Source organism: Pseudomonas sp. B329, assembly GCF_023127835.1.
Lineage (GTDB): Bacteria > Pseudomonadota > Gammaproteobacteria > Pseudomonadales > Pseudomonadaceae > Aquipseudomonas > Aquipseudomonas synxantha_A.
Map to the genome: position 1 here is coordinate 1 of NZ_SPKP01000008.1, position 55,382 is coordinate 55,382.

The window sequence follows — 55,382 nt, forward strand, 5'->3', positions numbered from 1 at the left end:
AGAACCCCTGTTTGCTAACGCAAACAGGGGTTTTGTTTTGGGCGGTCGAAAAAACTAAAAAACCATCGCTCATGTCCTGAGTGCAAACGCCCTGCGTTTCTATGCAATGACCTTACGCATGGCTATTATGCGTGCCTCATTGTGAGGCGATATTTGCATGCTGATGTTGTTGAAACTACTGAAAGACGGTCGATTCCATTCTGGAGAAGCGCTTGGCGCCGCCCTGGGCGTCAGTCGCAGCGCTGTGTGGAAGCAGCTTCAGCATCTTGAGGCAGAGTTAGGGCTGCCCATTCATAAGGTCCGAGGTCGTGGGTATCAATTGGCTGCGCCGTTGGTGTTCTTGAGTGCAGAGCAAATTTCCCTGAATGCGGCCTCTTTAACCTGGCCAGTTCATATTTTCGATTCCATCGACTCCACTAACGCCGAAGCTTTGCGTCTCGTTGACTCAGGGTGCGCAGCCCCCTTTGTCGTACTGTCGGAGCAGCAGACGGCTGGTAGGGGAAGGCGTGGTCGAAAATGGGTCAGTCCGTTTGCGCAAAATGTCTACTACAGCCTCGTGCTGCGCATTGAAGGTGGTCTGCGACAGTTGGAGGGGTTGAGTCTCGTAGTTGGCTTAGCCGTTATGCAGGCGTTGCGTGAGACCGGTGTACAGGGCGCGGCTTTGAAATGGCCAAACGACGTCTTGGTCGGGAGCAAGAAAATTTCTGGCATCTTGCTGGAGCTGGTGGGGGATCCTGCGGATATCTGTCACGTTGTCCTAGGGATAGGCATCAATGTGAATATGCAGAAAGCCGATGATGTGGATCAGCAATGGACTTCAATTCAGCTCGAGACCGGTTCTGCTATTGATCGCAACCAATTGGTGGCGCGTCTGGGGATGCAGTTGCAAGGCTATCTGGATCGACATAAGACTGCCGGTTTTGCCGGGCTGCAAGATGAGTGGGAGCGGCATCACTTGTGGCAGGGCAAGCCTGTGTCTCTCGTTGCTGGTGTTACCCAGATTGATGGGGTGGTGTTGGGCGTGGATCATCAGGGCGCGTTGCGCATGAATGTCGATGGCGTCGAGAAAATATACAGCGGTGGTGAGTTAAGCCTGAGGTTGCGTGATGATTCTTGAGCTCGACTGTGGGAACAGCTTCATAAAGTGGCGCGTGCTTGAGGCGAGTGATGCAAGTGTCTCCGCCGAAGGCGTGGTGGGTTCGGATGATGCGTTGATTGAGAGCCTGATAGCGCTTCCTGGCCTTCTGCTCACGCGTTGTCGGTTAGTGAGTGTTCGAGCGCTTGAGGAAACCGACAAGCTGGTAGCGGCGTTGGTGAAGGCATTTGGCGTTACCGTTTCCTGTGCGGGTTCCGCGCGACAAATGGCCGGTGTGCACAATGGCTACGAAGAGTTCGAGCGGCTTGGGCTGGATCGTTGGTTGGCGATGCTGGGTGCATATAAGTTAGCGTCCGGCGCATGCGTAGTGCTCGATTTTGGTACGGCGGCGACCGCAGACTTTATTGATGTTGATGGTGAGCACTTGGGTGGGTTTATTTGCCCGGGCTTGCCACTTATGCGCAATCAGTTGCGAACCCATACGCGCAAGATACGTTATGACGATGCCGCGGCTGAGAGAGCTCTTGAGCGTCTCTCTCCTGGGCGGACGACCGTAGAGGCTGTCGAGCGCGGTTGTACGCTTATGCTAAGAGGGTTCGTGTTGACCCAGCTTGAATTGGCGAGAAGCTATTGGGGCGAGGATTTCACTGTCTTCCTGACGGGGGGGGATGCCGACCTGGTCAGGGATGCTGCACCTCAGGCTTGTTTGGTCCCGGACCTTGTGTTTGTTGGTTTGGCAATGGCGTGTCCTTTGTCTTGAGGTGATTATGCGCTGGCTGTTTTTGCTTTTACTTGTCCTCAATGTTTTCTACTACGTCTGGCATCAGCAAGAAGCTCCATTGCGTGCCAAGGACGTCACACCATTGAGTCTCTATCGTGGAACGCAGCAAGATATTCGGCTCCTGAGTGAGTCTGCCGACACGGTGGCGCGGCGTGATCGAGCAAGGGGGGCTGATGCACAAAGCACCTGTCTGTACATTGGTGGTTTCTCGGATCGTCACCAGGCGCTCTCTCTCGAGCAGCGGCTGACAAGCTTGGACATAAGGGTCAGGCTTCAATTGTTGAGCGCGCCTGAAGCCTCGGGTTACTGGTTGCGAGTAGCCCCTGAGAGTAGGCGCTTGGCTGACGATCTGCCCTTTGAAAGCCTTGCTAATGAATTCAATGAGTTAAAACATAAAATAATGCTGTGCGAAGGCATTGCAACTCTCGAATAGTTTGCATAGAATGGCGCCCGCTTCGCAGTGAAGACCTTTAAGGGCTTCAAGGTGAAACGAAGGTCAACGCAGCTAACCTCATATTTTTAATGAGAAAATGCTTGACAGAAGGCCGGCGTGATGTAGAATGCCGGCTCGCTTAGGAGGGGTTCCCGAGCGGCCAAAGGGATCAGACTGTAAATCTGACGTCTACGACTTCGAAGGTTCGAATCCTTCCCCCTCCACCATTTTTAGCGTGAGCTGCAAGCTCCGCGGGTATAGTTTAGTGGTAGAACCTCAGCCTTCCAAGCTGATGATGCGGGTTCGATTCCCGCTACCCGCTCCAAGTTTGCAGGTTGTGCAAGGTGTTTTGCTCTTGTAGCTCAGTTGGTAGAGCACACCCTTGGTAAGGGTGAGGTCAGCGGTTCAAATCCGCTCAAGAGCTCCATATAACAAGGCAGATATGAAAATATCTGCCTTTGTTTTAACAGCTGCCTCGGCTTGTATCGTGTTATGTCTGGCTGTGATTGTCAGGTGATTTCAAGTCTGTTGGGGTTGGTTGTTGTAAAGTCTTTTTCAGGCCTGCATAATGGTCGGCCTGATTTTGTTTTAGGTCAGTAGCTCAATTGGCAGAGCGACGGTCTCCAAAACCGTAGGTTGGGGGTTCGATTCCCTCCTGACCTGCCAGATTCACGTGGTGTGTCTGGCTTTCTTTTCACAGGATCTTCATAGATGACTCCTAAGGCTGAAGCTCAAAGCTCTCGTTTCGATCTGTTCAAGTGGCTCGCTGTAGTCGCCTTGGTGGTCGTAGGCGTTGTTGGCAATCAGTACTATTCTGCTTCGCCGATCCTGTACCGTGTCCTCGCATTGCTCGCCCTCGCTGCTGTAGCTGCCTTTGTAGGCCTGCAGACTGCTAAAGGCAAGTCTTTCGCGGTCCTGGTAAAGGAAGCTCGCACCGAAATTCGTAAAGTCGTTTGGCCGACTCGCCAAGAAACCACGCAGACCACATTGATTGTTGTGGCTGTTGTTCTGGTTATGGCGTTGCTGTTGTGGGGGCTCGATTCCCTGCTCGGCTGGCTTGTTTCCTTGATTGTTGGCTAAGGGTGTCCCGTGGCTAAGCGTTGGTACGTTGTGCATGCTTACTCGGGTTACGAGAAGCATGTTATGCGCTCTTTGCTGGAGCGCGTAAAGCTGGCAGGCATGGAAGATGGCTTCGGCGAAATTCTGGTTCCCACTGAAGAAGTGGTTGAAATGCGGAATGGCCAGAAGCGCAAGAGTGAGCGCAAGTTCTTCCCTGGCTACGTGCTGGTACAGATGGACATGAATGAAGGTACTTGGCACTTGGTCAAGGACACTCCTCGTGTCATGGGTTTCATTGGCGGTACTGCTGATAAGCCTGCTCCGATCACTGACAAGGAGGCAGAAGCAATTCTGCGTCGTGTTGCTGACGGTAGCGACAAGCCCAAGCCGAAGACATTGTTCGAGCCGGGTGAGGTTGTTCGTGTTACAGATGGTCCTTTCGCTGATTTCAATGGCACCGTCGAAGAAGTTAACTACGAAAAGAGCCGGATCCAAGTGGCAGTGCTCATTTTCGGTCGCTCTACTCCGGTAGAGTTGGAGTTCAGCCAGGTCGAGAAGGTCTAGCTGAAAAAGCATCCCAACCCCGCAGCCTTAGGCTGTGGGGTTTTGTCGTCACTGGGATAAACGCGCAAGTAACCGGGGAGCCTTTCTAGGCGTTTGAACCCGTAATTGGAGTGCCTCATGGCCAAGAAGATTACCGCTTACATCAAGCTGCAAGTGAAGGCCGCTCAGGCCAACCCTAGCCCACCCGTCGGTCCAGCTCTGGGTCAGCACGGCGTGAACATCATGGAATTCTGCAAGGCCTTCAACGCCCGTACTCAGGGTCTTGAGCCAGGTCTGCCGACTCCAGTGATCATCACTGTATACAGCGACCGTAGCTTTACTTTCGAAACCAAGTCGACCCCGGCTTCGGTTTTGTTGAAGAAAGCTGCTGGTCTGACTAGCGGTTCCGCTCGTCCGAACACCGTTAAGGTTGGCACCGTAACTCGTGCTCAGCTGGAAGAAATCGCGAAAACCAAAAACGCGGATCTGACTGCAGCTGATATGGATGCAGCCGTGCGTACCATCGCCGGTTCTGCTCGTAGCATGGGCCTTAACGTGGAGGGTGTGTAATGGCTAAGCTGACCAAGCGCCAAAAGGCTATCGCCGGCAAAATCGAAGCAGGCAAGTCCTACAACTTCGTAGACGCTGCTGCTCTGCTGACCGAGCTGTCGACTGTCAAGTTCAGCGAGTCTGTTGACGTTGCTGTGAACCTGGGTGTTGACCCGCGTAAATCCGACCAGGTCGTTCGTAGCGCTACTGTGCTGCCACACGGTACTGGCAAGACTGTACGTGTTGCTGTCTTCACTCAGGGCCCGGCGGCTGAAGCTGCTCTGGCTGCCGGCGCTGATCGCGTTGGTATGGACGATCTGGCTGCCGAAATGAAAGGCGGCGATCTGAACTATGACGTCGTTATTGCTTCCCCGGATGCAATGCGCGTTGTAGGTCAGTTGGGTCAGATCCTGGGTCCACGTGGCCTGATGCCTAACCCTAAAGTCGGCACCGTAACGCCAGACGTAGCTACCGCGGTTAAAAACGCCAAGGCTGGTCAGGTTCGTTATCGCACCGACAAAAACGGCATCATTCACACCTCCGTTGGCAAGGTCGGCTTCGACGCCGTCAAGCTGAAGGAAAACGTTGAAGCCCTGATCGCTGATCTGAAGCGTATCAAGCCAGCTTCCTCGAAAGGCATCTACGTCAAGCGCGTTACCCTGAGCACCACTATGGGCCCAGGTCTGGTCATCGACCAAGGCTCGCTGGACGTATAAGACACAAATTGGCGCAAGCGATTGCGCCAATTGAAAGATTGGGGTCCCTGCCTGGCGGGGGCTATCCAAGACCGTAGGCGACGCAAGTCTTAAACCAACAAGCCTACGCAGATGGTGCTCCCGGTTCCTTACCGAATCAGACACCAAAACGACATCCGGCCTCGGCCAGATGAAACGGTAACAAGCAGGAGTTAAACCCGTGGCAATTAATCTCGAAGACAAGAAGGCCATCGTCGCTGAAGTCAACGAGGCTGCCAAAGCTGCTCTGTCCGCTGTCGTGGCTGATGCCCGTGGTGTGACAGTAGGCGCTATGACCGGACTCCGTAAAGAGGCTCGTGAAGCTGGCGTATACGTACGTGTTGTACGTAACACCCTGCTCAAGCGCGCTGTTGCTGACACTGAATACAGTGTTCTCAACGACGTGTTCACTGGCCCGACTCTGATCGCGTTCTCCAAGGACCATCCAGGCGCTGCTGCCCGTTTGTTCAAAGAGTTCGCCAAGAGTCAGGATAAGTTCGAGATCAAGGCAGCTGCGTTCGAGGGCAAGTTCCTCGCAGCTAACCAAATCGACGTACTGGCAACACTGCCGACCCGCGACGAAGCCATTTCGCAGCTGATGAGCGTGATTCAAGGCGCTACCAGCAAGCTGGCTCGTACTCTGGCTGCAGTTCGCGAGCAAAAAGAAGCTGCCGCAGCCTAAGGCTGAGCAACTTCTCTCGCGTATTTTTGTTTATTTCGATGGCCGCGTAGGCCGTCCCCCAATTCAGGAAATACAGCAATGTCTATCTCCCAAGACGATATCCTCAACGCCGTAGCTGAAATGTCGGTTCTGCAGGTTGTTGAGCTGATCAAAGCTTTCGAAGAAAAATTCGGCGTTTCCGCTGCCGCTGCTTCCGCTGGCCCAGCTGCTGCTGCTGCCGTTGTTGAAGAGCAAACCGAATTCAACGTCATGCTGACCGAAGCTGGCGAGAAGAAAGTAAACGTGATCAAGGCAGTACGTGAACTGACCGGTCTGGGCCTGAAAGAAGCCAAGGCTGTAGTTGACGGCGCTCCTGCCATGGTTCTGGAAGCTGTTGCCAAAGACGCAGCTGACAAAGCCAAAGCTACTCTGGAAGAAGCAGGCGCTAAAGTCGAGCTGAAGTAAGCATCGACCTTGCGTCTCCAGCCCAAGCGTTAAGCTGAAGGCTGATGGCTGGTGGCTCTTGCCACCGGCCTTTTTCCGTTCTTGGCTGTCGACTCGGTCGCCGCCATTAACGCGCTGTAGCCACCCGAAGCGGTGGTGCAAACCATGGGGTTTGCAAGATTTTCTGGCTGCTCCCGTCGGAGGGGCCAAACAAGCAGGTGACCAAGCTGGGGAACGCTGATGGCTTACTCATATACTGAGAAAAAACGTATCCGCAAGGACTTTAGCAAGTTGCCGGACGTCATGGATGTCCCGTACCTTCTGGCTATCCAGCTGGATTCGTATCGTGAATTCTTGCAGGCGGGAGCGACCAAAGATCAGTTCCGCGACGTGGGCCTGCATGCGGCCTTCAAATCCGTTTTCCCGATCATCAGCTACTCCGGCAATGCTGCGCTGGAGTACGTCGGTTATCGCCTGGGCGAACCGGCATTTGATGTCAAAGAATGCGTGTTGCGTGGCGTTACGTACGCCGTACCTTTGCGGGTAAAAGTCCGTCTGATCATTTTCGACAAAGAATCGTCGAACAAAGCGATCAAGGACATCAAAGAGCAAGAAGTCTACATGGGCGAAATCCCATTGATGACTGAAAACGGTACCTTCGTTATCAACGGTACCGAGCGTGTAATCGTTTCCCAGCTGCACCGTTCCCCGGGCGTGTTCTTCGACCACGACCGCGGCAAGACGCACAGCTCCGGCAAACTCCTGTACTCCGCGCGGATCATTCCGTACCGCGGTTCGTGGTTGGACTTCGAGTTCGACCCGAAAGACTGCGTGTTCGTGCGTATCGACCGTCGTCGCAAGCTGCCGGCCTCGGTACTGCTGCGCGCGCTCGGCTATACCACTGAGCAAGTGCTGGACGCTTTCTATACCACCAACGTATTCAGCCTGAAGGATGAAACCCTCAAGCTGGAGCTGATCGCTTCGCGTCTGCGTGGTGAAATTGCTGTCCTGGACATCCAGGATGAGAAAGGCAAGGTCATCGTTGAGGCTGGCCGTCGTATCACTGCGCGCCACATCAACCAGATCGAAAAGGCCGGTATCAAAGAGCTGGAAGTGCCTCTGGACTACGTCCTGGGTCGCACGACCGCCAAGGTCATCGTTCACCCGGCTACAGGCGAAATCCTGGCCGAGTGCAACACCGAGCTGAACACCGAAATCCTGGCGAAAATCGCCAAGGCCCAGGTTGTTCGCATCGAGACCTTGTACACCAACGATATCGACTGCGGTCCGTTCATCTCCGACACTCTGAAGATCGACTCCACCAGCAACCAATTGGAAGCGCTGGTCGAGATCTATCGCATGATGCGTCCTGGCGAGCCACCAACCAAAGACGCTGCCGAAACCCTGTTCAACAACCTGTTCTTCAGCCCTGAGCGCTATGACCTGTCTGCGGTCGGCCGGATGAAGTTCAACCGTCGTATCGGTCGTACCGAGATCGAAGGTTCGGGCGTGCTGTGCAAGGAAGACATCGTCGCGGTCCTGAAGACCCTGGTCGACATCCGTAACGGCAAAGGCATCGTCGATGACATCGACCACCTGGGTAACCGTCGTGTTCGCTGCGTAGGCGAAATGGCCGAGAACCAGTTCCGCGTTGGCCTGGTGCGTGTTGAGCGTGCGGTCAAAGAGCGTCTGTCGATGGCTGAAAGCGAAGGCCTGATGCCGCAAGACCTGATCAACGCCAAGCCAGTGGCTGCGGCGGTGAAAGAGTTCTTCGGTTCCAGCCAGCTTTCCCAGTTCATGGACCAGAACAACCCGCTGTCCGAGATCACCCACAAGCGCCGTGTATCCGCACTGGGCCCGGGCGGTCTGACCCGTGAGCGTGCTGGCTTCGAAGTTCGTGACGTACACCCGACGCACTACGGTCGTGTTTGCCCGATCGAAACGCCGGAAGGTCCGAACATTGGTCTGATCAACTCCCTGGCCGCTTATGCGCGTACCAACCAGTATGGCTTCCTCGAGAGCCCGTACCGTGTGGTGAAAGACGCTCTGGTCACCGACGAGATCGTGTTCCTGTCCGCCATCGAAGAAGCTGATCACGTGATCGCTCAGGCTTCGGCCACGATGAACGACAAGAAAGTCCTGATCGACGAGCTGGTAGCTGTTCGTCACTTGAACGAGTTCACCGTCAAGGCGCCGGAAGACGTCACCTTGATGGACGTTTCGCCCAAGCAGGTAGTTTCGGTTGCAGCGTCGCTGATCCCGTTCCTGGAGCACGATGACGCCAACCGTGCATTGATGGGTTCCAACATGCAGCGTCAAGCTGTACCGACCTTGCGTGCTGACAAGCCGCTGGTAGGTACCGGCATGGAACGTAACGTAGCTCGTGACTCCGGCGTTTGCGTCGTGGCTCGTCGTGGCGGCGTTATCGACTCTGTTGATGCCAGCCGTATCGTGGTTCGTGTTGCCGATGACGAAGTAGAAACTGGCGAAGCCGGTGTCGACATCTACAACCTGACCAAATACACCCGCTCGAACCAGAACACATGCATCAACCAGCGTCCGCTGGTGAGCAAGGGTGATCGCGTTCAGCGTAGCGACATCATGGCCGATGGCCCGTCCACCGATATGGGTGAACTGGCTCTGGGTCAGAACATGCGCATCGCGTTCATGGCATGGAACGGCTTCAACTTCGAAGACTCCATCTGCCTGTCCGAGCGTGTGGTTCAAGAAGACCGCTTCACCACGATCCACATTCAGGAACTGACCTGTGTGGCACGTGACACCAAGCTTGGGCCTGAGGAAATCACTGCAGACATCCCGAACGTGGGTGAAGCTGCACTGAACAAGCTGGACGAAGCCGGTATCGTTTACGTAGGTGCTGAAGTTGGCGCAGGCGACATCCTGGTGGGTAAGGTCACTCCGAAAGGCGAGACCCAACTGACTCCGGAAGAGAAGCTGCTGCGTGCCATCTTCGGTGAAAAAGCCAGCGACGTTAAAGACACCTCCCTGCGTGTACCTACCGGTACCAAAGGTACTGTCATCGACGTACAGGTCTTCACCCGTGACGGCGTTGAGCGTGATGCTCGTGCACTGTCCATCGAGAAGACCCAGCTCGACGAGATCCGCAAGGACCTGAACGAAGAGTTCCGTATCGTTGAAGGCGCGACCTTCGAACGCCTGCGCTCCGCTCTGGTAGGCCACAAGGCCGAAGGCGGCGCAGGTCTGAAGAAAGGTCAGGACATCACCGACGAAATTCTCGACGGTCTTGAGCACGGCCAGTGGTTCAAACTGCGCATGGCTGAAGACGCTCTGAACGAGCAGCTCGAGAAGGCCCAGGCCTACATCGTTGATCGCCGCCGTCTGCTGGACGACAAGTTCGAAGACAAGAAGCGCAAACTGCAGCAGGGCGATGACCTGGCTCCAGGCGTGCTGAAAATCGTCAAGGTTTACCTGGCAATCCGTCGCCGCATCCAGCCGGGCGACAAGATGGCCGGTCGTCACGGTAACAAAGGTGTGGTCTCCGTGATCATGCCGGTTGAAGACATGCCGCACGATGCCAATGGCACCCCGGTCGACGTCGTCCTCAACCCGTTGGGCGTACCTTCGCGTATGAACGTTGGTCAGATCCTTGAAACCCACCTGGGCCTCGCGGCCAAAGGTCTGGGCGAGAAGATCAACCGTATGATCGAAGAGCAGCGCAAGGTCGCAGACCTGCGCAAGTTCCTGCACGAGATCTACAACGAGATCGGCGGTCGCAACGAAGAGCTGGATACCTTCTCCGACCAGGAAATCCTGGATCTGGCGAAGAACCTGCGCGGCGGCGTTCCAATGGCTACCCCGGTGTTCGACGGTGCCAAGGAAAGCGAAATCAAGGCCATGCTGAAACTGGCAGACCTGCCGGAAAGCGGCCAGATGCAGCTGTTCGACGGTCGTACCGGCAACAAGTTCGAGCGCCCGGTTACTGTTGGCTACATGTACATGCTGAAGCTGAACCACTTGGTAGACGACAAGATGCACGCTCGTTCTACTGGTTCGTACAGCCTGGTTACCCAGCAGCCGCTGGGTGGTAAGGCTCAGTTCGGTGGTCAGCGTTTCGGGGAGATGGAGGTCTGGGCACTGGAAGCATACGGTGCTGCATACACTCTGCAAGAAATGCTCACAGTGAAGTCGGACGATGTGAACGGTCGTACCAAGATGTACAAAAACATCGTGGACGGCGATCACCGTATGGAGCCGGGCATGCCCGAGTCCTTCAACGTGTTGATCAAAGAAATTCGTTCCCTCGGCATCGATATCGATCTGGAAACCGAATAACACGTGACGCGAATCGAGAGCGTGGCCGTTTGGTCCGCTCTCTGCTCCGCCAGGAGGAAAGGCCTTGAAAGACCTACTGAATTTGCTGAAAAACCAGGGTCAAGTCGAAGAGTTCGACGCCATCCGTATTGGATTGGCATCGCCTGAGATGATCCGTTCGTGGTCGTTCGGTGAAGTTAAAAAGCCGGAAACCATCAACTACCGTACGTTCAAACCTGAGCGTGACGGCCTGTTCTGCGCCAAGATCTTTGGCCCGGTAAAGGATTACGAGTGCCTGTGCGGTAAGTACAAGCGCTTGAAGCACCGTGGTGTGATCTGCGAGAAGTGCGGCGTTGAAGTCGCACTGGCCAAGGTTCGTCGTGAGCGTATGGCGCACATCGAACTGGCTTCGCCGGTTGCCCACATCTGGTTCCTGAAATCGCTGCCGTCCCGTATCGGCTTGCTGATGGACATGACTCTGCGTGATATCGAACGCGTTCTCTACTTCGAGAGCTATGTCGTTATCGATCCAGGCATGACCACCCTTGAAAAGGGTCAGCTGCTGAACGACGAGCAGTACTTCGAAGCGCTGGAAGAGTTCGGTGATGATTTCGATGCCCGTATGGGTGCCGAAGCTGTCCGCGAGCTGCTGCACGCTATCGACCTGGAGCACGAGATTGGCCGTCTGCGCGAAGAAATTCCGCAAACCAACTCCGAAACCAAGATCAAGAAGCTGTCCAAGCGTCTGAAGTTGATGGAAGCCTTCCAGGGTTCCGGCAACTTGCCAGAGTGGATGGTGCTGACCGTTCTGCCGGTTCTGCCGCCAGACCTGCGTCCGCTGGTACCGCTGGACGGTGGTCGTTTCGCGACGTCCGACCTCAACGACCTGTATCGCCGCGTGATCAACCGTAACAACCGCTTGAAGCGCCTGCTTGACCTGTCCGCTCCGGACATCATCGTGCGCAACGAAAAGCGTATGTTGCAGGAAGCTGTCGATGCCTTGCTCGACAACGGTCGTCGTGGCCGCGCTATCACCGGTTCCAACAAGCGTCCTCTGAAATCCTTGGCTGACATGATCAAGGGTAAGCAAGGTCGTTTCCGTCAGAACTTGCTCGGTAAGCGTGTTGACTACTCCGGTCGTTCGGTAATTACCGTAGGCCCGACCCTGCGTCTGCACCAGTGCGGTCTGCCCAAGAAGATGGCACTTGAGCTGTTCAAGCCATTCATCTTCGGCAAGCTGGAAATGCGCGGTCTCGCGACCACCATCAAAGCGGCCAAGAAAATGGTCGAGCGCGAACTGCCAGAGGTTTGGGACGTTCTCGCCGAGGTGATCCGCGAACACCCGGTTCTCCTCAACCGTGCACCGACCCTTCACCGTCTGGGTATCCAGGCGTTTGAACCAGTACTGATCGAAGGTAAGGCTATTCAGCTGCACCCTCTGGTCTGTGCCGCGTACAACGCCGACTTCGACGGCGACCAAATGGCCGTGCACGTACCGCTGACACTGGAAGCCCAGTTGGAAGCGCGCGCGTTGATGATGTCGACCAATAACATTCTGTCGCCAGCCAACGGTGAGCCAATCATCGTTCCGTCGCAGGACGTTGTATTGGGTCTGTACTACATGACCCGTGAAGCGATCAATGCCAAGGGCGAAGGTCGTGTGTTCGCTGACCTGCAGGAAGTTGACCGTGTGTTCCGTGCCGGCGAAGCCGCACTGCACGCCAAGGTCAAAGTGCGGATCAACGAAACCGTCAATGACCGTGACGGCGGCAGCGTGAGCAACACCCGTATCGTCGACACCACTGTCGGCCGTGCGCTGTTGTACCAGGTTGTGCCAAAAGGTCTGTCGTACGATGTCGTCAACCTGCCGATGAAGAAGAAGGCGATCTCCAAGCTGATCAACCAGTGCTACCGCGTGGTTGGTTTGAAAGAGACCGTTATCTTCGCTGACCAGTTGATGTACACAGGTTTCGCTTACTCCACTATCTCCGGCGTTTCCATCGGTGTTAACGACTTCGTTATCCCGGATGAAAAAGCTCGCATCATCAGTGCCGCCACTGACGAAGTGAAAGAGATCGAGAGCCAGTACGCCTCCGGCCTGGTAACCCAGGGCGAGAAGTACAACAAGGTGATCGACCTTTGGTCCAAGGCGAACGACGAAGTTTCCAAGGCGATGATGGCCAACCTCTCGAAAGAGAAAGTCATCGACCGTCACGGCGACGAAGTTGACCAGGAATCCTTCAACTCGATGTACATGATGGCCGACTCGGGCGCACGGGGTTCTGCTGCGCAGATCCGTCAGCTCGCCGGTATGCGTGGCCTGATGGCCAAGCCGGATGGCTCCATCATCGAAACGCCGATCACTGCGAACTTCCGTGAAGGTTTGAGCGTACTTCAGTACTTCATCTCCACTCACGGTGCTCGTAAGGGTCTTGCGGATACCGCGTTGAAAACCGCTAACTCCGGTTACCTGACTCGCCGTCTGGTAGACGTTGCACAAGATCTGGTTGTAACCGAGATCGATTGCGGCACCGAGCACGGCCTGCTGATGACTCCGCACATTGAAGGCGGTGACGTTGTAGAGCCGCTGGGTGAGCGCGTATTGGGTCGTGTAATTGCCCGTGACGTGTTCAAGCCAGGCACCGAGGAAGTTATCGTTCCTGCTGGCACCCTGGTTGACGAAAAGTGGGTCGAGTTCATCGAACTCAACAGCATCGACGAAGTGATCGTTCGCTCGCCGATCAGCTGCGAAACCCGCTATGGCATTTGCGCCAAGTGCTACGGCCGTGACTTGGCTCGTGGTCACCAGGTAAACATCGGTGAAGCGGTCGGCGTTATCGCTGCCCAGTCCATCGGTGAGCCGGGTACCCAGCTGACCATGCGTACGTTCCACATCGGTGGTGCGGCAAGCCGGACCTCCGCAGCCGACAGTGTTCAGGTGAAGAATGGCGGTACCGTCCGCCTGCACAACCTCAAGCACGTTGAGCGAGTGGATGGCCACCTGGTTGCTGTGTCCCGTTCCGGTGAGCTGGCAATCGCTGATGACTACGGTCGTGAGCGCGAGCGTTACAAGCTGCCGTACGGTGCTGTGATTTCGGTTAAAGAAGGTGACAAGGTCGACGCTGGCGCAATCGTGGCCAAGTGGGATCCGCACACTCACCCAATCGTTACCGAAATGAAAGGTACCGTGACCTACGTGGGCATGGAAGAAGGCATCACGATCAAGCGTCAGACTGACGAATTGACCGGTATGACCAACATTGAAGTACTCGACGCCAAAGATCGTCCAGCTGCCGGTAAAGACATCCGTCCTGCCGTGAAGATGGTTGATGACAACGGCAAGGATCTGTTGCTGCCAGGCACTGACGTAATCGCTCAGTACTTCCTGCCAGCCAACGCCCTGGTCGGTGTAGCGGATGGTGCGAAGATCGCGATCGGTGATGTTATCGCGCGTATCCCGCAAGAAACTTCGAAGACCCGTGACATCACCGGTGGTCTGCCGCGTGTTGCCGACTTGTTCGAAGCTCGTCGTCCGAAAGAAGCGTCGATTCTGGCTGAAGTCAGCGGCACCATCGCGTTCGGTAAAGAAACCAAAGGCAAGCGCCGTCTGGTCATTACTCCGAACGACGGTAGCGATCCGTATGAAGAGCTGATTCCGAAGTGGCGTCACCTGAACGTGTTCGAAGGCGAACAGGTAAACCGCGGTGAAGTTATCTCCGACGGCCCGAGCGATCCACACGACATCCTGCGTCTGCTGGGTGTGAGTGCTCTGGCCAAGTACATCGTTAACGAGATCCAGGACGTTTACCGTCTGCAAGGCGTGAAGATCAACGACAAGCACATCGAGACCATCCTGCGTCAGATGCTGCGTAAAGTTGAAATCGCTGAATCCGGCGATTCCAGTTTCATCAAGGGCGACCAGATGGAACTGACTCACGTACTGGTAGAAAACGAGCGCCTGGCGAACGAAGAGAAATTCGTTTCCAAGTTCACTCGCGTGCTGCTGGGTATCACCAAGGCGTCGTTGTCCACTGAGTCGTTCATCTCGGCGGCCTCCTTCCAGGAGACCACTCGCGTACTGACCGAAGCAGCGGTAACCGGCAAGCGCGATTACCTGCGCGGCCTGAAAGAAAACGTGGTCGTGGGTCGTCTGATCCCGGCGGGTACCGGTTTGGCTTACCACAGCGAGCGTAAGCGTCGCCGTGATGCTGACAAGCCGCTGCGCGTGAGCGCCAGTGAAGTGGAAGCTGCACTGACCGAAGCACTGAACTCAAGCGGTAACTGAGTTCTGCGATAGATGAGTCTGGGCCCTGACACTCCCGTTCGTCGGATCGAGGCATTTTTGCCCCGGTTCGGCGCGAGGGGAGGTCGGGGCCTTGCCTTGACTGGGGACAAGATCCTCTTTAGACTCTTGTACCCCTAAATTTGGCGGGAATTCGTTCCTGCCATTTTGCTTTTCTTGCAAGACAATAGCGTCGCAAGACAACAGTGGAGCTAGTAGATGGCAACTATCAACCAGCTGGTACGTCAGCCGCGTAAGCGTATCGTCGAGAAATCCGACGTACCTGCGCTGCAGAACTGCCCGCAACGTCGTGGCGTATGCACCCGTGTGTATACCACCACGCCGAAAAAACCTAACTCGGCACTGCGTAAAGTATGCCGTGTGCGTCTGACCAACGGTTTCGAGGTTTCCTCGTACATCGGCGGTGAAGGCCACAACCTGCAAGAGCACAGCGTGGTACTGATCCGCGGCGGTCGTGTAAAAGACTTGCCAGGTGTTCGTTATCACACCGTACGCGGCTCCTTGGATACTTCCGGCGTTAAAGGTCGTAACCAGGGTCGTTCGAAGTACGGTACCAAGAAGCCTAAGTAGTAGCGGCTTTTTGTAAACCTGAATCATCTTATTTTCTGAGTCGATAAGAGTAAGGTCGGAGGCGTCCCGAAAGGGCACCGATTCCGAGCGAACCTGAAGACCGTTTGAGGGCTTATCCATGCCAAGAAGACGCGTAGCAGCCAAGCGCGAAGTGCTTGACGATCCAAAATACGGAAGCCAAATTCTGGCCAAGTTCATGAACCACGTGATGGAAAGCGGCAAAAAAGCCGTTGCCGAGCGTATCGTTTATGGCGCGCTGGAAAAGGTTAAAGAACGCAAGAACAGCGACCCCCTGGAAATCTTCGAGAAAGCTCTCGACGCCATCGCTCCGCTGGTCGAAGTGAAGTCGCGCCGTGTAGGCGGTGCTACTTACCAGGTTCCGGTTGAAGTTCGCCCGTCCCGTCGTAACGCTCTGGCAATGCGCTGGTTGGTAGACTTCGCCCGTAAGCGCGGCGAGAAGTCTATGGCTCTGCGTTTGGCCGGCGAACTGTTGGACGCTGCTGAAGGTAAAGGTGCTGCTGTTAAGAAGCGTGAAGACGTGCACCGTATGGCTGAAGCTAACAAAGCTTTCTCGCACTACCGCTTCTAATTTTAGCTTCACTAATTTTGCGAGGGCTTTATGGCTCGTACTACTCCGATTAGCCGCTACCGTAACATCGGTATCGTCGCTCACGTGGATGCTGGTAAAACCACCACCACCGAGCGCGTACTGTTTTACACCGGCAAAAGTCACAAAATGGGCGAGGTGCATGACGGCGCCGCGACCACAGACTGGATGGTTCAGGAGCAGGAGCGTGGTATTACCATTACTTCTGCTGCTATTACCGCCTTCTGGAAAGGTTCCGAGAAGCAGTACAAAGACGAGCATCGCTTCAACGTAATCGATACCCCGGGCCACGTAGACTTCACTATTGAAGTTGAGCGTTCCCTGCGTGTACTCGACGGCGCTGTCGTTGTGTTCTGCGGCACCTCGGGTGTTGAGCCTCAGTCGGAAACCGTATGGCGTCAAGCCAACAAGTACGGTGTTCCACGTCTTGTTTATGTAAACAAGATGGACCGTGCTGGCGCCAACTTCCTGCGCGTGATCGGTCAGATCAAGCAGCGTCTGGGTCACACTCCGGTGCCTATCCAGTTGGCGATCGGTTCTGAAGATAACTTCCAGGGTCAGATTGATCTGATCAATATGGAAGCTGTCTACTGGAACGATTCCGATAAAGGTATGGTTCCTGTTCGCAAGCCTATCCCTGAAGAGCTTCAGGAACTGGCTGACGAGTGGCGCAACAACATGGTTGAGGCTGCGGCTGAAGCCAGCGAAGAGCTGATGAACAAGTACCTCGAAGGTGAAGAGCTCACCAACGTGGAAATCAAGGCCGCTCTGCGTCAGCGTACTATCGCTGGTGAGATCGTCTTGGCTGTTTGCGGTTCTTCCTTCAAGAACAAGGGTGTTCCCCTGGTTCTCGACGCCGTTATCGACTACCTGCCTGCTCCAACCGACATTCCTGCTATCAAGGGTACCAACCCTGATAACGAGGAAGAAGAGATGGAGCGTCATGCTGACGACAACGAGCCGTTCTCGGCTCTGGCGTTCAAGATCGCTACAGACCCATTCGTGGGTACTTTGACCTTCGTTCGCGTTTACTCGGGCGTGTTGGCCTCCGGCGACGGCGTGATCAACTCGGTTAAAGGCAAGAAAGAGCGCGTGGGCCGTATGGTGCAAATGCACGCAAACGCTCGCGAAGAGATCAAGGAAGTACGCGCTGGTGACATCGCGGCCCTGATCGGCATGAAGGACGTCACCACTGGTGAGACTTTGTGCGACGCTGCCAAGCCAATCATCCTGGTTCGCATGGACTTCCCGGAGCCGGTTATCTCGGTTGCCGTAGAGCCTAAGACCAAGGATGACCAGGAAAAAATGGGTATCGCTCTGGGCAAGCTTGCTCAGGAAGATCCATCTTTCCGCGTCAAGACTGATGAAGAGACTGGTCAAACGATCATCTCTGGCATGGGCGAGCTGCACCTGGACATCCTGGTTGACCGGATGCGCCGTGAGTTCAACGTCGAAGCCAACATCGGTAAGCCTCAGGTTTCCTATCGTGAGCGCATCACGAAGAACTGTGAAATCGAAGGCAAGTTCGTTCGTCAATCCGGCGGTCGTGGTCAGTTCGGTCACTGCTGGATCCGTTTTGCTCCTGCTGACGAAGGTCAGGAAGGTCTGCAATTCGTGAACGAAGTAGTAGGTGGTGTGGTTCCTAAGGAATACATCCCTGCTATCCAGAAGGGTATCGAAGAGCAGATGAAGAACGGTGTTGTTGCCGGCTATCCGCTGATCGGCCTGAAAGCAACCGTTTTTGACGGTTCTTACCACGACGTCGACTCCAACGAGATGGCGTTTAAGGTGGCTGCTTCCATGGCAACCAAGCAACTGGCCCAGAAGGGCGGTGGTGAGTTGCTTGAGCCAATCATGGCGGTAGAAGTTGTTACACCTGAAGACTATATGGGTGATGTCATGGGCGACCTTAACCGTCGTCGCGGCATGATCTTGGGTATGGAAGACACGGTTTCCGGCAAAGTGATTCGCGCCGAGGTTCCGTTGGGTGAGATGTTCGGTTATGCGACCGACGTTCGCTCCATGTCCCAGGGTCGCGCAAGCTACTCTATGGAATTCAAAAAATACAACACAGCTCCGGCGCACATCGCTGAAACTGTATCCAAAAAACAAGGCTGATTCAGTCCTTTAGGCAAGGAGTTAATTGTCGTGGCTAAAGAAAAATTTGATCGTTCCCTACCGCACGTAAACGTTGGCACCATCGGCCACGTTGACCACGGTAAAACCACTCTGACCGCTGCTCTGACTCGCGTCTGCTCCGAAGTTTTCGGTTCGGCTCGTGTTGACTTCGACAAGATCGACAGCGCACCAGAAGAAAAAGCTCGTGGTATCACCATCAACACCGCGCACGTTGAGTACAACTCGACTATTCGTCACTACGCTCACGTTGACTGCCCAGGTCACGCTGACTATGTGAAGAACATGATCACTGGTGCTGCCCAGATGGACGGCGCGATCCTGGTTTGCTCGGCCGCTGATGGTCCGATGCCACAAACCCGTGAGCACATCCTGCTGTCCCGCCAGGTTGGCGTTCCGTACATCGTGGTTTTCCTGAACAAGGCTGACCTGGTAGACGACGCTGAGCTGCTGGAACTGGTTGAGATGGAAGTGCGCGATCTGCTGAGCACTTACGACTTCCCAGGTGACGACACTCCGATCATCATCGGTTCTGCTCGTATGGCTCTGGAAGGCAACGACGAAAACGAAATGGGCACCACTGCCGTTCGTAAACTGGTTGAAACTCTGGACAGCTACATCCCAGAACCAGTTCGTCTGACCGACAAGCCGTTCCTGATGCCAATCGAAGACGTATTCTCGATCTCCGGTCGCGGTACTGTTGTGACTGGTCGTATCGAGCGCGGTATCGTTCGCGTTCAGGATCCACTGGAAATCGTTGGTCTGCGTGACACTACCGTCACCACCTGCACCGGTGTTGAAATGTTCCGCAAGCTGCTCGACGAAGGTCGTGCTGGCGAGAACTGCGGCGTTCTGCTGCGTGGTACCAAGCGTGACGACGTTGAGCGTGGCCAGGTTCTGGTTAAGCCAGGTTCGGTCAAGCCGCACACCAAGTTCACCGCAGAAGTTTATGTTCTGAGCAAAGAAGAAGGCGGCCGTCATACTCCGTTCTTCAAAGGCTACCGTCCACAGTTCTACTTCCGTACTACTGACGTGACCGGTAACTGCGAATTGCCAGAAGGCGTTGAAATGGTAATGCCAGGTGACAACATTCAAATGACTGTTACCCTGATCAAAACCATCGCAATGGAAGACGGTCTGCGCTTCGCAATCCGTGAAGGCGGCCGTACCGTTGGTGCTGGCGTTGTAGCTAAAATCATCGAGTAATCTCTCTTTTGAGTGAGCTTTGATGTTTTGAGAAAGCCCCCGCTTAGCGGGGGCTTTTTTATTGGGTTGACACCTATCTAGGGCGTCTATAGAATTGCGCCTCCTTTTAACGGGCGTATTGCGCCCGGTGGGAATAGCAGCCGGAGTCTGAAATCCAATGCAAAATCAGCAAATCCGTATCAGGTTGAAGGCTTTTGACCATCGCCTGATCGACCAATCCACCCAGGAAATCGTGGAAACCGCGAAACGTACTGGTGCTCAAGTGCGTGGTCCAATTCCACTGCCTACCCGTAAAGAGCGGTTCACCGTTCTGGTCTCCCCGCACGTCAACAAAGACGCGCGTGACCAGTACGAGATCCGTACTCATAAGCGCGTACTGGACATCGTCCAGCCAACGGATAAAACCGTTGATGCACTTATGAAGCTCGATCTGGCGGCCGGTGTGGAAGTACAGATCAGCCTCGGCTAAGACTTGGGTCTTAGTCGTGTAACGCTCTGAAATGGGCGGCCATAGCGGGTGAAAGCCCCGTACACTCATGAGGTTTACAACATGACTATTGGTGTAGTCGGTCGTAAATGCGGTATGACCCGTATTTTCACCGAAGAAGGTGTCTCCATTCCGGTCACGGTCATTGAGATCGAACCGAATCGCGTCACCCAGTTCAAAACTGAAGAAACCGATGGCTATCGTGCAGTGCAAGTCACTGTCGGCGAGCGTCGTGCTTCGCGCGTGACTGCTGCTCAAGCAGGTCACTTCGCTAAAGCAAACGTTGCAGCTGGTCGTACTGTTATGGAGTTCCGTCTTGAAGACGGCGACTACCAGGCTGGCGATCTGATCAACGCTGAAATCTTCGCCGCTGGTCAACTGGTTGATGTAACCGGTCAGTCCAAAGGTAAAGGCTTCCAGGGTACGATCAAGCGTTGGAATTTCCGTGGTCAAGACAACACTCACGGTAACTCCGTTTCCCACCGCGTCCCGGGCTCTATTGGCCAGTGCCAGACTCCTGGTCGTGTATTCAAGGGCAAAAAAATGTCCGGTCATATGGGCGCTGAGCGCGTGACCGTGCAGTCCCTCGAAGTAGTGCGCGTCGACGCTGAACGCAATCTGTTGTTGGTCAAGGGTGCTGTTCCTGGCGCTACTGGCGGCAACCTGGTTGTACGTCCAGCGGCCAAGGCTCGCGGTTAAGGGGAAGCTGACATGCAATTAAATGTAAATGACGCTCAAGCGATCGAAGTTTCCGAACTGACATTTGGCGGCGAATTCAACGAGACGCTCGTTCACCAAGCAGTCGTGGCCTACATGGCCGGCGGCCGTCAAGGTAGCAAGCAGCAAAAGACCCGTTCCGACGTACGTGGTGGCGGTAAGCGCCCTTGGCGTCAGAAAGGCACTGGCCGTGCTCGTGCCGGTACTATCCGTAGCCCAATCTGGCGTGGCGGCGGTACCACTTTCGCAGCTCGTCCACAGGATCACTCTCAGAAGCTCAACAAGAAGATGTACCGCGCAGCTCTGCGCTCCATCCTTGCTGAACTCGTGCGTACTGATCGTCTGGTCGTGGTTCAGGACTTCGCTGTCGAAAGTCCAAAAACCAAAGATCTGCTGGGCAAACTGAACAACATGAGCCTGACCGACGTTTTGATCGTGTCTGAAGCTGTTGATCAGAACCTGTACCTGGCTGCTCGCAACCTGCCACACGTTGATGTACGTGACGTGCAAGGTTCCGATCCAGTTAGTCTGATCGCATACGACAAGGTGTTGATCACCGTGTCGGCCGTGAAGAAATTCGAGGAGCTGCTGGGATGAACCAGGAACGCGTATTTAAAGTTCTGCTTGGCCCGCACGTTTCCGAAAAGGCTACGGTTCTGGCTGACAAGAAAGGCCAGTTCGTTTTCAAGGTTGCAACTGACGCAACCAAGCTGGAAATCAAGAAGGCCGTCGAAAGCCTGTTCAGCGTGAAAGTAGAGCGTGTTACTACCCTGAATGTTCTGGGTAAGAGCAAGCGCACTGCTCGCGGTCTGGGCAAGCGTAATGACTGGAAGAAGGCAGTTATCTCCCTTCAGCCAGGCCAAGATCTCGATTTCAGCAGCAGTGCTGAGTAAGGAAGGGGTGCATCATGGCAATCGTTAAATGCAAACCGACTTCCCCTGGCCGCCGTTTTGTGGTCAAGGTGGTCAACCAGGAGCTGCATAAAGGCGCTCCTCACGCACCGCTGCTCGAGAAAAAATCGAAGTCTGGTGGTCGTAACAATAATGGTCGCATTACCACTCGTCACATCGGTGGTGGCCATAAGCAGCATTATCGTCTGGTCGATTTCCGTCGCAACGACAAAGATGGCATCGCTGCCACTGTCGAGCGTATTGAATACGATCCAAACCGTACTGCTCACATCGCTCTGCTGCTGTACGCAGATGGCGAGCGTCGCTACATCATCGCCCCTAAAGGCGTGAGTGCTGGTGACCAGCTGATCGCAGGTGCTCTGGCGCCGATCAAGCCGGGCAACGCTCTGCAACTGCGTAACATTCCAGTTGGTAGCACCGTACACGGCATCGAATTGAAGCCAGGTAAAGGCGCGCAAATCGCTCGTTCCGCTGGTGCTTCGGCTCAGCTGATCGCTCGTGAAGGTGTCTACGTGACCCTGCGTCTGCGTTCTGGTGAGATGCGTAAAGTACTGGCTGAATGCCGTGCGACCCTGGGCGAAGTCTCGAACTCCGAGCACAGCCTGCGTTCGTTGGGTAAAGCTGGTGCCAAACGCTGGCGTGGCGTTCGCCCAACCGTTCGTGGTGTTGCCATGAACCCGGTTGACCACCCACACGGTGGTGGTGAAGGTCGTACCTCTGGTGGTCGTCATCCGGTATCGCCATGGGGCTTCCCGACTAAGGGCGCGAAGACTCGTGGTAATAAGCGTACCGACAAAATGATCGTCCGTCGTCGCAAGTAAATAGAGGGATACGACAGTGCCACGTTCTCTGAAAAAAGGTCCTTTTATTGATCTTCACCTACTGAAGAAGATCGAAGTGGCGGCGGAAAAGAACGATCGCAAACCAGTTAAGACCTGGTCGCGTCGTTCGATGATCCTGCCACAAATGGTCGGTCTGACCATCGCAGTACACAACGGTCGTCAACACGTCCCAGTTCTCGTTAACGAAGACATGGTCGGCCACAAACTGGGCGAGTTTGCCGGTACCCGCACTTATCGTGGGCACGTGGCAGACAAGAAAGCCAAGCGTTAAGGGGTTAGGAAATGGAAGTAGCCGCTAAGTTGTCGGGCGCTCGAATCTCCGCCCAGAAAGCCCGCTTGGTCGCCGACCAGATCCGCGGGAAGAAGGTGGGCGAAGCGCTCAACCTGTTGGCTTTCAGCAGTAAGAAAGCCGCCGAGATCATGAAGAAAGTGCTGGAGTCGGCCGTAGCCAACGCCGAGCATAACGAAGGCGCAGACGTTGATGACCTGAAGGTCAGCACCGTTTTCGTCAACGAAGGGCGTTCGCTGAAGCGCATCATGCCACGTGCCAAAGGCCGTGCTGATCGCATCGTCAAGCGGTCTTGCCATATCACTGTCAAGGTTGCTGACAAGTAACGGAGTCGAAGAGATGGGTCAGAAAGTACATCCCATTGGCATTCGCCTGGGAATCGTCAAGGAGCACACCTCCGTCTGGTACGCAGACGGTCGGACTTATGCGGACTATTTGTTCGCTGATCTGAAGGTGCGTGAGTATCTCCAAGACAAACTAAAAAGCGCGTCCGTAAGCCGTATCGATATCCATCGTCCGGCCCAAACTGCACGTATCACCATCCACACCGCTCGTCCAGGTATCGTTATCGGGAAGAAAGGTGAAGATGTTGAGAAACTGCGTCAGGACCTGACCAAGCAAATGGGTGTGCCTGTGCACATCAATATCGAAGAGATCCGCAAGCCGGAGCTCGACGGTATGCTGGTTGCGCAGAGCGTAGCTCAGCAGCTGGAGCGTCGCGTAATGTTCCGTCGCGCTATGAAGCGCGCCGTACAGAACGCCATGCGCATTGGTGCCAAAGGCATCAAAATCCAAGTGAGCGGTCGTCTCGGCGGTGCTGAAATCGCACGTACTGAATGGTATCGCGAAGGTCGTGTGCCACTGCACACCCTGCGTGCCGACATCGACTATGCCAACTACGAAGCTCACACCACTTACGGTGTGATCGGTGTAAAGGTTTGGATCTTCAAAGGCGAAGTAATTGGTGGTCGCCAAGAAGAACTGAAACCACAAGCACCAGCGCCTCGTAAAAAAGCTGCTAAGTAAGGGGTACGCCAAATGTTGCAACCTAAGCGTACGAAGTTCCGCAAGCAGATGACAGGCCACAACCGTGGTCTGGCTCAGCGCGGTAGCAAAGTCAGCTTCGGCGAGTTCGCGCTGAAGTCTGTAGCTCGTGGTCGTCTCACCGCTCGTCAGATCGAGTCAGCGCGTCGTGCTCTGACCCGTCACGTAAAACGTGGCGGCAAGATCTGGATCCGTGTATTCCCGGACAAGCCGATCTCCAAAAAACCTCTCGAGGTTCGGATGGGTAAAGGTAAGGGTAACGTGGAATACTGGGTTGCCCAGATTCAGCCAGGCAAAGTCCTGTATGAAATCGAGGGTGTTTCTGAAGAGCTGGCGCGTGAGGCTTTCGCCCTGGCTGCTGCAAAGCTGCCGCTCGCCACCTCCTTTGTTAAACGGACGGTGATGTGATGAAAGCGAATGAACTTCGTGAAAAATCCGCACAGCAGCTGAACGAGCAACTGCTCGGCCTGCTGCGCGACCAGTTCAATCTGCGTATGCAGAAAGCAACTGGCCAGTTGGGGCAGTCTCATCTGCTCTCGCAAGTTAAGCGTGACATCGCTCGCGTGAAGACTGTGCTCAACCAGCAGGCAGGTAAGTGATCATGGCTGAAGCCGAAAAGACTGTCCGTACGCTGACTGGCCGTGTTGTCAGCGACAAGATGGACAAAACCATCACCGTTTTGATCGAGCGTCGCGTTAAGCACCCGATCTACGGTAAATATGTTAAGCGTTCGACTAAGCTGCACGCGCACGACGAAACCAATCAGTGCCACATCGGCGACAAAGTCACTATTCGTGAAACTCGTCCGCTGGCCAAGACCAAGTCTTGGGCGCTGGTTGATGTTCTCGAACGCGCTGTGGAAGTCTAAGGACTAGGGGTCGGAGAAATTATATGATTCAGACTCAATCCATGCTCGATGTGGCCGATAACAGCGGCGCTCGCCGTGTTATGTGCATCAAGGTGCTGGGTGGCTCCCATCGTCGTTACGCTGGTATCGGTGACATCATCAAAGTTACCGTCAAGGAAGCAATTCCTCGCGGTAAGGTGAAAAAAGGCCAAGTGATGACTGCTGTTGTAGTCCGCACTCGTCACGGCGTACGTCGTGCTGATGGCTCCATTATCCGCTTTGATGGCAACGCTGCTGTTCTTCTGAACAACAAGCAAGAGCCGATCGGCACCCGTATCTTTGGGCCAGTGACCCGTGAACTTCGTACTGAGAAGTTCATGAAGATCGTCTCGCTCGCCCCAGAAGTGCTGTAAGGAGATCCGACATGCAAAAGATTCGTCGTGACGACGAGATCATCGTGATCGCCGGCAAAGACAAAGGTAAGCGCGGTAAGGTGCTTAAGGTTCTCGCTAATAACCGTCTGGTTATCGGTGGTCTGAACCTGGTCAAGCGTCATACCAAGCCTAACCCGATGTCGGGCGTGCAGGGCGGTATCGTCGAGAAAGAAGCTCCGCTGGACGCTTCTAACGTCGCCATCTTCAATGGCGAAACCAACAAGGCTGACCGCGTTGGTTTCAAAGTAGAAGACGGTAAGAAAATTCGTGTCTTCAAGTCGACCCAAAAAGCGGTTGATGCTTGAACACTGCTAGGTAGATTAGACCATGGCACGACTACAAGAGATTTACCGGAAGGAAATCGCCCCTAAGCTTAAGGAAGAACTTAAGCTCGGGAACGTGATGGAAGTTCCGCGCGTCACCAAAATCACCCTGAACATGGGTCTGGGCGAAGCGATCGGCGACAAAAAAGTCATCGAGCACGCTGTTGCCGACCTGGAAAAGATCACCGGTCAAAAAGTCGTTGTGACTTACGCTCGGAAATCCATCGCTGGCTTTAAAGTCCGTGAAGGTTGGCCGATCGGCGTCAAAGTGACTCTGCGCCGTGAGCGTATGTACGAATTCCTGGATCGTCTGCTGTCGATCTCCCTGCCTCGGGTCCGCGACTTCCGCGGCCTGAATGCCAAGTCCTTCGATGGTCGTGGTAACTACAGCATGGGCGTGAAAGAGCAGATCATCTTCCCGGAAATCGACTACGACAAGATCGATGCTCTCCGCGGTCTGGACATCACCCTGACCACCACTGCCAAGAACGATGATGAAGGTCGCGCCCTGTTGCGTGCTTTCAAATTCCCGTTCCGCAACTGATTGGAGTAGGACCATGGCCAAGATGAGCATGAAAAACCGCGAGCTGAAGCGTCAGCTCACGGTTGCCAAGTACGCCAAGAAGCGTGCAGCACTGAAAGCAATCATCGTTGATCTGAACGCAAGTCCAGAAGCGCGTTGGGAAGCTACAGTTGCTCTGCAGAAGCAGCCACGTGACGCAAGCGCTTCGCGCATGCGTAACCGCTGCCGCCTGACCGGTCGTCCACACGGCGTTTACCGCAAGTTCGGCCTCGGCCGTAACAAACTGCGTGAAGCGGCAATGCGTGGTGACGTACCAGGTCTGGTTAAAGCCAGCTGGTAAGTACTTTCAACGTCCAGGTGGTCGGAATCGCAAGATACTGACCGCCGGTGACCTTGAATCTGGATCAAGCCCCTTTTGGGGCTTGTTTCATTTCTGGAGTGTGTCTAAAATACGCGGCTCGCCTGAGCCCGTGTTTTTTGTGCTCGGAGATTCTCGGCGACATATGTAGCCGCAAGGCTAATTTTTTTGTATTAGGAGCGTCTAGCCCATGAGTATGCAGGACCCGTTAGCGGACATGCTAACTCGTATCCGTAATGCCCAGATGGCTGAAAAGTCCGTCGTAAGCATGCCATCTTCCAAGTTGAAGGTAGCTGTTGCCAAAGTCCTGAAAGACGAAGGCTACATTGCGGGTTATCAGATCAGCAGCGAAATCAAACCACTGCTGTCCATCGAGCTGAAGTACTTCGAAGGCCGTTCGGTCATCGAGGAAGTGAAGCGCGTTAGCCGTCCAGGCCTGCGTCAGTACAAGTCCGCTGAAGATCTGCCGAAAGTTCGTGGCGGTCTGGGCGTGTCTATCGTCTCCACCAACAAAGGTGTGATGACGGATCGTGCTGCGCGCGCTGCCGGTGTCGGCGGCGAAGTTCTTTGCACTGTGTTCTAAGGGGGGATAAGCATGTCTCGCGTCGCTAAGAACCCCGTTAAGCTGCCAGCCGGTGTCGAAGTCAAATTCGCAGGCCAACAGCTTTCGGTGAAGGGTGCCAAGGGTACTCTTGAACTGAACATCCATTCGTCCGTTGAGATCGTTGAAGAAGCTGGTGAGCTGCGTTTCGCTGCTCGCAATGGCGATCAACAAACTCGCGCAATGGCCGGTACCACGCGTGCGTTGGTAAACAACATGGTCCAAGGCGTAAGCCAAGGCTTCGAGCGCAAGCTCCAGCTGGTCGGTGTTGGTTACAAAGCGCAAGCAAAAGGCACGGTTTTGAACCTTGCCCTTGGCTTCTCGCACCCAGTGGATTACGAACTGCCAGCGGGCATCACTGCTGAGACTCCTAGCCAGACCGATATCCTGATCAAGGGCATCGACAAGCAGCTGGTAGGTCAAGTGGCCGCTGAGATCCGCGACTTCCGTCCACCAGAGCCGTACAAAGGCAAAGGTGTGCGCTACGCGGACGAAGTCGTCCGTCGTAAAGAAGCCAAGAAGAAGTAGGGCATAGCAAATGACCGACAAAAAAGTTACTCGACTGCGTCGCGCTCGCAAAGCACGCCTGAAAATGCACGAACTCGAAGTCGTGCGTCTCTGCGTGTTCCGCTCGTCGCAGCACATCTACGCCCAGGTCATCTCGGCCGACGGCAACAAAGTCCTGGCAAGCGCCTCGACTTTGGATAAAGAACTGCGTGATGGTGCCACTGGCAACATCGACGCGGCCACAAAGGTTGGCCAGCTGGTCGCTACGCGTGCTAAGGCCGCTGGCGTCTCGCAAGTGGCTTTCGACCGCTCTGGCTTCAAGTACCACGGTCGCGTGAAAGCGCTGGCTGATGCTGCTCGTGAAGCTGGGCTGGAGTTCTAAGTTATGTCAAATAACGACCAAAAGCGCGACGAAGGCTACATTGAGAAGCTGGTTCAAGTTAACCGCGTAGCCAAAACCGTTAAAGGCGGCCGTATCTTCACTTTCACCGCGTTGACCGTGGTGGGTGATGGTAAAGGGCGTGTTGGCTTCGGCCGTGGCAAGTCACGTGAAGTGCCTGCCGCGATCCAGAAGGCAATGGAAGCTGCTCGTCGCAACATGATCCAAGTTGATCTGAACGGCACTACTCTGCAGTACGCAATGAAGTCCGCTCACGGCGCTTCGAAGGTGTACATGCAGCCTGCTTCTGAAGGTACCGGTATCATCGCTGGCGGCGCTATGCGTGCTGTCCTCGAAGTTGCTGGCGTTCAGAACGTTCTGGCCAAGTGCTACGGCTCGACTAACCCGGTAAACGTGGTTCACGCCACTTTCAAGGGTCTGAAAGCTATGCAATCTCCTGAGTCCATCGCTGCCAAGCGTGGTCTGACTGTCAAGGAGATCTTCTGATCATGGCTACCGTTAAAGTAACGCTGATCAAAAGCATGACCGGCCGCATCCCTAACCACAAACTGTGTGTTAAAGGTTTGGGTCTGCGTCGCATCGGTCACACTGTAGAAGTCCAGGATACTCCCGAGAATCGCGGGATGATCAACAAGGCTTACTACATGCTGCGTGTAGAGGGTTAATCGATGAAACTCAATGATCTGAGTCCAGCGCCGGGTTCCCGTCGCGAAAAGCATCGTCCGGGCCGTGGTATCGGTAGCGGTTTGGGTAAGACTGGTGGCCGTGGCCACAAAGGTCAAACCTCCCGCTCCGGTGGCACCATCGCTCCAGGCTTTGAAGGCGGTCAACAGCCGCTGCATCGTCGCCTGCCTAAGTTCGGTTTCGTATCCCTGAAAGCCATGGACCGCGCAGAAGTGCGTCTGTCCGAGCTGGCTAAAGTGGAAGGCGACATCGTTACTGTGCAGACCCTGAAAGATGCCAACGTGATCAACGTCAACGTACAGCGTGTGAAAATCATGCTGTCCGGTGAAGTGACTCGCGCTGTCACTATCGGCAAGGGAATCGGCGCCACCAAAGGTGCGCGTTCGGCTATCGAAGCAGCTGGCGGCAAGTTCGAGGAATAAATGGCTAAGCAAGGTGCTCTCTCAGCGCTCGGCAAAGGCGGTATGTCTGAACTTTGGGCTCGTCTGCGTTTTCTGTTCCTGGCGATTATCGTCTACCGAATAGGCGCACACATCCCGGTTCCAGGTATCAACCCGGACCGACTCGCAGACCTGTTTCGACAGAATGAGGGGACCATTCTTAGCTTGTTCAACATGTTTTCCGGCGGTGCGCTGGAGCGGATGAGCATCTTTGCACTGGGGATCATGCCGTACATTTCGGCGTCGATCATCATGCAACTGATGACAGCCGTCAGCCCGCAGCTGGAGCAGTTGAAGAAGGAAGGTGAAGCTGGCCGTCGCAAGATTAGCCAGTACACCCGCTACGGCACTGTCGTCCTCGCCCTGGTTCAAGCTATCGGCATGTCCGTTGGCCTGGCAGGGCAGGGCGTTGCGTTCACTGGTGACTTTGGCTTCCATTTCGTCGCGGTATCCACGTTTGTGGCTGGTGCGATGTTCATGATGTGGCTGGGTGAACAGATTACTGAGCGTGGTGTTGGTAACGGTATCTCGATGTTGATTTTCGCAGGTATCGTCGCCGGTCTTCCGAGAGCAATCGGGCAGTCTTTCGAGTCTGCGCGTCAGGGTGATATCAATATCTTCGCCCTGGTTGCTATCGGTTTGCTGGCAGTAGCGATTATCGGTTTTGTGGTGTTCATTGAGCGTGGCCAGCGTCGTATTGCTGTTCACTACGCCAAGCGTCAGCAGGGCCGTAAGGTTTTTGCTGCGCAGACCAGCCACTTGCCGCTGAAAGTGAATATGGCCGGTGTTATTCCGGCAATTTTCGCGAGCAGCATCTTGCTGTTTCCGGCTTCGTTGGGTACCTGGTTTGGTCAGTCTGAAAATATGGGCTGGCTGCAGGACCTCTCTCAGTCGATCGCTCCTGGTCAGCCGTTGAATATTCTGCTGTTTAGTGCAGGGATTATTTTCTTCTGCTTCTTCTATACGGCGTTGATGTTCAATCCGAAAGACGTAGCGGAAAACCTGAAGAAGTCCGGTGCCTTTATTCCGGGTATCCGTCCAGGTGAGCAGTCGGCACGCTACATTGATGGCGTTCTGACTCGTTTGACCCTGTTCGGTGCTCTATATATGACGGCCGTGTGTCTGTTGCCCCAGTTCCTGGTGGTTGCAGCAAACGTTCCGTTCTACCTTGGCGGGACCTCGTTGCTGATCGTGGTCGTGGTTGTGATGGACTTCATGTCCCAAGTACAATCGCACCTCGTTTCGCACCAGTACGAATCCCTGATGAAGAAAGCCAACCTGAAGGGCTACGGCAGCGGCATGTTGCGCTGAGTACCCCATAAGGTTCGAGGAGTTGGTGATGAAAGTTCGTGCATCGGTGAAAAAGCTGTGCCGTAACTGCAAGATTATTCGCCGCGAAGGTGTTGTTCGAGTAATTTGCAGCGCGGAACCGCGTCACAAACAGCGCCAAGGCTGAGTGTGATCCGCTTGAAGCCCGGCAGCTAGTGCGCTGCCGGGTTGATTATTTGTTATTACAGCGATATTATCTCGCGCCCTATTTCTTGGCTTCCGGGGCGTAGGTAGCTGTCAATTGGAGTCCCACTGAATGGCCCGTATTGCAGGCGTTAACATTCCAGATAACAAGCACACTGTTATCTCGCTGACCTACATCTATGGTGTTGGTCGCACTACTGCGCAGAAAATTTGCGCAGTTGCTGGGGTAAACCCAGCCGCTAAGATCAAGGATCTGAGCGACGAGCAGATTGAACAGCTGCGTGGCGAAGTGGCGAAGTTCACCACTGAAGGTGACCTGCGTCGCGAAATCAACATGAAAATCAAGCGTTTGATGGACCTCGGTTGCTATCGCGGTCTGCGTCATCGTCGTGGTCTTCCAGTACGCGGTCAGCGTACCAAGACTAACGCGCGTACCCGTAAAGGTCCGCGTAAGCCGATCCGCAAGTAATCGCCCCAGCGAATCGACAGGAAAATTATCATGGCAAAACCTGCTGCTCGTCCTCGTAAAAAAGTTAAAAAGACAGTGGTTGATGGCATCGCCCACATCCATGCATCTTTTAACAACACAATCGTGACCATCACCGACCGTCAAGGTAACGCGCTTTCTTGGGCTACCTCCGGTGGTTCGGGTTTCCGCGGTTCCCGCAAGTCCACCCCGTTTGCTGCTCAAGTAGCTGCTGAACGTGCTGGTCAAGCTGCGCTGGAATACGGCCTGAAAAACCTCGACGTTAACGTCAAAGGTCCAGGTCCAGGTCGTGAGTCTGCTGTCCGTGCTTTGAACGGCTGTGGCTATAAGATCGCCAGCATCACCGACGTGACGCCAATCCCGCACAACGGGTGCCGTCCGCCGAAGAAGCGCCGCGTGTAATCCAGGAGATTGTAAAGAATGGCTCGTTACATTGGTCCAAAATGCAAACTCGCTCGTCGCGAAGGCACCGATCTCTTCCTGAAGAGCGGCGTGCGCGCGATCGAATCGAAGTGCAACATTGAAGCAGCACCTGGTATCCACGGCCAACGCCGCGGTCGCCAGTCCGATTACGGCACCCAACTGCGTGAAAAGCAGAAGGTCCGTCGTATTTACGGCGTTCTCGAGCGTCAGTTCAGCGGCTACTACAAAGAAGCTGCTGGCAAGAAAGGTGCAACCGGTGAAAACCTGCTGCAACTGCTCGAATGCCGTCTGGACAACGTTGTATACCGTATGGGCTTTGGTTCGACTCGTGCCGAATCCCGTCAGCTGGTATCGCACAAGTCGATCAGCGTTAACGGTCAGACCGTAAACGTTCCGTCTTACCAGGTTCGTGCTGGTGACGTGGTCGCAGTTCGCGAGAAAGCTAAAAACCAACTTCGCATTGTCCAAGCTCTCGATCTGTGTGCCCAACGTGGCCGCGTAGAATGGGTAGAAGTAGACACTGAGAAGAAGTCGGGCGTTTTCAAGAACGTTCCTGCTCGCAGTGATCTGTCCGCCGACATCAACGAAAGCCTGATTGTCGAGCTCTACTCCAAGTAAGGGCTAGAAAATAGGTGCATCCATGCAGATTTCGGTAAATGAGTTCCTGACACCCCGCCACATTGATGTGCAGGTTGTCAGTCCAACCCGCGCCAAAATTACTCTCGAGCCTCTCGAGCGTGGTTTTGGCCACACCCTGGGCAACGCGCTGCGCCGCATCCTGTTGTCCTCAATGCCCGGCTGTGCAGTAGTCGAGGCCGAGATTGACGGTGTGCTCCACGAGTACAGCGCCATCGAAGGTGTACAGGAAGACGTAATTGAAATCCTGTTGAACCTTAAAGGTCTGGCTATCAAGCTGCACGGCCGTGACGAAGTTACGCTGACCTTGTCGAAGAAGGGTTCGGGGGTGGTTACCGCTGCCGATATTCAGCTGGATCATGATGTCGAGATCGTTAACCCCGATCACGTAATCGCTAACCTGGCGTCTAACGGCGCCCTGAACATGAAGCTCACTGTAGCTCGTGGTCGTGGTTATGAACCGGCCGACTCGCGTCAGAGCGATGAAGACGAAAGCCGCAGCATTGGTCGCTTGCAGCTTGACTCTTCGTTCAGCCCGGTTCGCCGTATCGCATACGTGGTGGAAAACGCCCGTGTCGAGCAGCGTACTAACCTGGACAAGCTGGTTATTGATCTGGAAACCAACGGTACCCTGGATCCTGAAGAGGCTATCCGCCGCGCTGCAACCATTCTGCAACAGCAGTTGGCTGCGTTCGTCGACCTCAAAGGTGACAGCGAACCAGTGGTAATCGAGCAGGAAGACGAGATCGATCCGATCCTGCTTCGCCCGGTTGACGATCTGGAACTGACTGTACGTTCGGCTAACTGCCTTAAGGCGGAAAACATTTACTACATCGGCGACCTGATTCAGCGTACCGAAGTAGAACTGTTGAAGACTCCGAACCTGGGCAAGAAATCCTTGACTGAAATCAAGGACGTTCTGGCCTCCCGCGGTCTGTCCCTCGGCATGCGCCTCGACAACTGGCCGCCTGCAAGTCTTAAGAAGGACGACAAGGCGACTGCCTGATCGTCGTAATCACCGAACGTGAGTTTGGTAAGGAATGAACCATGCGTCATCGTAAAAGTGGTCGTCACCTGAGCCGTACCAGCTCGCACCGCAAGGCCATGTTCCAAAACATGGCGGTGTCGCTGTTCGAGCACGAGCTGATCAAAACTACACTGCCGAAAGCTAAAGAACTGCGTCGCGTTGCTGAGCCGCTGATCACTTTGGCCAAGACAGACAGCCTGGCTAACCGCCGTCTGGTTTTCGACCGTACTCGTTCGAAAGCTATCGTTGGTAAGCTCTTCAACGACCTGGGCAAGCGTTACGCTACCCGTGAGGGTGGCTACCTGCGCATCCTCAAGTGCGGCTTCCGCGCTGGCGACAACGCGCCTATGGCGTACGTCGAGTTGGTTGATCGTGCTACTGCCGGCGAAGCTGTAAGCGCCGAGTAAGACGACAAGCTGCAACAAAAAACCGGGCCTCGCGCCCGGTTTTTTGTGCGCGTAACAAAAGCGCAACTTATACAAGCTTCCATAGACAGTGCGCTGCACTATAGCGAGCGGAGTCTTGTTAGTTATTTTCTATCGACGCATACGATTTAATGAATTTGTAGGCGTAGTGTTGATGATCAATACTCCCTCCAAGCCGCTTAGCCGGCAGTTCAAAGTCCGACCTGAGGAAGATTGCGCATGAGCCAGAATAAAGTCCTTACCACCGCCAGCGGGGCTCCTGTTGCGGATAACCAGAACTCCCGTTCCGCAGGCCCTCGTGGCCCGTTGTTGCTCGACGATTTCCATCTGATCGAGAAGCTCGCTCACTTCAACCGTGAAAACATTCCTGAGCGGCGCGTGCATGCCAAAGGATCGGGTGCCTACGGTACGTTCACCGTTACCCAAGACATCACCCAGTACACCAGTGCCAAGCTGTTCGAATCTGTTGGCAAGCAAACGCCTACATTCCTGCGATTCTCCACTGTGGGTGGTGAGCGCGGGTCTGCTGACACTGAGCGTGATCCACGTGGTTTTGCCCTGAAGTTCTATACCGAAGAGGGCAACTGGGACATCGTGGGCAACAACACCCCTGTGTTCTTCATCCGGGATCCGCTGAAATTCCCGGACTTTATCCACACCCAGAAACGCCTGCCGCAGAGCAACCTGAAAAGCGCGCAGATGATGTGGGACTTCTGGTCGCACTCTCCAGAGGCGCTGCATCAGGTCACCATTCTGTTTTCGGACCGTGGCATTCCAGACGGCTATCGCCACATGCACGGCTTCGGCAGTCACACGTACAGTCTGATCAACGCCAAGGGCGAACGCCACTGGGTGAAGTGGCACTACAAGACCAAGCAAGGCATCAAGAACCTGGCCCCGGCCGAGGCTGCACGCCTGGCGGGTACCGACCCTGACTATGCCCAGCGTGATCTGTTTGGTGCTATCGAGCGCGGTGATTTTCCGAAATGGCGCGTCTGCATCCAGATCATGACTGAGGCTCAAGCAAACGCTCATTATGAGAACCCGTTTGACGTGACCAAGACCTGGTCGCAAAAAGAGTTCCCGCTGATCGAAGTGGGCGAGCTTGAGCTCAACCGTAATCCGCAGAACTACTTCGCTGAAGTGGAGCAGGCTGCATTTGGTCCGAGCAACATGGTTCCAGGCGTTGGCCTGTCACCCGATCGTATGTTGCAAGGTCGAGTGTTTGCCTACGCAGATGCCCACCGCTACCGTGTCGGCACTAACCACCAGCAACTGCCCGTAAACGCGCCGCGCAACCCGGTTAACAGTTACCAGCGTGACGGTTCTATGGCCTTCGGCAGTAATGGCGGTGCGGCTCCCAACTACGAGCCAAACAGCTATGCCGATGCGCCCAAGCAAGCCCCGCAGTACGCAGAGCCGGCACTGGCCCTGAGCGGCGCTGCTGATCGTTACGATCACCGCGAAGATACGGACTACTACAGCCATGCGGGCGCGCTGTTCCGCTTGATGAATGATGAGCAGAAAGCCCTGCTGACCAATAACATTGCCGGTGCGATGGCTAGCGTTTCCAGCGATGTGGTCCAGCGTCAATTGCAGCACTTCTACAAGGCCGACCCGGCTTATGGAGAAGCAATCGCAAAGGCACTGGGTGTATCGCTTAACTGACTCTAAACGATAAGCAGAACCGCCCTCATTTGGGCGGTTTTTGCGTTATTTCAGCTACTTTTCTACGGAAATCTTCACTTTTCTGCCGTTGATCCCGTGACCTTCAAGTCATCATGGTTCAAACTACAGTCTTTCAAGCAGGGAGATGTAGGGCGATGCAAGGTCACCCCGACGTAATCGATTACCTCAACACGTTGCTGACGGGCGAACTGGCAGCTCGTGACCAATATTTCATCCATTCGCGCATGTACGAAGACTGGGGCTTTACCGAGCTCTACGAGCGTATCAACCATGAGATGGAAGAAGAGGCACAGCACGCCGACGCACTGATGCGACGTATCCTGATGCTCGAAGGCACGCCGCGTATGCGTCCTGATGATCTCGATGTGGGGACCACGGTACCGGACATGCTCGCTGCCGACCTTCGCCTCGAGTACAAAGTTCGTGCTGCGCTCTGCAAGGGCATCGAACTTTGCGAGCTGCACAACGACTACGTCACCCGGGAAATTCTGCGCGTGCAGTTGGCCGACACCGAAGAAGATCACACCTACTGGTTGGAAAAACAGTTGGGCCTGATCAAGTTGATTGGCCTGGAGAATTACCTGCAATCGCAGTTCTGATTCCCAGCTGTAAAAAAGCCCCCGTCACCGCAAAGTGACAGGGGCTTTTTATTGGGCTAGAAAAAGTCAGGCCCGGTCGCGCGCCAGCAACGGTTTCAAGTAGTAACCGGTGTGCGACTGTGGCATTTCGCAAACTTGCTCCGGCGTACCCACTGCGATGATCTGGCCACCCTTGGAACCACCTTCCGGCCCAAGGTCCACCAGCCAGTCAGCGGTCTTGATCACATCAAGGTTGTGCTCGATTACCACCACGGTATTGCCGTGGTCTCGCAGGCGGTGCAGCACGTCCAGCAATTGCTGGATATCCGCGAAGTGCAGACCGGTGGTCGGTTCATCGAGGATGTACAAGGTTTTGCCGGTATCGCGCTTGGACAGCTCGCGAGACAGCTTGACCCGTTGTGCCTCGCCACCTGACAGCGTAGTCGCCGATTGCCCCAGCTTGATGTACGACAAGCCCACATCCATCAGCGTTTGCAGCTTGCGCGCCAACGCCGGCACTGCGTCGAAGAACTCGCGAGCTTCCTCGATGGTCATTTCCAGGGTTTCGTGGATGCTCTTGCCCTTGTACTTGATCTCAAGGGTTTCGCGGTTGTAGCGCTTGCTTTTGCACACGTCGCACGGCACGTAGATGTCCGGCAGAAAATGCATCTCCACCTTGATCAAGCCATCGCCCTGGCAGGCCTCACAGCGCCCGCCCTTGACGTTGAACGAGAACCGCCCAGGTCCATAGCCGCGCGAGCGGGACTCGGGTACACCCGCGAACAGCTCGCGGATCGGTGTAAACAGCCCGGTGTAGGTGGCCGGGTTGGAGCGTGGGGTACGCCCAATCGGGCTTTGGTCGATATCGACCACCTTGTCCAGGTGCTCCAGGCCCTTGATGCTGTCGTGCGCCGCCGCTTCCAGGGTGGTCGCGCCGTTCAGCGCGGTGGCACTGAGTGGGAACAGCGTGTTGTTGATCAGCGTCGACTTGCCCGAACCGGAAACACCGGTCACACAGGTCAGCAGGCCCAGCGGAATCTCCAGGTCGACATTGCGCAGGTTGTTGCCGCGCGCGCCCTTGAGATGCAGTGCCATCTTTTTGTTACGCGGCGTACGCTTGGCGGGCACTTCGATCTTCACCCGGCCAGACAGGTACTTGCCGGTCAACGAATCAGGATGCGCCATCACTTCGGCAGGCGTGCCCTCGGCAACGATATGTCCGCCATGCACACCTGCACCCGGGCCGATATCGACCACGTAGTCCGCCAGGCGGATGGCATCTTCATCGTGCTCGACCACAATCACGGTATTGCCGATGTCCCGCAGGTGTTTCAACGTGCCGAGCAGGCGATCGTTATCCCGTTGGTGCAAGCCAATCGACGGTTCGTCGAGGATATACAGCACGCCAACAAGGCCCGCACCGATCTGGCTGGCCAGCCGGATCCGCTGTGCTTCACCGCCCGACAAGGTATCGGCGCTGCGGTCCAGTGACAGATAGTCCAGGCCAACGTTGACCAGGAACTGCAGGCGCTCGCGAATTTCCTTGAGGATCTTGTCGGCAATTTCCCCACGACGCCCGGTGAGCTTGAGGACACCAAAATATTCACACGCATCGCCGATTGGCAGGTTAGTCACTGCCGGCAACGTTTTTTCGCCCACCCACACATGCCGCGCTTCACGGCGCAGGCGTGTGCCACGGCAATCCGGGCAAGGCTGTGTGCTGAGGAACTTTGCCAGTTCTTCACGCACACTTGCCGATTCGGTCTCGCGGTAGCGACGTTCCAGGTTCGGCACGATGCCTTCGAACGGGTGGGAGCGCTTGACGATGTCGCCACGGTCGTTCAGGTACTTGAAGTCGACATTCTGCGAGCCGCTGCCATGAAGAATGACCTTCTGCTGGTCTGCCGGCAGCTGGTTGAACGGCACTTCCAGGCTGAACTTGTAGTGCGAGGCCAATGACCCGAGCATCTGGAAATAGTAGACGTTACGCCTGTCCCAGCCGCGTATCGCCCCCTCGGCCAGGGTCAGGTCGCCATTGACCAGGCGCTTGATATCGAAGAACTGCTTCACGCCCAGGCCATCGCACGTCGGGCAGGCGCCGGCTGGGTTGTTGAAGGAAAACAGCTTGGGTTCCAGTTCGCTGATGGCGTGCCCACAGATTGGGCAGGCGAAGCGCGCGGAGAAGATGATCTCTTCGCCCGGCTCGTCATCCATCGGCGCCACCAGGGCAATGCCGTCGGCCAGCTTCAGCGCGGTCTCGAACGATTCCGCCAAACGCTGCTGCAGGTCGGCGCGTACCTTGAAGCGGTCGACCACCACATCAATGGAATGCTTTTTCTGCTTGTCGAGTTTGGGCGCTTCATCCAGCTCATAGAGCTTGCCGTTGATGCGCGCACGTACAAAACCCTGGGCGCGCAGCTCTTCGAAGACCGAAAGGTGCTCGCCCTTGCGCTCGCGGATGACGGGCGCCAGCAGCATCAGCTTGGCGCCTTCCGGCTGGGCCAGTACCAGGTCGACCATCTGGCTGACGGTCTGGGCTTCCAGGGGAATATCGTGGTCCGGGCAGCGCGGAATACCCACGCGCGCATACAGCAGGCGCAGGTAGTCGTAGATTTCGGTAATGGTGCCCACGGTGGAACGCGGGTTGTGGGAGGTCGACTTCTGCTCGATGGAAATGGCCGGCGACAAGCCTTCGATGGTGTCGACGTCGGGCTTTTCCATCATCGACAGGAATTGCCGGGCATAGGCCGACAGGGATTCCACATAGCGACGCTGACCTTCGGCATATAGCGTGTCGAACGCCAGGGACGACTTGCCGGAGCCGGACAAGCCGGTGATGACGATCAGTTTGTCCCGGGGCAGGGTCAGGTCGATGTTCTTCAGGTTGTGGGTTCTAGCCCCACGAATCAGGATCTTGTCCAAGATGGCCTCGCACGGCGGGCGTAAATAATGCCGGAGTATACGGCTAAAGACTGGATGAATATACACTGTCAAAAGGCCGCTTGCAGCCTTAGATGAAAGCTGCGCGGCAAAGCGCCGCATATACCCTCTCACTCGATGGGACTGGTAGAATCGCCGCCGGTTCACACGAGGTTTTTCCATGCACGATCCCCACAGCGAACGCATGAGTAGCGGCGAGACCCGAGCGGCAAGCGGTCTGGCCCTGGTGTTCGCCTTCCGTATGCTGGGCATGTTTATGGTGTTGCCGGTGCTGGCGACCTATGGAATGGATCTCGCAGGCGCTACCCCCGCGTTGATCGGCCTGGCGATTGGCGCCTATGGCCTGACCCAGGCGATTTTTCAGATCCCGTTCGGGATTATTTCCGACCGCATTGGCCGTCGCCCGGTGATTTATCTTGGCTTGATCGTGTTCGCCCTTGGCAGTGTGCTTGCGGCCCAGTCCGATTCAATCTGGGGCGTGATTGCCGGACGCATCCTGCAAGGCGCCGGGGCGATTTCCGCCGCGGTCATGGCCTTACTGTCGGACCTGACCCGAGAACAGCACCGCACCAAGGCCATGGCCATGATCGGCATGACCATCGGTCTGTCGTTCGCCGTGGCCATGGTGGTCGGCCCGTTGCTGACGAGCGCTTTTGGTCTGCACGGGTTGTTTCTGGCCACTGGCGGCCTGGCCCTGGTCGGGATTGTGATCGTAGCCTTTATGGTGCCGCGCTCTACCGGCACGCTGCAGCACCGAGAATCGGGCGTCGCACGTCAGGCGCTGCTGCCGACGCTCAAGCACCCGGACCTGCTGCGCCTGGATTTAGGTATCTTCGTATTACACGCAATGCTGATGTGCAGCTTCGTCGCCTTGCCCCTGGCCCTGGTGGAAAAAGCCGGCCTGCCCAAGGAGCAGCATTGGTGGGTCTACCTCACCGCGCTGCTGATTTCGTTCTTCGCCATGATCCCGTTCATCATCTATGGCGAGAAGAAACGCAAAATGAAACGAGTTTTACTCGGCGCCGTCGCGACATTGATGCTCACTGAACTATTCTTCTGGCAGTTCGGCGATAGCCTGCGGGCACTGGTCATCGGTACGGTGGTGTTTTTCACCGCGTTCAACCTGCTGGAAGCTTCGCTGCCGTCGCTGATCAGTAAAGTTTCACCGGCTGGCGGCAAGGGCACGGCGATGGGGGTGTACTCCACCAGCCAGTTCCTTGGCTCGGCGTTGGGCGGCATCATGGGTGGCTGGATGTTCCAGCATGGCGGTTTGTCGGTTGTCTTCCTCGGATGCGCCGGGCTGGCTGCACTTTGGCTGGTCTTTGCTGTTACCATGCGCGAACCTCCCTACGTCACAAGTCTGCGTTTGCCGCTATCGCCCGAGGCGATCCGCGAGGCTGGTCTGGTAGAGCGCCTGAAGGCCGTCGTAGGGGTAACGGATGCAGTCGTGGTCGCTGAAGAGGCGGCCATTTACATCAAATTGGACACCGAATTATTGGATCGCGCGACGCTCGAGCAACTGGTCAACCCAGTGCCGACAGCGCGCCCAGCCTAGGAGAACGTTATGGCCCGTGGGGTTAACAAAGTCATATTGGTCGGTACTTGCGGCCAGGATCCCGAAGTTCGCTACTTGCCTAACGGTAATGCCGTGACCAACCTGAGTCTGGCGACCAGCGAACAGTGGACCGACAAGCAGACCGGCCAGAAGGTCGAGAAAACCGAATGGCACCGCGTGTCGATGTTCGGCAAGGTCGCTGAGATTGCCGGCGAATATCTGCGCAAAGGTTCGCAGGTCTACATCGAAGGCAAACTGCAAACCCGCGAGTGGGAAAAAGACGGCATCAAGCGTTACACCACCGAAATCGTGGTCGACATGCAAGGCACCATGCAATTGCTGGGCGGCCGTCCACAGGGCGACCAACAGGGCCAGGGCGGCATGTCCAACTCGGCACCGCGTCCACAGCAGTCGCGTCCACAGCCAACCCAGCAGCCACAGCGTGAGTCGCGTCCAGCGCCACAACAGGCTGCGCCGCAACCGGCTCAGGATTTCGACAGCTTTGATGACGATATTCCGTTCTGACCCTCAGCTTTTCAGAACGTAATCCAAAAAAGCGAAGCCATTGATTTGGCTTCGCTTTTTTTATGAGCGCAGATCTTGGTGGTGCAAAAAATACAGCGCCGGAACTCAGCTCGTCTGCTGCAGCAACGGATACAGCGATATCACCAGCAACGCCGCCATGCCGAAGTTGAACACGCGTAACCAGCGCGGGTTGCGCAGCACGTTGCGCAACACACTGCCGAATCCTGCCCAAACCCCCACGCTCGGCGCATTGATCAGGGCGAACACCGTAGCGATGATCACCACGTTCATGGTGTAGCCCTGCAACGGTGTGTAGGTGCTGATTGCACCGATTGCCATCACCCACGCCTTGGGATTGACCCATTGAAACGCCGCCGCGCCCCAGAACCCCAGAGGCTTGCCTTTACCTTCAGTGTCTTCGGATGCCGGGCCCGAACGGGCGATGTTCCACGCCAGATACAGCAAGTAAGCCGCGCCCGCGTAGCGCAGGATGGTGTAGAGCACCGGATAGGCGGTAAACGCCGCGCCCAGCCCAAGCCCCACCGCCAATACCAGCACCAGGAATCCGGAGCTGATGCCCAGGATATGCGGGATGGTGCGCTGGAAGCCGAAATTAACCCCTGAGGCCAGCAGCATGGCGTTATTGGGGCCCGGGGTGACGGACGTGACAAACGCAAATAAAGCAAACGCCAGCATCAAATCAAACGACAAGGACATGGTTTTTTCCTGGAACGGGCCTTAGCACGTCACCTGCCACTCGGGTTTCGCGGTTACAGGTGTACGGAGGCCACTTAAAGTTGGAGTCAGAGCAACGAACTGAGAAAGCCGATGGCAACCATCGAGTAGAACGCTGCGCAAATCAGCCCGAAGGACTTGCGGGTCCGGGCAAAAAAAGGTTCTGCCGAATGGGCGGAAAACGCCAGGGCGTAGGTGCAGAAAATCAGGAAACCCAACAACGCACAGGCCGCCACCAGCACAAAACTCGCCCATGCCGGTGCGTTGACGCTCAGCCCCACTGTGGTCACGGTGAACCAGGTCAAGGCCGCCTTGGGGTTGGTCAGGTGAATGCCCAACCCTTGTAGATAGAAGCCCAGGTTGCGCGTCTGTTTTGCTCGCGCTTTGGCCACCGTCGTGGCGTTATGCGCCAGCGCACTGCGCACCGACTTCCAGGCCAGGAAGAACAGGTAGCAGGCGCCGAACACCTTCAGCCACAGGATGATCTGGGTGTTGGACATTAACAGCGCCGACACGCCGGCAGCGGTCATCGCGCCCCAGCACAACGACCCGGAAATAACCCCCGCCGCCAGCGCCAGGCCCGGTGTGCGCCCGTAGTTCAAGGAGGTGTTGGCGATGGCCAGGTTGCCTGGGCCCGGGCTGGCGGTGCCGATCACGTAGACCCCCAGTGCCGCTGCAAAACTTGAAAACTCAAACATAGGTGCACTCATACCCGTGGCGCCAGCGCGCAGTGAGCACCCCAAGCCACCGCGGCTTGAAGTGATGGTCAAAAAAGCTACTTGAAGCAACGATGATCCGGCTCTTGGGCGCGAATCTTCTCCATCCAGGGCTTGAGTTCCGATTGCTTGTACAGGCGCTCGCCCCAATTTTCCGGCGAAACCGGCAATGGCCGCCCCTGCAGGATGTAGTCGGTGAGCAGGTGAATGAACTGCTGCAGGCAATAGGCGCCCACGTGCAGGCGCAGCGAGGAAGCCGTCTCGGCGGGCGCGACGTTGAAGCGCGCCACATCGATGATCTGCCCGCTGTCCACCGAAGGGGCCAGGTGATGGCAGGTCGAACCGTAGGTTTCATCGTTGTAGTAGATCGCGTAATGCTGGCTGCCCAGGCCCCGATATTTGGGGGGCGCCGGGTGCAGGTTGATCGCGCCTTTGCGGGCATTCTTGTAGATGCTCTGCGGGAAGATGAAGTCGCCACGGTAGGAGATGATCCAGTCGCCTTCCCAATCATCCAGGTGATAAGGGTAGGGATCGCCCGGGTCCCAGCAAAACACCTCGAGGTTGGAGAACACGGTCTTGGCGAATTCCACGCCGTGATCACACCAGTCCATAGTGCACACCGACAGCAGGACTTTGTCCTTGCATGGTTCGATCGTCTGCATCTTCATTTCTCCCTTTCCAGCTAATGTGGGTGACAACGACCGTCCCCCGGTAAGCCCGCTCGATCGCTAGTACGCGACAGCCCTGACCACTGCATTGAAGCGCTCGACCATTTGCCCCAGTTCCCCTTCGCTGGTGATAAACGGCGGTGCGAACAGCACATGATTGCCTTGTGTGCCTTGCACTGTGCCGCTGCCGGGATAAATCAGCAGGCCGCGTTGCAGCGCCTCTTGCTTGAGGGCCGCGGCATAGGCGCCGCCGCCTCTGAATGGCGCCTTGGTGGAACGGCTCTCGACAAACTCGACGCCCACGAACAATCCGCGCCCGCGCACATCGCCAACGATATCCAGGTCAGCCAGGCTTTCCCTGAGCCAGGTGCGCAGTTGCTCACCTCGTTGGCGCACTTGCGTCAGCAGGTCTTCTTCGACGATGACTTGCTGTACCTCCAGGGCAATGGCGCAGGCCAGCGGGTGGTTGACATGGGTTTGGCCGTTGCCCAGTACACCCGAGCCACGGGCCATCACCGAATGCACCCGGTCACTGATCAACAGCGCCGAGATCGGCATGTAACCCGCCGCCAGGCCTTTGCCGACCGCGACCATGTCGGGCACGATGCCGTCGTCGGTATAGGCGAACAGCTGCCCGGTACGCCCCATGCCGGCCATCACCTCATCAAGGACCAGCAGCACATCGTGGCGCTCGCACACCGCCTTGATCTTGCGAAAATAACCGGGCACCGCAGGCACCGCGCCGTTGGTGGAGCCCACTACGGTCTCGGCAAAGAACGCCGCGACGTTCTCACTGCCCAGGCTACGAATCTTGGCGTCCAGTTCATCGGCCAGGCGCGTGGCGTACTGCTCCTGGCTTTCGTCGGGCCGTTGATCACGGTAGGCGTAGCAGGGGGAGACGAACTCGGCGGGTGCAAATAGTCGACCGAATACCGACTGGCGCTGCGGGTTGCCGGAGATGCTCAAGGTGCCCAGTGTGCTGCCGTGATAGCTCTGTTGGCGGGAAATGAACACTGATTTGTCGGGCAAGCCGCGCTCGCACTGGTACTGGTAAGCGATTTTCATCGCCAGCTCCATCACCTCCGAGCCGCCGGACAAGAACTGCGCACGCGCCAGGCCGCCACTGGCTGCCACCAGGCGCTCAGCGAGCTCCTCGGCGGCAGCGGTGGTGAAGCTGCCCGCATGGGCCCAGGCCAGTTTCTTCGCTTCGCGCTCGAATGCCGCGGCGATCCGCGGGTGCCCATGGCCCAGGCTCGACACTGCGACACCGCCGCAGGTGTCGAGGTAGCGTTTGCCCGTTGCATCCTCAAGCCAAACCCCACTCCCGCCGACCGCCAGGATCGGTGAGCTGTTGAGGTTCTTGTAGATCACTTTTGACATGGGCGCAGTTCCTCAGGCAATGGGCGTTACCGTTTACTCACAGCGTGATCCCAGGCTGTCGGCGCCTGGTGAAAGCGCCGGCCGAAACGGGAAGAGTGAAACACCGAACGCGTCAGCCCGATGGGCAGCAACACGACGATAAACATCAGAAACGCAAGAAATCTCAGCACGGTAAAAGCTCCATTGAGTTAAAGGTAAGGATCAATCCAGCGGGATCTCGCTGCGCCAGTCCACAGCCTCGACGAAGGCCGGTTGGCCGGGGCGTTCCAGCACGTAACGGCCCAAAACCAGTACGTCCATTTCGGTGCGCATGAAGCAGGCGTACGCTTCCTCGGGTTTGCACACGATGGGCTCACCGCGCACGTTGAACGAGGTATTGACCAGCACCGAGCACCCCGTGCGTTCCTTGAAACTGCGCAGCAGGTAGGTGAACGGTGCGTTGTTTTCCTCGGTCACCGTTTGCACCCGTGCCGACAGGTCGACGTGGGTCACCGCCGGCAATTGCGAGCGAATATTGTTGATACTGCCCAGCCCGCGCTCCGGGCCGCCTTCTTGCCGCGACTGCTGGGATTTGATCGAGTCGGTGACCGGCGCGACCATCAGCATGTAAGGGCTTTTTTCGCAGATATCGAAATAGTTGCCGGCGTCCTCGGCCAGCACGGCCGGGGCAAACGGGCGGAACGACTCGCGGTATTTGATCTTCAGGTTCATGGTGCGCTGCATCTCGGGGTTGCGTGCATCGCCGAGAATCGAACGCGCGCCCAAGGCTCGTGGGCCAAACTCCATGCGCCCCTGGAACCAGCCCACCACCGCGCCCTCGGCCAGGCGACTGGCAACCTGGTCATACAGCCCGGCGTCGTCATAGCGGGTGAAGGGGTAGTGGTTTTCCAGCAGGAAGCGGGCGATTTCTTCGTCGCCAAAGCCCGGCCCCAGCAGGCTGCCGCTCATGGCATCAGACTTGCCACCTTCCAGGTGCGGGCGACCGCTGTGCTTGACGGCAAAGTCCAACGCCGCCCCCAGGGCGCAACCGGCATCACCGGCCGCCGGCTGGATCCAGATCGAATCAAAGCGCCCCGAGCGGCTGAGCACGCCGTTGGCCACGCAGTTCAAGGCCACGCCACCGGCCAGGCACAGATTGCGCTCGCCGGTCTGCTTGATCGCGGCAGTGGCCAGGCCCAGCACCACTTCCTCGGTGACTTTTTGAATCGACGCGGCCAGGTCGCACTCGCGCTGTGAGATCGGGCTTTCGGGTTGACGGATCGGCCCACCGAACAACTCTTCAAAAGCTTCGCCGACCATGCGCTCACCGCGCAGGTACTCGAAGTACTTCATGTTCAGGGTGAACGAGCCGTCCTCGCGGATATTGATCAGCTCGTCGCGAATCTTGTCGGCGTAGATCGGCTGGCCATAGGGCGCCAGACCCATCAGCTTGTATTCCCCTGAGTCGACCTTGAACCCGCAATAGTAGGTCATGGCCGAATACAGCAAACCCACCGAATGGGGGTAGGAAATCGAGTTTTTCAGTTCAAGATTGGTGCCCTGGCCGTGCCAGATCGTGGTCGAATGCCATTCGCCGATGCCGTCGATGCACAACACCGCCGCGTTCTTGAACGGTGACGGGTAAAACGCCGCCGCCGCGTGGGAGCGGTGATGCTGGGAGGCCTGGGTGCGCGGCGCCTTGCCCCGGCCCAGGATTTCGAGTTGCTCGTCGACGAACTTGAGCACGTTCCACTTCCAGCGAATCCATTCCGGCATCGCATTGATGAACGTACGTGCGCCGCCGATGCCGCCGCTGGCAAACGACGAAATCACCCGGGAGAATTTTTCCTGGGGGTCTTCGTAATAAACCACCGCCTCCAGGTCATCCAGGCTGATGCCCTCGGCGTCCAGGCAATAGGCAATCGCCTGGGCCGGGAACGCCGGGTCATGGCGCACGCGAGTGAAGCGCTCTTCCTGGGCGGCAGCGACGGGCACGCCGTCCTTGACCAGGGCGGCAGCACTGTCGTGGTAGAAGGCAGAAATCCCTAAAACATAATTAGCCATTTAACTGTGCATCCTCATCACATTCCGCCAATCCATGGAGTCGCCTGCGCCAATCGAACTGCTGGCGTGTAGGCAACCTTCTCTGCGTATCAAGACCACCATTGCGCGAATGGCAGGCTTCGTAGAACCGGGATCAAGGACACCACGAGCACCAGGCTCATGGTGATATTGAACGCCTTCAAACGTTGTGGCTGGGTCAGGAAGCGCCGCAGGTACTGCCCGAAAAACACCCAGACCATCGAACACGGTGAACCGAATACAAAAAACAACAGCGCAATCAGAAACACCTGCACCGTGTACGAGCCCAAGGGCGAGGTGTAGGCCAGCACTGCGCCCACCGCCATCACCCAGGCTTTCGGGTTGACCCACTGGAACAGCGCCGCAGCGGTGAACCCCAAAGGCTTGCCTGATTGGTCACCCAGATCGGTGGTGGGGGCACTGGCAATCTGATACGCCAGGAACAACAGGTACAACGCGCCGACCACCTGCAAGCCGTCATGCAACCACGGGTACTGGCGGAACACCGCCCCGGCCCCCAACCCGACCGCCACCAGCATCAGCGGAAAGCCGATGTTGATACCGGCCACATGGCGCAAGGTACGGCCGATGCCGAAATTGGCCCCGGACGACATCAACATCACGTTGTTCGGGCCTGGCGTGACACAGGTGGCAATCACGAACAGCACGATCGAGTAGTAATCCAGTGCCTGCATGGTCATGCCCTGCTCAACGGTAATCTTCCAGCGTGCCCTGTCGACGAATGTCCACGGACACACAATGGAAACCGCCGCTCAGACTGCGCGCGTGGCGCATCTTCAGCGGTGCCACATCGATGCCGTGTTTTTCCAGTGCGCGAATCAGCGGCACTTGCTGGTCATTGATCACCGCCAGCGACGGGTTGACCATGATGAAGTTCATGCCCTGCCAGATAGAGGCACGCGGGTACGACCAGCAGTAACCGGTGTCCACCATGTCGGGGGCCCAGATGATGTCCCAGTGCTTGAACACTTCGGGCACCTGATCCTTGCCGATGCGTTCGGGGTTCAACACCACCAGCCCTGGACGCACCAGGGTGATGGTGGTGTCCAGGTGCGTACCGTCGTAGAACCCGCTGAGGGCGTGCACGCGATATTGGTCGCCGAGCACGCGCTTGAGCCACTCGTAGCCCATGCGGTTACCGCTGCGCGACACCAGGTAAAGAATGTCGCGGCCCATGCGCAGCACGTTGGCGGCATCGAAAATCGGCTCATCGTTGGCGATGATCGAGCCCTCCCGCGGGTTGACCCGGTAGGTACTGTCGGGCAGTTCCGGCTTGGGCGCGGAAATCCAGTTGGCGCCGCTGGCGAAGTACGCCTGCAGGTGTTCGCGGTAGGCAAAAGGTTCGAAGTAACGGCTGCGCAAGGCCATCGGCGCTTCAATGATGGTTTTGCCGATCGGCAGCAGAACGTCCCTTGGGCAGTAGTTGTATTCGCCGTCGGTCTTCCAGTCGCCGGTGCCGAACAGTGCCGCGTGATAAGTCTCTTTGGGCCGGCGCACGGTCACCCCATGGCCGACCAGGAAGGCGGCAAAGGCGTCCAGGTCTTCCTGTGCTTCTTCAACCAGTTGTTCGGGGTAAGGCCCTGACGGAATCTCATTGGGCGAGTCGTGGTGCTCGCTGTAGTCGAGGGCGAACAGGCCCTTGTCCGGCCGCGGCACGCGTGCGCCATGGGCAATACCCACGATCATTTCCTCGAGGGGGTCCCATTCGTTATGCACTTCTACCAAAGACATAATTGCTCCTCGTGGCGTTATTGTTCGTGGGTTTGCAGCAATACCTGCCGCGTGATCGGCAAGTGATGCAAATAGCCTTTTGAAGCCGCTGTGCGGGTTGGGCGCGGGAGTACATGGTCGGCCGATGAGAGGCGCAAGCGACGCAACATCGAGGCCCATTTGCCTGGCATCGGCGCCAGGGACTCATAGCCCACGCGCACGCGCTGCCATTGCGCGGCGACCTGCTCGGCACTGGTCAACGCACGCATGTACGCATCGATCGCATCGGCAGCCCAGGCCGAATGTCCGGTGGACACGTTATCAATGGTGTTGTGCAGGTCGACGAACGCCGTGCTGAACCCGTAGTGCCGTAAAAAGCGCCGCGCCGAACGATAGCTGCCGCCCACGCCGGACAGCTCCATCGCCAGGTTCATGCCGAGCACTTCGGGCATGAACGTCATCGGCAGTTTGCCCAGGCACAGCCAATACACGGGCAGGCGGAAGGAGTCTTCGTCCAGGCGCGGGTCTTCGGCGAATTCACGGCTACCGGTGGGGGCCAGTTCGAAATCCATGTCACGCAGGCCATCGCGATAAATTTTCGGATGATTGAGCGCCTCGATGCCGTTGCCCAATTCATCCCAATAGGTCTGGAACAGGGTGTAGCCCACGTGGGAAGACGCCAGCCCCAGGTCGGTAAAGCCTTGCAGCCACGCACCGTCGATCAGCGTCAGCGGCGCCAGTTGCAGGGTCGACTCGATGATTTCTTCACGGCTGGGCATTTGCGCCGGGTCGCTGTCATCGAACTGTTGGCCGTTCTGGTCATGCTTGTCCAGCAACCAGGCGCGCAGCACATTGGGGCCCCACTGGTCGGGCAATTGGCGCTCGGACGTCTTCAGCGACTGGCGCGAACGCTCAAGCCAACGGCTCACATAGGCATGGGCAAACTGGCGGGTGGCCGGCTGCAGCGCACGCCCCTGCAAGACAAAATAGGCTTCGCGCAGGCTCTTGGGCCAGTGTCCGGTGTCGGCAGGGCTGGCTGAGTCAGGGCGGGGCACCGTGGCGGCGCTGTCGACTGGCTGGCGTGGCAGTTGCGGCGTGGCGCCAGCCTGGGGCAACCAGTCGATCCACTGGCGAATCACGCTCAAGTCTGCCTCGCTGAAGATGCGGAACATGCGCCCGGTCGGCGCCACCAGGCTGGTGACCAGCAGGCTTTTTTTCGAGTTGCCCGGCACGATCAAACGGCTGCGCGACAGCACATCCAGCAGGGGCAACGGGTCGCGCTGCGCTTCTTCGATCCACAGGGCCAGGCTGCGCCCTTCAATCAGGTAATTCTGGTGATACACCGCGCCCACCCGCGCCAGACGCTGCATCAAATGCGCCATGGCCTGTTGGGGCGAAGTGGCGGTCAGCGAGGCGTTATACAGCCGCGCATTCCAGCGTTGCAGCGCGCCGAACAGCCAGTTGGCGCCGCGTAGCAGACGGGCCTGGCGCTCTTCGCCCTGCTCGATGATGCGGTGCGCGACCCATTGGCTGATATGGCGCAACGAAGCCGGTTCCAGGCCGGGGAATGACGCGCTCAGATCCAGCCGGCCGAGTTCCAGCGCCAGCCCTTCAAGCTGGCCCATGGCTGCCCAGCCCGGGCAAAGCCCGATGGCGCGCAAGGCCCAATCGACACCGCAGAGTTCATCACCGTAGGCATCGCTGCGCCGGCTGAGGGCAAGCAACAGCGCGGGCAGTTCGAACGCGTCGTCATGCAGGTCCGGCAGGGTCGCCAATTGCGCCGGCGCCAAGGCGTAGGTGGTCAGCTGTAGCTGGCCCAACAACGCGTTGAAGTGATGGCCGCGGGAGGCGTTCGGGTAGCCGACGCCGATGTCATGGGCAAACAGTTGCATCAGGCGCAGCTGCGCGGGGTCTTCAAATACCCCGGGTGCGCTCAGGCCCTGCAGCCAGCAGCCGAGCACCGAGGCCATCGGTGCCGAATAAACCGCCAATGCCTGGGCAAAAGCGCGGGCGTTGTGCTGTTCGACGGCGGCGGTGGCGGCGCCGGCATACGCCGACGCCTGTTCCGACTGCCACGCATCGATCCGCTGTGACAGCAGCGGCAGCTGCACCGGCTCGACGTCTTTGCCCAGCAGGGTGTCGAGGTACTCCGTATCCAGGAAACATTCAGGCTCCAGCGCCAAACGATAGAGTTCGCGCCACCTGTCGTCTGCGGGGATGCGTGTTGGAATCGAGCCATCCATAGCCATTACCTTCCAGTGCCGCGTCAGAACATCGGATAAATGGAGGAGTCAGGTTTCTTCTTCTTTTTTCCAAACAGGCGCTGGAAAAACTTCTTGATGGATTTCATGTGCAAGTCCTTTTAGCGGGTGACATCGAGAATGAGTTTTGAAACCAGGTCGTTGCCGGCATCGGTGAAATGGATGCGGTCGACGAACTGCCAGTCTTGCGGGCCCAGTGCCTCGGCCAGCAATGGCGTGATGTCGACAAACTCCACCCCCATGGCCCGCGCCCCGTCGCGCAAGCGCTGGGCGTAGGCTTCGCGCACCGAGGTTTGCAGGATGTCGCCATACACCTCGGTGAAATTACCGAGTTGGTCGAGTTCGGCAAACAGTTGCTCTTCCTCATGGCTGCCGGTCTCGCGGACCCAGCCGGCGAGCGGTTGCAGGATGAACGTCAGCTTCGCACCCATGTCGGTGGCCAGGGCGCGCCAGATATCCAGGTGCTGCAAGGTCAGGTTGGCGGCGTAGTCGATCTGTTCCTGCATCGACGGCGGCGTGGGTTGCTCGGGCTCCTGAGGCTTGCCGAACAGATTCGACAGGCTCCAGTTGCTGGCGGTCGGCTGCTGTGGCGTCAAGGCATCGAAAAACTGATGGCAGTTGAAAAACGCGCCGTGCTCGCCCCGATAGGCGTGAGGCTGACGTGCCAGGCCAAGGTTGTTGAAACCGGAGAACAGCACGATTTCATCCACCTTGGGCAGGTGGTGCCGGTTGAGGGTGAACAGCACCAGCTCTTGGGTAGAGTTGAAGCTGCGGCCGCCGAAATTGACCCAGCGCTGGCCACGGGGATCGTTCTTCGTGAGGCGCGAAGCAAGGGTCCAGCTGTCGGCGCTGGCGCCAATGCCGAACACGGTGGAGCTGCCCGCCAACAGGCGTACCGGGCCATTACCCTTGATACCGTCGACCACCGAATAGCGGGTACCCAATGACTCGGAGTAGCGAAAGCCGGATGAATCGGTGTTGACCACGGGGGAAGCATGGTCAGTGGGGTGGAAGTACATCAAATAGGGCAGCCATCGAACTTCACCGGCATCGGTGAATTTCTGTTCGTACTCGGCCATCTGCGGTGTGAGCGTCGTCCTTGTCGTCATAGCGCTTGATCCATTTGGTATTCGCTGGGCAGATTCAAACACCTGGTTGGTTTGTCAGGTGCTTGCTTTGTAGGGCATTTCTGAAAATTTGGTGCGTACAGTGCTGCTTTACTATTTTGTAACTACATTTGTACCAACCTTGTCCAAGGTCTCGTGCACTGTTATGGGACCTATCATCCCAAGGCGACGACGTGTATTGCAGATACAGCAGAACTCAATCTTTTGAATACAGATTGGGGTTTCATGCTGAAAATTTTTCAAAAAAAGGCCAATCTGTAACTTCTTAAGCGACAGATCAGAAGCTACAGTCGGGCCTATGACTCTATACCTGAACCTCGCCGAATTCATCAGCAGCCGCATCGAGCAGGGCCTGTACGGGCCCGGTGAGCGGTTGCCATCTGTACGCACCCTCAGCCATGAGCACGGCGTCAGCCTGACGACCGTGCAACAGGCCTACCGTGTATTGGAATGTTCGGGGTTGGCGGTATCGCGTCCCAAGTCGGGCTATTTCGTGCCGTCGGACCGGCGCGTGGCACCTTTGCCACAGATGGGCCGACCCATCCTGCGGCCGGTGGACATTTCCCAATGGGACATGGTCCAGGAACTGATACGCCTCGATCAAGGCGCCGGTATCGTGCAACTGGGGTGCGGTATGCCGGACATCAGCGTGCCGACCCTCAAGCCGCTGCTGACCGCCATGGCCCGTATCAGCCGGCGCAGCGACAACACCAGCCTGCAATACAGCCACATCCAGGGTGTATTGGCCTTGCGCGAACAGATCGCCCGGCTGTCCATCGATGCGGGTGTTCGCCTGACCCCGGCCGACCTGATTGTCACCAGTGGCTGTCAGGAGGCCCTGTCTACCGCAATCCGCGCGATTTGCGCGCCCGGCGATATCGTGGCGATCGCCTCGCCGAGCTATTACGGGATGATGCAGATCCTCAAGGCGGCCGGTCTCAAGGCGCTGGAGATCCCCAGCGACCCCGTGACCGGCATCAACCTGGAAGCCCTTGAGATGGCCCTGGAGCAGTGGCCGATCAAGGTCATCCAATTGACCGCCAACTGTAACAACCCCATGGGCTACATCATGCCCGACGAGCGCAAGCTCAAGCTGATCCGCATGGCCCAACGCTTTGACGTGCCGATCATCGAAGACGATATCTACGGTGATCTGTCGCATCGCTATCCGCGGCCACGCTCGCTCAAGTCCTTCGATGAAGACAACCGCGTGGTGTTGTGCAGTTCGTTTTCCAAGACCGTGGCCCCTGGCCTGCGCGTCGGCTGGATCGCTCCGGGGCGTTACCTGCCCCAGGTGCTGCATATGAAGTTCATCGGCTCTGGCGCCACCGTCACCCAACCGCAATTGGCCGTGGCCGAATTTATCGCCAAGGGTAATTACCAGTTGCACCTGCGGCGTATGCGCAAGCAATACAAGCGCAACGGCGATCTGATGAGTGAGTGGGTCAAGCGCTATTTTCCGGCGGGGACCCGCGTCAGCCAGCCTCAGGGCGGCTTTACGCTGTGGGTCGAATTGCCCGGGGAGTTCGATACCTACGCCCTCAACCGACTGTTGGAAGCGCAGGATGTGCAGGTGGCCAACGGCAATATTTTCTCGGCAGCGGGAAAATACCGTAATTGCATCCGGCTGAACTTCGCCAACCCACCCACCCGCAAGGTCGAGATGGCCGTGCAAAAGGTCGGGCAAACCGTTGGCCAGTTGATACAGATGGAGCTGGACAACCCCCTCACCGCGCAACAATGGCAGCCTCAGCCCTCTGCGTTTTGATCGGTTGCGTGCTCACTTGGCGGCATTTGTTCTCAAGGATCACAAGATTTAGGCTGTAGCCCTCTTTGACAAGAAGGAAAGCAGCGATGACCTGGTCTGCCAAGCAGTACACCCTGTTCGAACAACAGCGCACTCGCCCGGTCCGTGACCTGGTGGCGGCGATTCCCGAAACCGACGTGCGCACTGCCGTCGACTTGGGCTGCGGGCCGGGCAACTCCACAGCGGTACTGGCCGAGCGCTTTCCCCAAGCGCGAGTCACCGGCATGGACAGCTCCGACGACATGCTGGCCGACGCCCGCGAGCGCTTGCCGGCGTTGAGCTTCGAACTGGCAGATATCGGCGCCTGGAATCCAGCACAAAAATTCGATGTGATTCTGGCCAATGCCTCACTGCAATGGCTGCCCGACCACGCCGCGCTATACCCGCACTTGGTCAAACAACTGAACCCTGGCGGTACGCTGGCGGTGCAAACCCCGGACAATCTCGACGAGCCCGCCCACCGGTTGGCCCGCGAAGTGGCGGCCGACGGCCCATGGTCGGCGAAGATCGGCGCGGTCAAACACAATGAGCGGCACACCGCGAGTTACTACTACGAGTTGCTGAGCAAGCACTGCAGTACGGTGGATGTGTGGCGCACCACCTATCAGCACCCGTTGGCAGATCATGCGGCGGTGGTGGAGTGGTTCAAGGCGTCGGCATTGCGGCCCTTTCTTGCGCCGTTGACCGACGATGAAAAGGCCGCCTTCCTGCAGCAATATCAGGCGCGAATTGCCCTGGCTTATCCAGCCCTGGCCGATGGCACTGTGTTGCTGCCCTTTCCGCGCCTGTTCATCATCGCGACACGCTAACGTGATCGGCGTAAGTGGCGGTCACGCGGCCGCCGTTTGCGTCTGCAAGTATTCCTGCGCCGACATGACGCCCGCATAGCCAAATGCCAAGGATGCCATGTACGCCCCATGCACCTGCGCCGCTGGAATCACCTGGCCGTTGAATTCCTGATCGCGAGTAGCACAAGCGTCATGGATCACCGTGACCTTATAGCCCAGGTCCGCCGCCGCCCGCACCACGGCGTCCACACACATATGACTCATGCTGCCGACCACCACCAGATCGGTGATGCTGCGCTGCTCCAGCAACTCGCGCAGGTTGGTTTGGCGAAACGCATTCACAAAATGCTTGAGCACTACCGGTTCATCACCCTCGTTCAACACCTTGTCGTGCAAGCGGGCGCCGTCGGAGCCGGGCGTGAAGAACGGCGCGTCGTCGCCTTCAAACTCATGGCGTACGTGAATCACCGCATCGCCTGCTTGTCGAAATGCCTGTAGCACCTGCGCCGCCTTGTCCGCCGCGGCTTCTACGCCGTCAAGCGGCCACTTGCCCTGAGGGAAGTAGTCGTTCTGGATATCGATTAGGATGAGCGCTTGCTTGGCCATGTATGTTGCCTCCTGATGGGTTGATGGGCCCAGTATCTTAGCTGGCGCCGAGGTTGAGAATTGGCCGCACCGACAATAACAGGGGGAAAACTGACAATGGCCGTGGAACGCGCGACGCTCGAACTGGGTGTGTTGATCTATCAGGGCGCGCAACTGGCCGCCGTGCATGGCCTGACCGACCTGTTCGGGGTCGCCAATCGCATCGCCGTCGAGTACCAATCTGCGCAACTGCCGCTGCTGCGGGTCAGCCACTGGCAGGTAGACGCCCACGGCACGCCTGCGCGCGTGTTCGACAGCCACCCAGCGCCGGCCCAATCGATGATGGCTCTGCTGGTACCGCCGTCGATTGGCGAGTTCACCGAAGACCAGGCGCCGCCCGTACTGCTGGAGTGGATCCGCCAGCAGCATGCTGCCGGCACGGTGCTTGGCGGTGTGTGCATTGGCTCGATCATGTTGGCGCGTAGCGGTCTGTTGGATGGGCGTAGCGCCACCGCTCACTGGTCGTCCTCGGAGTCCTTCGCGGCCCGTTACCCGGCAGTGCGCCTGGAAGCGGATAAGCCCATCGTCGATGACGGCGACCTGATCACCACCGCCGGGCTGATGGCTTGGTCCGAACTGGGCCTGCGCCTGGTCGACCGGCTGATGGGGCCCAGTGTCGCCGCCGACACTGCGCGTTTTCTGGTGATCGAACACAGCGACAGTGCCCGCCAGTGCGGAAGCAACTTTGCGCCGATCCTCAGGCATGGCGACAGTGCGATCCTGAAGGTCCAGCATTGGCTGCAAGCCAGTGGCGCAGTGGATGTTTCGGTGGCGGCGATGGCGCAGGCGGCAAACCTGGAAGAGCGCACGTTTTTGCGCCGTTTTCGCAGTGCGACGGGGCTTAAACCCACCGAGTACTGCCAGCATCTGCGGGTCGGCAAGG

General features: G+C 57.0%; 62 protein-coding genes and 4 tRNA genes (1 of these 66 running past the window's edge). 54 read left to right on the forward strand and 12 right to left on the reverse strand.

Translation table 11 applies throughout. The features are described 5' to 3' along the window. The first annotated feature begins 157 nt into the window (after positions 1-157). The 49 genes from birA (at position 158) to bfr (ending at position 35,581) form a co-directional block, all read left to right on the forward strand. The gene (birA, locus tag E4P00_RS05240; protein ID WP_248130870.1) at positions 158-1,117 is read left to right on the forward strand and encodes a bifunctional biotin--[acetyl-CoA-carboxylase] ligase/biotin operon repressor BirA; all 960 of its coding nucleotides are present in this window, start codon (positions 158-160) and stop codon (positions 1,115-1,117) included. Further along, positions 1,107-1,856 carry a pantothenate kinase gene (locus E4P00_RS05245; RefSeq protein WP_078822464.1) on the forward strand — a complete coding sequence of 250 codons (750 nt, stop codon included), beginning with the start codon at positions 1,107-1,109 and terminating at the stop codon, positions 1,854-1,856. The genes birA and E4P00_RS05245 overlap by 11 nt, the downstream gene beginning before the upstream one ends. 7 nt (positions 1,857-1,863) lie before the next feature. Further along, the gene (locus E4P00_RS05250) at positions 1,864-2,310 is read left to right on the forward strand and encodes a hypothetical protein (protein ID WP_005791992.1); all 447 of its coding nucleotides are present in this window, start codon (positions 1,864-1,866) and stop codon (positions 2,308-2,310) included. Between the two features lie 142 nt (positions 2,311-2,452). After that, positions 2,453-2,537, forward strand: a tRNA-Tyr gene (locus E4P00_RS05255). A 24-nt stretch (positions 2,538-2,561) separates the two neighbouring features. Then, positions 2,562-2,635: transfer RNA gene (locus tag E4P00_RS05260), tRNA-Gly, on the forward strand. A 26-nt stretch (positions 2,636-2,661) separates the two neighbouring features. Further along, a tRNA-Thr gene (locus E4P00_RS05265) sits at positions 2,662-2,737 on the forward strand. 163 nt (positions 2,738-2,900) lie between these two features. After that, positions 2,901-2,976, forward strand: a tRNA-Trp gene (locus E4P00_RS05270). Positions 2,977-3,021: 45 nt separating this feature from the next. Beyond that, positions 3,022-3,390, forward strand: coding sequence for a preprotein translocase subunit SecE (secE, locus tag E4P00_RS05275; protein WP_005791990.1), 369 nt, complete (start codon positions 3,022-3,024; stop codon positions 3,388-3,390). 9 nt (positions 3,391-3,399) lie between these two features. Continuing rightward, a complete protein-coding gene (nusG, locus tag E4P00_RS05280; protein ID WP_003176436.1) occupies positions 3,400-3,933 on the forward strand; it encodes a transcription termination/antitermination protein NusG in 534 nt (177 codons plus the stop codon). Between the two features lie 117 nt (positions 3,934-4,050). Continuing rightward, positions 4,051-4,482 carry a 50S ribosomal protein L11 gene (gene rplK, locus E4P00_RS05285; protein ID WP_003176435.1) on the forward strand — a complete coding sequence of 144 codons (432 nt, stop codon included), beginning with the start codon at positions 4,051-4,053 and terminating at the stop codon, positions 4,480-4,482. Continuing rightward, positions 4,482-5,177 carry a 50S ribosomal protein L1 gene (gene rplA / locus E4P00_RS05290; protein WP_003176434.1) on the forward strand — a complete coding sequence of 232 codons (696 nt, stop codon included), beginning with the start codon at positions 4,482-4,484 and terminating at the stop codon, positions 5,175-5,177. Before rplK ends, rplA begins: the two co-directional genes overlap by 1 nt. Positions 5,178-5,376: 199 nt before the next feature. Continuing rightward, the gene (gene rplJ, locus E4P00_RS05295; protein ID WP_003232405.1) at positions 5,377-5,877 is read left to right on the forward strand and encodes a 50S ribosomal protein L10; all 501 of its coding nucleotides are present in this window, start codon (positions 5,377-5,379) and stop codon (positions 5,875-5,877) included. 78 nt (positions 5,878-5,955) lie between these two features. Next, on the forward strand, positions 5,956-6,321 hold the full coding sequence (gene rplL / locus E4P00_RS05300; protein ID WP_005791984.1) for a 50S ribosomal protein L7/L12: 366 nt from the start codon (positions 5,956-5,958) through the stop codon (positions 6,319-6,321). 219 nt (positions 6,322-6,540) lie between these two features. Beyond that, positions 6,541-10,614: a DNA-directed RNA polymerase subunit beta gene (gene rpoB, locus E4P00_RS05305; RefSeq protein WP_019819139.1), complete on the forward strand. Its 4,074-nt coding sequence runs from the start codon at positions 6,541-6,543 to the stop codon at positions 10,612-10,614. 64 nt (positions 10,615-10,678) lie between these two features. Continuing rightward, complete coding sequence (rpoC, locus tag E4P00_RS05310; RefSeq protein WP_005791982.1) at positions 10,679-14,878, forward strand: DNA-directed RNA polymerase subunit beta'; 4,200 nt, start codon at positions 10,679-10,681, stop codon at positions 14,876-14,878. A gap of 216 nt (positions 14,879-15,094) precedes the next feature. After that, a complete protein-coding gene (rpsL, locus tag E4P00_RS05315; protein WP_002555494.1) occupies positions 15,095-15,466 on the forward strand; it encodes a 30S ribosomal protein S12 in 372 nt (123 codons plus the stop codon). 118 nt (positions 15,467-15,584) lie between these two features. Further along, positions 15,585-16,055, forward strand: a complete 471-nt coding sequence (gene rpsG / locus E4P00_RS05320) for a 30S ribosomal protein S7 (RefSeq protein ID WP_002555493.1) — start codon at positions 15,585-15,587, stop codon at positions 16,053-16,055. A 30-nt stretch (positions 16,056-16,085) separates the two neighbouring features. Next, the gene (gene fusA / locus E4P00_RS05325) at positions 16,086-18,191 is read left to right on the forward strand and encodes an elongation factor G (RefSeq protein WP_005791981.1); all 2,106 of its coding nucleotides are present in this window, start codon (positions 16,086-16,088) and stop codon (positions 18,189-18,191) included. A gap of 30 nt (positions 18,192-18,221) precedes the next feature. Further along, entirely contained in the window at positions 18,222-19,415 is a 1,194-nt protein-coding gene (gene tuf, locus E4P00_RS05330) for an elongation factor Tu (protein WP_005791980.1), read from the forward strand. A gap of 157 nt (positions 19,416-19,572) precedes the next feature. Further along, entirely contained in the window at positions 19,573-19,884 is a 312-nt protein-coding gene (gene rpsJ / locus E4P00_RS05335; protein WP_003186070.1) for a 30S ribosomal protein S10, read from the forward strand. An 81-nt stretch (positions 19,885-19,965) separates the two neighbouring features. Continuing rightward, positions 19,966-20,601, forward strand: coding sequence for a 50S ribosomal protein L3 (gene rplC, locus E4P00_RS05340; protein ID WP_003194649.1), 636 nt, complete (start codon positions 19,966-19,968; stop codon positions 20,599-20,601). 12 nt (positions 20,602-20,613) lie between these two features. Next, complete coding sequence (gene rplD, locus E4P00_RS05345) at positions 20,614-21,216, forward strand: 50S ribosomal protein L4 (protein WP_003176424.1); 603 nt, start codon at positions 20,614-20,616, stop codon at positions 21,214-21,216. After that, a complete protein-coding gene (gene rplW, locus E4P00_RS05350) occupies positions 21,213-21,512 on the forward strand; it encodes a 50S ribosomal protein L23 (RefSeq protein ID WP_002555488.1) in 300 nt (99 codons plus the stop codon). The genes rplD and rplW overlap by 4 nt, the downstream gene beginning before the upstream one ends. A 14-nt stretch (positions 21,513-21,526) precedes the next feature. Further along, entirely contained in the window at positions 21,527-22,351 is an 825-nt protein-coding gene (gene rplB / locus E4P00_RS05355; protein WP_003186055.1) for a 50S ribosomal protein L2, read from the forward strand. Positions 22,352-22,367: 16 nt separating this feature from the next. Continuing rightward, the gene (gene rpsS, locus E4P00_RS05360) at positions 22,368-22,643 is read left to right on the forward strand and encodes a 30S ribosomal protein S19 (RefSeq protein WP_002555486.1); all 276 of its coding nucleotides are present in this window, start codon (positions 22,368-22,370) and stop codon (positions 22,641-22,643) included. Between the two features lie 11 nt (positions 22,644-22,654). Next, on the forward strand, positions 22,655-22,987 hold the full coding sequence (gene rplV, locus E4P00_RS05365; RefSeq protein WP_003103908.1) for a 50S ribosomal protein L22: 333 nt from the start codon (positions 22,655-22,657) through the stop codon (positions 22,985-22,987). A 13-nt stretch (positions 22,988-23,000) separates the two neighbouring features. After that, positions 23,001-23,687 (forward strand): 30S ribosomal protein S3, encoded by a 687-nt coding sequence (rpsC, locus tag E4P00_RS05370; RefSeq protein ID WP_003176422.1) that lies wholly within the window; start codon positions 23,001-23,003, stop codon positions 23,685-23,687. 12 nt (positions 23,688-23,699) lie between these two features. Beyond that, positions 23,700-24,113 carry a 50S ribosomal protein L16 gene (gene rplP, locus E4P00_RS05375; RefSeq protein ID WP_003176421.1) on the forward strand — a complete coding sequence of 138 codons (414 nt, stop codon included), beginning with the start codon at positions 23,700-23,702 and terminating at the stop codon, positions 24,111-24,113. Beyond that, positions 24,113-24,304 carry a 50S ribosomal protein L29 gene (rpmC, locus tag E4P00_RS05380; RefSeq protein ID WP_002555481.1) on the forward strand — a complete coding sequence of 64 codons (192 nt, stop codon included), beginning with the start codon at positions 24,113-24,115 and terminating at the stop codon, positions 24,302-24,304. Before rplP ends, rpmC begins: the two co-directional genes overlap by 1 nt. 2 nt (positions 24,305-24,306) lie before the next feature. Continuing rightward, positions 24,307-24,573 (forward strand): 30S ribosomal protein S17, encoded by a 267-nt coding sequence (rpsQ, locus tag E4P00_RS05385; RefSeq protein ID WP_003176419.1) that lies wholly within the window; start codon positions 24,307-24,309, stop codon positions 24,571-24,573. A gap of 23 nt (positions 24,574-24,596) precedes the next feature. Next, on the forward strand, positions 24,597-24,965 hold the full coding sequence (gene rplN, locus E4P00_RS05390) for a 50S ribosomal protein L14 (RefSeq protein WP_002555479.1): 369 nt from the start codon (positions 24,597-24,599) through the stop codon (positions 24,963-24,965). Between the two features lie 11 nt (positions 24,966-24,976). Then, positions 24,977-25,291, forward strand: a complete 315-nt coding sequence (gene rplX / locus E4P00_RS05395; protein ID WP_003176416.1) for a 50S ribosomal protein L24 — start codon at positions 24,977-24,979, stop codon at positions 25,289-25,291. Between the two features lie 22 nt (positions 25,292-25,313). Next, positions 25,314-25,853, forward strand: coding sequence for a 50S ribosomal protein L5 (rplE, locus tag E4P00_RS05400; RefSeq protein ID WP_003194642.1), 540 nt, complete (start codon positions 25,314-25,316; stop codon positions 25,851-25,853). Positions 25,854-25,866: 13 nt separating this feature from the next. After that, a complete protein-coding gene (rpsN, locus tag E4P00_RS05405; protein WP_003176414.1) occupies positions 25,867-26,172 on the forward strand; it encodes a 30S ribosomal protein S14 in 306 nt (101 codons plus the stop codon). 208 nt (positions 26,173-26,380) lie between these two features. Beyond that, positions 26,381-26,773, forward strand: coding sequence for a 30S ribosomal protein S8 (rpsH, locus tag E4P00_RS05410; RefSeq protein ID WP_003176413.1), 393 nt, complete (start codon positions 26,381-26,383; stop codon positions 26,771-26,773). Positions 26,774-26,785: 12 nt separating this feature from the next. After that, positions 26,786-27,319, forward strand: a complete 534-nt coding sequence (rplF, locus tag E4P00_RS05415) for a 50S ribosomal protein L6 (RefSeq protein ID WP_003194640.1) — start codon at positions 26,786-26,788, stop codon at positions 27,317-27,319. 10 nt (positions 27,320-27,329) lie between these two features. Continuing rightward, positions 27,330-27,680, forward strand: coding sequence for a 50S ribosomal protein L18 (rplR, locus tag E4P00_RS05420; protein ID WP_003186037.1), 351 nt, complete (start codon positions 27,330-27,332; stop codon positions 27,678-27,680). A 3-nt stretch (positions 27,681-27,683) separates the two neighbouring features. Next, positions 27,684-28,184, forward strand: coding sequence for a 30S ribosomal protein S5 (gene rpsE, locus E4P00_RS05425; RefSeq protein WP_003176409.1), 501 nt, complete (start codon positions 27,684-27,686; stop codon positions 28,182-28,184). A gap of 2 nt (positions 28,185-28,186) precedes the next feature. Then, the gene (gene rpmD / locus E4P00_RS05430) at positions 28,187-28,363 is read left to right on the forward strand and encodes a 50S ribosomal protein L30 (protein WP_003176408.1); all 177 of its coding nucleotides are present in this window, start codon (positions 28,187-28,189) and stop codon (positions 28,361-28,363) included. Positions 28,364-28,366: 3 nt separating this feature from the next. Next, positions 28,367-28,804, forward strand: a complete 438-nt coding sequence (gene rplO, locus E4P00_RS05435) for a 50S ribosomal protein L15 (protein WP_003176407.1) — start codon at positions 28,367-28,369, stop codon at positions 28,802-28,804. After that, positions 28,805-30,133: a preprotein translocase subunit SecY gene (gene secY / locus E4P00_RS05440; protein WP_003194637.1), complete on the forward strand. Its 1,329-nt coding sequence runs from the start codon at positions 28,805-28,807 to the stop codon at positions 30,131-30,133. 28 nt (positions 30,134-30,161) lie between these two features. Next, on the forward strand, positions 30,162-30,278 hold the full coding sequence (gene rpmJ / locus E4P00_RS05445; protein WP_002555468.1) for a 50S ribosomal protein L36: 117 nt from the start codon (positions 30,162-30,164) through the stop codon (positions 30,276-30,278). A gap of 129 nt (positions 30,279-30,407) precedes the next feature. Next, a complete protein-coding gene (rpsM, locus tag E4P00_RS05450) occupies positions 30,408-30,764 on the forward strand; it encodes a 30S ribosomal protein S13 (RefSeq protein WP_003194635.1) in 357 nt (118 codons plus the stop codon). A 30-nt stretch (positions 30,765-30,794) separates the two neighbouring features. Beyond that, positions 30,795-31,184 (forward strand): 30S ribosomal protein S11, encoded by a 390-nt coding sequence (gene rpsK / locus E4P00_RS05455; protein ID WP_002555466.1) that lies wholly within the window; start codon positions 30,795-30,797, stop codon positions 31,182-31,184. Positions 31,185-31,202: 18 nt separating this feature from the next. Continuing rightward, on the forward strand, positions 31,203-31,823 hold the full coding sequence (gene rpsD, locus E4P00_RS05460; RefSeq protein ID WP_003176404.1) for a 30S ribosomal protein S4: 621 nt from the start codon (positions 31,203-31,205) through the stop codon (positions 31,821-31,823). Positions 31,824-31,845: 22 nt separating this feature from the next. After that, positions 31,846-32,847, forward strand: a complete 1,002-nt coding sequence (gene rpoA, locus E4P00_RS05465; protein WP_003176403.1) for a DNA-directed RNA polymerase subunit alpha — start codon at positions 31,846-31,848, stop codon at positions 32,845-32,847. A 41-nt stretch (positions 32,848-32,888) separates the two neighbouring features. After that, positions 32,889-33,275, forward strand: coding sequence for a 50S ribosomal protein L17 (rplQ, locus tag E4P00_RS05470; RefSeq protein ID WP_248130872.1), 387 nt, complete (start codon positions 32,889-32,891; stop codon positions 33,273-33,275). 237 nt (positions 33,276-33,512) lie between these two features. After that, on the forward strand, positions 33,513-34,961 hold the full coding sequence (locus E4P00_RS05475) for a catalase (RefSeq protein WP_078822462.1): 1,449 nt from the start codon (positions 33,513-33,515) through the stop codon (positions 34,959-34,961). A gap of 155 nt (positions 34,962-35,116) precedes the next feature. Then, complete coding sequence (bfr, locus tag E4P00_RS05480; protein WP_032879213.1) at positions 35,117-35,581, forward strand: bacterioferritin; 465 nt, start codon at positions 35,117-35,119, stop codon at positions 35,579-35,581. Positions 35,582-35,647: 66 nt separating this feature from the next. On the opposite strand, the gene uvrA is transcribed toward bfr, so the two are convergent. Next, a complete protein-coding gene (gene uvrA, locus E4P00_RS05485) occupies positions 35,648-38,482 on the reverse strand; it encodes an excinuclease ABC subunit UvrA (RefSeq protein ID WP_032879214.1) in 2,835 nt (944 codons plus the stop codon). Between the two features lie 178 nt (positions 38,483-38,660). Here uvrA and E4P00_RS05490 point away from each other — a divergent pair, with 178 nt between their 5' ends. Both E4P00_RS05490 and E4P00_RS05495 read left to right on the forward strand, forming a co-directional pair. Beyond that, positions 38,661-40,055 (forward strand): MFS transporter, encoded by a 1,395-nt coding sequence (locus tag E4P00_RS05490; protein WP_005791905.1) that lies wholly within the window; start codon positions 38,661-38,663, stop codon positions 40,053-40,055. Positions 40,056-40,064: 9 nt separating this feature from the next. Beyond that, positions 40,065-40,580, forward strand: coding sequence for a single-stranded DNA-binding protein (locus tag E4P00_RS05495; protein ID WP_005791904.1), 516 nt, complete (start codon positions 40,065-40,067; stop codon positions 40,578-40,580). Positions 40,581-40,685: 105 nt separating this feature from the next. Here the strand turns inward: E4P00_RS05495 and E4P00_RS05500 are convergent, their stop codons facing one another. The 10 genes from E4P00_RS05500 to E4P00_RS05545 all read right to left on the reverse strand — a co-directional run bounded on the left by E4P00_RS05500 (position 40,686) and on the right by E4P00_RS05545 (position 51,241). Then, complete coding sequence (locus E4P00_RS05500; protein WP_032879215.1) at positions 40,686-41,297, reverse strand: LysE family translocator; 612 nt, start codon at positions 41,295-41,297, stop codon at positions 40,686-40,688. A gap of 86 nt (positions 41,298-41,383) precedes the next feature. Beyond that, positions 41,384-42,013: a LysE family translocator gene (locus tag E4P00_RS05505; RefSeq protein WP_005791901.1), complete on the reverse strand. Its 630-nt coding sequence runs from the start codon at positions 42,011-42,013 to the stop codon at positions 41,384-41,386. Between the two features lie 77 nt (positions 42,014-42,090). Next, positions 42,091-42,699, reverse strand: coding sequence for a formyltransferase family protein (locus E4P00_RS05510; RefSeq protein WP_177464533.1), 609 nt, complete (start codon positions 42,697-42,699; stop codon positions 42,091-42,093). 60 nt (positions 42,700-42,759) lie between these two features. Then, positions 42,760-44,079, reverse strand: a complete 1,320-nt coding sequence (locus E4P00_RS05515; RefSeq protein ID WP_078822461.1) for an aspartate aminotransferase family protein — start codon at positions 44,077-44,079, stop codon at positions 42,760-42,762. 26 nt (positions 44,080-44,105) lie between these two features. Further along, positions 44,106-44,249, reverse strand: coding sequence for a hypothetical protein (locus E4P00_RS05520; protein WP_005791897.1), 144 nt, complete (start codon positions 44,247-44,249; stop codon positions 44,106-44,108). 31 nt (positions 44,250-44,280) lie between these two features. Continuing rightward, positions 44,281-46,122, reverse strand: a complete 1,842-nt coding sequence (locus E4P00_RS05525) for a carbamoyltransferase (RefSeq protein WP_248130874.1) — start codon at positions 46,120-46,122, stop codon at positions 44,281-44,283. Positions 46,123-46,211: 89 nt separating this feature from the next. After that, the gene (locus tag E4P00_RS05530) at positions 46,212-46,835 is read right to left on the reverse strand and encodes a LysE family translocator (protein ID WP_032881200.1); all 624 of its coding nucleotides are present in this window, start codon (positions 46,833-46,835) and stop codon (positions 46,212-46,214) included. A 13-nt stretch (positions 46,836-46,848) separates the two neighbouring features. Continuing rightward, complete coding sequence (locus E4P00_RS05535) at positions 46,849-47,892, reverse strand: hypothetical protein (protein WP_005791891.1); 1,044 nt, start codon at positions 47,890-47,892, stop codon at positions 46,849-46,851. Between the two features lie 17 nt (positions 47,893-47,909). Then, positions 47,910-50,114 carry an iron-containing redox enzyme family protein gene (locus E4P00_RS05540; RefSeq protein WP_248130876.1) on the reverse strand — a complete coding sequence of 735 codons (2,205 nt, stop codon included), beginning with the start codon at positions 50,112-50,114 and terminating at the stop codon, positions 47,910-47,912. Positions 50,115-50,233: 119 nt separating this feature from the next. After that, the gene (locus E4P00_RS05545; RefSeq protein WP_005791889.1) at positions 50,234-51,241 is read right to left on the reverse strand and encodes an SGNH/GDSL hydrolase family protein; all 1,008 of its coding nucleotides are present in this window, start codon (positions 51,239-51,241) and stop codon (positions 50,234-50,236) included. A gap of 316 nt (positions 51,242-51,557) precedes the next feature. On the opposite strand from E4P00_RS05545, the gene E4P00_RS05550 reads away from it, so the two are divergent. Both E4P00_RS05550 and tam read left to right on the forward strand, forming a co-directional pair. After that, positions 51,558-53,027 (forward strand): PLP-dependent aminotransferase family protein, encoded by a 1,470-nt coding sequence (locus E4P00_RS05550; RefSeq protein ID WP_078822458.1) that lies wholly within the window; start codon positions 51,558-51,560, stop codon positions 53,025-53,027. An 86-nt stretch (positions 53,028-53,113) separates the two neighbouring features. After that, positions 53,114-53,875 (forward strand): trans-aconitate 2-methyltransferase, encoded by a 762-nt coding sequence (tam, locus tag E4P00_RS05555; protein WP_103735408.1) that lies wholly within the window; start codon positions 53,114-53,116, stop codon positions 53,873-53,875. A gap of 21 nt (positions 53,876-53,896) precedes the next feature. Here the strand turns inward: tam and E4P00_RS05560 are convergent, their stop codons facing one another. Beyond that, complete coding sequence (locus E4P00_RS05560; RefSeq protein WP_078822456.1) at positions 53,897-54,460, reverse strand: cysteine hydrolase family protein; 564 nt, start codon at positions 54,458-54,460, stop codon at positions 53,897-53,899. 96 nt (positions 54,461-54,556) lie between these two features. Here E4P00_RS05560 and E4P00_RS05565 point away from each other — a divergent pair, with 96 nt between their 5' ends. Then, positions 54,557-55,382 carry the 5' portion of a GlxA family transcriptional regulator gene (locus E4P00_RS05565; RefSeq protein WP_248130878.1) on the forward strand. It continues 146 nt past the right edge of the window, so the window shows 826 of its 972 coding nt (coding positions 1-826); it begins with the start codon at positions 54,557-54,559; its stop codon lies off the right edge, out of view.

Excerpts from the sequence above, each read along its gene's own strand:
- birA (WP_248130870.1), top strand. The coding sequence starts at position 158 with ATGCTGATGTTGTTGAAACTACTGAAAGACGGTCGATTCCATTCTGGA.
- E4P00_RS05245 (WP_078822464.1), top strand. The coding sequence starts at position 1,107 with ATGATTCTTGAGCTCGACTGTGGGAACAGCTTCATAAAGTGGCGCGTG.
- E4P00_RS05250 (WP_005791992.1), top strand. The coding sequence starts at position 1,864 with ATGCGCTGGCTGTTTTTGCTTTTACTTGTCCTCAATGTTTTCTACTAC.
- secE (WP_005791990.1), top strand. The coding sequence starts at position 3,022 with ATGACTCCTAAGGCTGAAGCTCAAAGCTCTCGTTTCGATCTGTTCAAG.
- rplK (WP_003176435.1), top strand. The coding sequence starts at position 4,051 with ATGGCCAAGAAGATTACCGCTTACATCAAGCTGCAAGTGAAGGCCGCT.
- rplA (WP_003176434.1), top strand. The coding sequence starts at position 4,482 with ATGGCTAAGCTGACCAAGCGCCAAAAGGCTATCGCCGGCAAAATCGAA.
- rplL (WP_005791984.1), top strand. The coding sequence starts at position 5,956 with ATGTCTATCTCCCAAGACGATATCCTCAACGCCGTAGCTGAAATGTCG.
- rpoB (WP_019819139.1), top strand. The coding sequence starts at position 6,541 with ATGGCTTACTCATATACTGAGAAAAAACGTATCCGCAAGGACTTTAGC.
- rpsL (WP_002555494.1), top strand. The coding sequence starts at position 15,095 with ATGGCAACTATCAACCAGCTGGTACGTCAGCCGCGTAAGCGTATCGTC.
- rpsG (WP_002555493.1), top strand. The coding sequence starts at position 15,585 with ATGCCAAGAAGACGCGTAGCAGCCAAGCGCGAAGTGCTTGACGATCCA.
- fusA (WP_005791981.1), top strand. The coding sequence starts at position 16,086 with ATGGCTCGTACTACTCCGATTAGCCGCTACCGTAACATCGGTATCGTC.
- rpsJ (WP_003186070.1), top strand. The coding sequence starts at position 19,573 with ATGCAAAATCAGCAAATCCGTATCAGGTTGAAGGCTTTTGACCATCGC.
- rplC (WP_003194649.1), top strand. The coding sequence starts at position 19,966 with ATGACTATTGGTGTAGTCGGTCGTAAATGCGGTATGACCCGTATTTTC.
- rplD (WP_003176424.1), top strand. The coding sequence starts at position 20,614 with ATGCAATTAAATGTAAATGACGCTCAAGCGATCGAAGTTTCCGAACTG.
- rplW (WP_002555488.1), top strand. The coding sequence starts at position 21,213 with ATGAACCAGGAACGCGTATTTAAAGTTCTGCTTGGCCCGCACGTTTCC.
- rplB (WP_003186055.1), top strand. The coding sequence starts at position 21,527 with ATGGCAATCGTTAAATGCAAACCGACTTCCCCTGGCCGCCGTTTTGTG.
- rplV (WP_003103908.1), top strand. The coding sequence starts at position 22,655 with ATGGAAGTAGCCGCTAAGTTGTCGGGCGCTCGAATCTCCGCCCAGAAA.
- rpsC (WP_003176422.1), top strand. The coding sequence starts at position 23,001 with ATGGGTCAGAAAGTACATCCCATTGGCATTCGCCTGGGAATCGTCAAG.
- rplP (WP_003176421.1), top strand. The coding sequence starts at position 23,700 with ATGTTGCAACCTAAGCGTACGAAGTTCCGCAAGCAGATGACAGGCCAC.
- rpmC (WP_002555481.1), top strand. The coding sequence starts at position 24,113 with ATGAAAGCGAATGAACTTCGTGAAAAATCCGCACAGCAGCTGAACGAG.
- rpsQ (WP_003176419.1), top strand. The coding sequence starts at position 24,307 with ATGGCTGAAGCCGAAAAGACTGTCCGTACGCTGACTGGCCGTGTTGTC.
- rplN (WP_002555479.1), top strand. The coding sequence starts at position 24,597 with ATGATTCAGACTCAATCCATGCTCGATGTGGCCGATAACAGCGGCGCT.
- rplX (WP_003176416.1), top strand. The coding sequence starts at position 24,977 with ATGCAAAAGATTCGTCGTGACGACGAGATCATCGTGATCGCCGGCAAA.
- rplE (WP_003194642.1), top strand. The coding sequence starts at position 25,314 with ATGGCACGACTACAAGAGATTTACCGGAAGGAAATCGCCCCTAAGCTT.
- rpsN (WP_003176414.1), top strand. The coding sequence starts at position 25,867 with ATGGCCAAGATGAGCATGAAAAACCGCGAGCTGAAGCGTCAGCTCACG.
- rpsH (WP_003176413.1), top strand. The coding sequence starts at position 26,381 with ATGAGTATGCAGGACCCGTTAGCGGACATGCTAACTCGTATCCGTAAT.
- rplF (WP_003194640.1), top strand. The coding sequence starts at position 26,786 with ATGTCTCGCGTCGCTAAGAACCCCGTTAAGCTGCCAGCCGGTGTCGAA.
- rplR (WP_003186037.1), top strand. The coding sequence starts at position 27,330 with ATGACCGACAAAAAAGTTACTCGACTGCGTCGCGCTCGCAAAGCACGC.
- rpsE (WP_003176409.1), top strand. The coding sequence starts at position 27,684 with ATGTCAAATAACGACCAAAAGCGCGACGAAGGCTACATTGAGAAGCTG.
- rpmD (WP_003176408.1), top strand. The coding sequence starts at position 28,187 with ATGGCTACCGTTAAAGTAACGCTGATCAAAAGCATGACCGGCCGCATC.
- rplO (WP_003176407.1), top strand. The coding sequence starts at position 28,367 with ATGAAACTCAATGATCTGAGTCCAGCGCCGGGTTCCCGTCGCGAAAAG.
- secY (WP_003194637.1), top strand. The coding sequence starts at position 28,805 with ATGGCTAAGCAAGGTGCTCTCTCAGCGCTCGGCAAAGGCGGTATGTCT.
- rpmJ (WP_002555468.1), top strand. The coding sequence starts at position 30,162 with ATGAAAGTTCGTGCATCGGTGAAAAAGCTGTGCCGTAACTGCAAGATT.
- rpsM (WP_003194635.1), top strand. The coding sequence starts at position 30,408 with ATGGCCCGTATTGCAGGCGTTAACATTCCAGATAACAAGCACACTGTT.
- rpsK (WP_002555466.1), top strand. The coding sequence starts at position 30,795 with ATGGCAAAACCTGCTGCTCGTCCTCGTAAAAAAGTTAAAAAGACAGTG.
- rpsD (WP_003176404.1), top strand. The coding sequence starts at position 31,203 with ATGGCTCGTTACATTGGTCCAAAATGCAAACTCGCTCGTCGCGAAGGC.
- rpoA (WP_003176403.1), top strand. The coding sequence starts at position 31,846 with ATGCAGATTTCGGTAAATGAGTTCCTGACACCCCGCCACATTGATGTG.
- rplQ (WP_248130872.1), top strand. The coding sequence starts at position 32,889 with ATGCGTCATCGTAAAAGTGGTCGTCACCTGAGCCGTACCAGCTCGCAC.
- E4P00_RS05475 (WP_078822462.1), top strand. The coding sequence starts at position 33,513 with ATGAGCCAGAATAAAGTCCTTACCACCGCCAGCGGGGCTCCTGTTGCG.
- bfr (WP_032879213.1), top strand. The coding sequence starts at position 35,117 with ATGCAAGGTCACCCCGACGTAATCGATTACCTCAACACGTTGCTGACG.
- E4P00_RS05490 (WP_005791905.1), top strand. The coding sequence starts at position 38,661 with ATGCACGATCCCCACAGCGAACGCATGAGTAGCGGCGAGACCCGAGCG.
- E4P00_RS05495 (WP_005791904.1), top strand. The coding sequence starts at position 40,065 with ATGGCCCGTGGGGTTAACAAAGTCATATTGGTCGGTACTTGCGGCCAG.
- E4P00_RS05500 (WP_032879215.1), bottom strand. The coding sequence starts at position 41,297 with ATGTCCTTGTCGTTTGATTTGATGCTGGCGTTTGCTTTATTTGCGTTT.
- E4P00_RS05505 (WP_005791901.1), bottom strand. The coding sequence starts at position 42,013 with ATGTTTGAGTTTTCAAGTTTTGCAGCGGCACTGGGGGTCTACGTGATC.
- E4P00_RS05510 (WP_177464533.1), bottom strand. The coding sequence starts at position 42,699 with ATGAAGATGCAGACGATCGAACCATGCAAGGACAAAGTCCTGCTGTCG.
- E4P00_RS05515 (WP_078822461.1), bottom strand. The coding sequence starts at position 44,079 with ATGTCAAAAGTGATCTACAAGAACCTCAACAGCTCACCGATCCTGGCG.
- E4P00_RS05525 (WP_248130874.1), bottom strand. The coding sequence starts at position 46,122 with ATGGCTAATTATGTTTTAGGGATTTCTGCCTTCTACCACGACAGTGCT.
- E4P00_RS05530 (WP_032881200.1), bottom strand. The coding sequence starts at position 46,835 with ATGCAGGCACTGGATTACTACTCGATCGTGCTGTTCGTGATTGCCACC.
- E4P00_RS05535 (WP_005791891.1), bottom strand. The coding sequence starts at position 47,892 with ATGTCTTTGGTAGAAGTGCATAACGAATGGGACCCCCTCGAGGAAATG.
- E4P00_RS05540 (WP_248130876.1), bottom strand. The coding sequence starts at position 50,114 with ATGGATGGCTCGATTCCAACACGCATCCCCGCAGACGACAGGTGGCGC.
- E4P00_RS05545 (WP_005791889.1), bottom strand. The coding sequence starts at position 51,241 with ATGACGACAAGGACGACGCTCACACCGCAGATGGCCGAGTACGAACAG.
- E4P00_RS05550 (WP_078822458.1), top strand. The coding sequence starts at position 51,558 with ATGACTCTATACCTGAACCTCGCCGAATTCATCAGCAGCCGCATCGAG.
- tam (WP_103735408.1), top strand. The coding sequence starts at position 53,114 with ATGACCTGGTCTGCCAAGCAGTACACCCTGTTCGAACAACAGCGCACT.
- E4P00_RS05560 (WP_078822456.1), bottom strand. The coding sequence starts at position 54,460 with ATGGCCAAGCAAGCGCTCATCCTAATCGATATCCAGAACGACTACTTC.